The organism is Flavobacterium subsaxonicum WB 4.1-42 = DSM 21790, from assembly GCF_000422725.1.
Lineage (GTDB): Bacteria > Bacteroidota > Bacteroidia > Flavobacteriales > Flavobacteriaceae > Flavobacterium > Flavobacterium subsaxonicum.
In genome coordinates, this window is the sequence record NZ_AUGP01000002.1 from 57,672 (window position 1) to 115,342 (window position 57,671).

The 57,671-nt window shown below is 43.5% G+C and carries 50 protein-coding genes (2 of these 50 cut by a window edge); 25 read left to right on the plus strand and 25 right to left on the minus strand.

Annotated features, from left to right (window positions below; all coding sequences use genetic code 11):
* On the plus strand, positions 1-2,076 hold the 3' portion of the coding sequence (locus tag G509_RS0100880) for a GH92 family glycosyl hydrolase (RefSeq protein ID WP_262486791.1). The gene continues 768 nt to the left of window position 1, outside the view; 2,076 of the gene's 2,844 nt are visible here — the last part of the coding sequence; its start codon lies beyond the left edge, outside the window; its stop codon occupies positions 2,074-2,076.
* 585 nt (positions 2,077-2,661) lie between these two features.
* On the opposite strand, the gene G509_RS0100890 is transcribed toward G509_RS0100880, so the two are convergent.
* Positions 2,662-3,390 carry a metallophosphoesterase family protein gene (locus G509_RS0100890; protein ID WP_026989806.1) on the minus strand — a complete coding sequence of 243 codons (729 nt, stop codon included), beginning with the start codon at positions 3,388-3,390 and terminating at the stop codon, positions 2,662-2,664.
* 123 nt (positions 3,391-3,513) lie between these two features.
* Between G509_RS0100890 and G509_RS0100895 the strand changes: the two genes are divergently transcribed.
* A complete protein-coding gene (locus G509_RS0100895; RefSeq protein WP_026989807.1) occupies positions 3,514-6,315 on the plus strand; it encodes a T9SS-dependent choice-of-anchor J family protein in 2,802 nt (933 codons plus the stop codon).
* A 252-nt stretch (positions 6,316-6,567) separates the two neighbouring features.
* On the opposite strand, the gene G509_RS0100900 is transcribed toward G509_RS0100895, so the two are convergent.
* The 4 genes from G509_RS0100900 to G509_RS0100915 all read right to left on the minus strand — a co-directional run bounded on the left by G509_RS0100900 (position 6,568) and on the right by G509_RS0100915 (position 11,851).
* Complete coding sequence (locus tag G509_RS0100900; protein ID WP_026989808.1) at positions 6,568-7,713, minus strand: ATP-binding protein; 1,146 nt, start codon at positions 7,711-7,713, stop codon at positions 6,568-6,570.
* A 154-nt stretch (positions 7,714-7,867) separates the two neighbouring features.
* A complete protein-coding gene (locus G509_RS0100905; RefSeq protein ID WP_026989809.1) occupies positions 7,868-8,620 on the minus strand; it encodes an SDR family NAD(P)-dependent oxidoreductase in 753 nt (250 codons plus the stop codon).
* Positions 8,621-8,792: 172 nt separating this feature from the next.
* A complete protein-coding gene (locus G509_RS0100910) occupies positions 8,793-9,662 on the minus strand; it encodes an aldo/keto reductase (protein WP_026989810.1) in 870 nt (289 codons plus the stop codon).
* Between the two features lie 146 nt (positions 9,663-9,808).
* The gene (locus tag G509_RS0100915; RefSeq protein WP_081663216.1) at positions 9,809-11,851 is read right to left on the minus strand and encodes a zinc-dependent metalloprotease; all 2,043 of its coding nucleotides are present in this window, start codon (positions 11,849-11,851) and stop codon (positions 9,809-9,811) included.
* 491 nt (positions 11,852-12,342) lie between these two features.
* On the opposite strand from G509_RS0100915, the gene G509_RS0100930 reads away from it, so the two are divergent.
* From G509_RS0100930 to G509_RS0100965, 8 genes are all read left to right on the plus strand, one after another.
* Positions 12,343-13,347: an AAA family ATPase gene (locus G509_RS0100930; protein ID WP_026989812.1), complete on the plus strand. Its 1,005-nt coding sequence runs from the start codon at positions 12,343-12,345 to the stop codon at positions 13,345-13,347.
* 156 nt (positions 13,348-13,503) lie between these two features.
* The gene (locus G509_RS0100935) at positions 13,504-14,370 is read left to right on the plus strand and encodes a DUF58 domain-containing protein (RefSeq protein WP_026989813.1); all 867 of its coding nucleotides are present in this window, start codon (positions 13,504-13,506) and stop codon (positions 14,368-14,370) included.
* Positions 14,371-14,393: 23 nt separating this feature from the next.
* Positions 14,394-16,007 carry a flagellar basal body-associated FliL family protein gene (locus G509_RS0100940; protein ID WP_026989814.1) on the plus strand — a complete coding sequence of 538 codons (1,614 nt, stop codon included), beginning with the start codon at positions 14,394-14,396 and terminating at the stop codon, positions 16,005-16,007.
* A 2-nt stretch (positions 16,008-16,009) separates the two neighbouring features.
* A complete protein-coding gene (locus G509_RS0100945) occupies positions 16,010-17,014 on the plus strand; it encodes a vWA domain-containing protein (protein ID WP_026989815.1) in 1,005 nt (334 codons plus the stop codon).
* A gap of 2 nt (positions 17,015-17,016) precedes the next feature.
* On the plus strand, positions 17,017-18,051 hold the full coding sequence (locus tag G509_RS0100950; RefSeq protein ID WP_026989816.1) for a VWA domain-containing protein: 1,035 nt from the start codon (positions 17,017-17,019) through the stop codon (positions 18,049-18,051).
* Complete coding sequence (locus tag G509_RS0100955) at positions 18,051-18,881, plus strand: tetratricopeptide repeat protein (protein ID WP_026989817.1); 831 nt, start codon at positions 18,051-18,053, stop codon at positions 18,879-18,881. The genes G509_RS0100950 and G509_RS0100955 overlap by 1 nt, the downstream gene beginning before the upstream one ends.
* Before the next feature lie 66 nt (positions 18,882-18,947).
* Positions 18,948-20,759 (plus strand): BatD family protein, encoded by a 1,812-nt coding sequence (locus G509_RS0100960; RefSeq protein WP_026989818.1) that lies wholly within the window; start codon positions 18,948-18,950, stop codon positions 20,757-20,759.
* A 135-nt stretch (positions 20,760-20,894) separates the two neighbouring features.
* Positions 20,895-21,635: a tetratricopeptide repeat protein gene (locus G509_RS0100965; protein WP_026989819.1), complete on the plus strand. Its 741-nt coding sequence runs from the start codon at positions 20,895-20,897 to the stop codon at positions 21,633-21,635.
* A gap of 76 nt (positions 21,636-21,711) precedes the next feature.
* Here the strand turns inward: G509_RS0100965 and G509_RS0100970 are convergent, their stop codons facing one another.
* Positions 21,712-23,004: an aminopeptidase P family protein gene (locus tag G509_RS0100970; RefSeq protein WP_026989820.1), complete on the minus strand. Its 1,293-nt coding sequence runs from the start codon at positions 23,002-23,004 to the stop codon at positions 21,712-21,714.
* Positions 23,005-23,104: 100 nt separating this feature from the next.
* Between G509_RS0100970 and G509_RS0100980 the strand changes: the two genes are divergently transcribed.
* Complete coding sequence (locus tag G509_RS0100980; RefSeq protein ID WP_026989821.1) at positions 23,105-23,428, plus strand: hypothetical protein; 324 nt, start codon at positions 23,105-23,107, stop codon at positions 23,426-23,428.
* Positions 23,429-23,565: 137 nt separating this feature from the next.
* Positions 23,566-24,117, plus strand: coding sequence for a hypothetical protein (locus G509_RS0100985; protein WP_026989822.1), 552 nt, complete (start codon positions 23,566-23,568; stop codon positions 24,115-24,117).
* 6 nt (positions 24,118-24,123) lie between these two features.
* Here G509_RS0100985 and nadD read toward each other — a convergent pair whose 3' ends face one another.
* From nadD to G509_RS0101010, 5 genes are all read right to left on the minus strand, one after another.
* Positions 24,124-24,708, minus strand: a complete 585-nt coding sequence (gene nadD / locus G509_RS0100990; RefSeq protein ID WP_026989823.1) for a nicotinate (nicotinamide) nucleotide adenylyltransferase — start codon at positions 24,706-24,708, stop codon at positions 24,124-24,126.
* A gap of 450 nt (positions 24,709-25,158) precedes the next feature.
* Entirely contained in the window at positions 25,159-25,731 is a 573-nt protein-coding gene (gene gmk / locus G509_RS0100995) for a guanylate kinase (protein WP_026989824.1), read from the minus strand.
* 114 nt (positions 25,732-25,845) lie between these two features.
* A complete protein-coding gene (locus G509_RS0101000) occupies positions 25,846-26,703 on the minus strand; it encodes a YicC/YloC family endoribonuclease (protein ID WP_035738303.1) in 858 nt (285 codons plus the stop codon).
* 250 nt (positions 26,704-26,953) lie between these two features.
* Positions 26,954-27,307: an arsenate reductase family protein gene (locus G509_RS0101005; RefSeq protein ID WP_026989826.1), complete on the minus strand. Its 354-nt coding sequence runs from the start codon at positions 27,305-27,307 to the stop codon at positions 26,954-26,956.
* A 60-nt stretch (positions 27,308-27,367) separates the two neighbouring features.
* On the minus strand, positions 27,368-27,775 hold the full coding sequence (locus G509_RS0101010; protein ID WP_026989827.1) for a hypothetical protein: 408 nt from the start codon (positions 27,773-27,775) through the stop codon (positions 27,368-27,370).
* Positions 27,776-28,119: 344 nt separating this feature from the next.
* Here G509_RS0101010 and G509_RS22680 point away from each other — a divergent pair, with 344 nt between their 5' ends.
* Both G509_RS22680 and G509_RS21220 read left to right on the plus strand, forming a co-directional pair.
* Positions 28,120-28,302, plus strand: coding sequence for a hypothetical protein (locus tag G509_RS22680; RefSeq protein ID WP_051199873.1), 183 nt, complete (start codon positions 28,120-28,122; stop codon positions 28,300-28,302).
* On the plus strand, positions 28,303-28,599 hold the full coding sequence (locus G509_RS21220) for a copper resistance protein NlpE (protein ID WP_051199875.1): 297 nt from the start codon (positions 28,303-28,305) through the stop codon (positions 28,597-28,599).
* A 240-nt stretch (positions 28,600-28,839) separates the two neighbouring features.
* Here the strand turns inward: G509_RS21220 and pheS are convergent, their stop codons facing one another.
* Positions 28,840-29,859 carry a phenylalanine--tRNA ligase subunit alpha gene (gene pheS, locus G509_RS0101020; RefSeq protein ID WP_026989828.1) on the minus strand — a complete coding sequence of 340 codons (1,020 nt, stop codon included), beginning with the start codon at positions 29,857-29,859 and terminating at the stop codon, positions 28,840-28,842.
* A gap of 208 nt (positions 29,860-30,067) precedes the next feature.
* On the opposite strand from pheS, the gene G509_RS0101025 reads away from it, so the two are divergent.
* Positions 30,068-31,423 (plus strand): carbohydrate-binding domain-containing protein, encoded by a 1,356-nt coding sequence (locus G509_RS0101025; RefSeq protein WP_131450758.1) that lies wholly within the window; start codon positions 30,068-30,070, stop codon positions 31,421-31,423.
* 191 nt (positions 31,424-31,614) lie between these two features.
* Here the strand turns inward: G509_RS0101025 and G509_RS0101030 are convergent, their stop codons facing one another.
* Positions 31,615-31,971 carry a hypothetical protein gene (locus G509_RS0101030; RefSeq protein ID WP_026989830.1) on the minus strand — a complete coding sequence of 119 codons (357 nt, stop codon included), beginning with the start codon at positions 31,969-31,971 and terminating at the stop codon, positions 31,615-31,617.
* 97 nt (positions 31,972-32,068) lie between these two features.
* Here G509_RS0101030 and G509_RS0101035 point away from each other — a divergent pair, with 97 nt between their 5' ends.
* Positions 32,069-32,575, plus strand: a complete 507-nt coding sequence (locus tag G509_RS0101035) for a CvpA family protein (protein WP_026989831.1) — start codon at positions 32,069-32,071, stop codon at positions 32,573-32,575.
* On the opposite strand, the gene G509_RS0101040 is transcribed toward G509_RS0101035, so the two are convergent.
* From G509_RS0101040 to G509_RS0101050, 3 genes are all read right to left on the minus strand, one after another.
* Entirely contained in the window at positions 32,572-33,570 is a 999-nt protein-coding gene (locus tag G509_RS0101040; RefSeq protein ID WP_026989832.1) for a TerC/Alx family metal homeostasis membrane protein, read from the minus strand. The genes G509_RS0101035 and G509_RS0101040 overlap by 4 nt on opposite strands.
* Before the next feature lie 12 nt (positions 33,571-33,582).
* Entirely contained in the window at positions 33,583-34,578 is a 996-nt protein-coding gene (locus tag G509_RS0101045; RefSeq protein WP_026989833.1) for an NAD(P)H-dependent glycerol-3-phosphate dehydrogenase, read from the minus strand.
* Between the two features lie 566 nt (positions 34,579-35,144).
* Entirely contained in the window at positions 35,145-36,506 is a 1,362-nt protein-coding gene (locus G509_RS0101050; RefSeq protein ID WP_026989834.1) for a hydroxymethylglutaryl-CoA synthase family protein, read from the minus strand.
* A 345-nt stretch (positions 36,507-36,851) separates the two neighbouring features.
* Here G509_RS0101050 and G509_RS0101055 point away from each other — a divergent pair, with 345 nt between their 5' ends.
* Positions 36,852-37,703 carry a ChaN family lipoprotein gene (locus tag G509_RS0101055; protein WP_026989835.1) on the plus strand — a complete coding sequence of 284 codons (852 nt, stop codon included), beginning with the start codon at positions 36,852-36,854 and terminating at the stop codon, positions 37,701-37,703.
* A gap of 12 nt (positions 37,704-37,715) precedes the next feature.
* Here the strand turns inward: G509_RS0101055 and G509_RS0101060 are convergent, their stop codons facing one another.
* From G509_RS0101060 to G509_RS0101075, 4 genes are all read right to left on the minus strand, one after another.
* Complete coding sequence (locus G509_RS0101060) at positions 37,716-39,164, minus strand: phytoene desaturase family protein (RefSeq protein WP_026989836.1); 1,449 nt, start codon at positions 39,162-39,164, stop codon at positions 37,716-37,718.
* Between the two features lie 23 nt (positions 39,165-39,187).
* Entirely contained in the window at positions 39,188-39,889 is a 702-nt protein-coding gene (locus G509_RS23235) for a hypothetical protein (protein WP_131450759.1), read from the minus strand.
* A gap of 382 nt (positions 39,890-40,271) precedes the next feature.
* Complete coding sequence (locus G509_RS0101070; RefSeq protein WP_161627159.1) at positions 40,272-40,790, minus strand: hypothetical protein; 519 nt, start codon at positions 40,788-40,790, stop codon at positions 40,272-40,274.
* A gap of 152 nt (positions 40,791-40,942) precedes the next feature.
* Positions 40,943-42,499 carry a T9SS type A sorting domain-containing protein gene (locus G509_RS0101075; RefSeq protein ID WP_026989839.1) on the minus strand — a complete coding sequence of 519 codons (1,557 nt, stop codon included), beginning with the start codon at positions 42,497-42,499 and terminating at the stop codon, positions 40,943-40,945.
* A gap of 441 nt (positions 42,500-42,940) precedes the next feature.
* Here G509_RS0101075 and G509_RS0101085 point away from each other — a divergent pair, with 441 nt between their 5' ends.
* The 5 genes from G509_RS0101085 to G509_RS0101105 all read left to right on the plus strand — a co-directional run bounded on the left by G509_RS0101085 (position 42,941) and on the right by G509_RS0101105 (position 47,777).
* Positions 42,941-43,825 (plus strand): succinate dehydrogenase cytochrome b subunit, encoded by an 885-nt coding sequence (locus tag G509_RS0101085; RefSeq protein WP_026989840.1) that lies wholly within the window; start codon positions 42,941-42,943, stop codon positions 43,823-43,825.
* A gap of 15 nt (positions 43,826-43,840) precedes the next feature.
* Complete coding sequence (locus tag G509_RS0101090; RefSeq protein ID WP_026989841.1) at positions 43,841-45,850, plus strand: fumarate reductase/succinate dehydrogenase flavoprotein subunit; 2,010 nt, start codon at positions 43,841-43,843, stop codon at positions 45,848-45,850.
* 15 nt (positions 45,851-45,865) lie between these two features.
* Positions 45,866-46,627, plus strand: a complete 762-nt coding sequence (locus G509_RS0101095; protein WP_026989842.1) for a succinate dehydrogenase/fumarate reductase iron-sulfur subunit — start codon at positions 45,866-45,868, stop codon at positions 46,625-46,627.
* 152 nt (positions 46,628-46,779) lie between these two features.
* The gene (locus tag G509_RS0101100) at positions 46,780-47,082 is read left to right on the plus strand and encodes a TIGR03643 family protein (protein ID WP_035738306.1); all 303 of its coding nucleotides are present in this window, start codon (positions 46,780-46,782) and stop codon (positions 47,080-47,082) included.
* Positions 47,082-47,777, plus strand: a complete 696-nt coding sequence (locus tag G509_RS0101105; RefSeq protein ID WP_026989844.1) for an SDR family NAD(P)-dependent oxidoreductase — start codon at positions 47,082-47,084, stop codon at positions 47,775-47,777. The genes G509_RS0101100 and G509_RS0101105 overlap by 1 nt, the downstream gene beginning before the upstream one ends.
* 28 nt (positions 47,778-47,805) lie before the next feature.
* Here the strand turns inward: G509_RS0101105 and G509_RS0101110 are convergent, their stop codons facing one another.
* Both G509_RS0101110 and G509_RS0101115 read right to left on the minus strand, forming a co-directional pair.
* A complete protein-coding gene (locus G509_RS0101110; RefSeq protein ID WP_026989845.1) occupies positions 47,806-48,783 on the minus strand; it encodes a YpdA family putative bacillithiol disulfide reductase in 978 nt (325 codons plus the stop codon).
* Positions 48,774-49,244, minus strand: a complete 471-nt coding sequence (locus G509_RS0101115) for a CYTH domain-containing protein (protein WP_026989846.1) — start codon at positions 49,242-49,244, stop codon at positions 48,774-48,776. The genes G509_RS0101110 and G509_RS0101115 overlap by 10 nt, the downstream gene beginning before the upstream one ends.
* 104 nt (positions 49,245-49,348) lie before the next feature.
* Here G509_RS0101115 and G509_RS0101120 point away from each other — a divergent pair, with 104 nt between their 5' ends.
* The gene (locus G509_RS0101120) at positions 49,349-50,068 is read left to right on the plus strand and encodes a hypothetical protein (protein WP_026989847.1); all 720 of its coding nucleotides are present in this window, start codon (positions 49,349-49,351) and stop codon (positions 50,066-50,068) included.
* A gap of 239 nt (positions 50,069-50,307) precedes the next feature.
* Complete coding sequence (locus G509_RS0101125; RefSeq protein ID WP_051199877.1) at positions 50,308-52,380, plus strand: recombinase; 2,073 nt, start codon at positions 50,308-50,310, stop codon at positions 52,378-52,380.
* On the opposite strand, the gene G509_RS0101130 is transcribed toward G509_RS0101125, so the two are convergent.
* The 3 genes from G509_RS0101130 to G509_RS0101140 all read right to left on the minus strand — a co-directional run bounded on the left by G509_RS0101130 (position 52,377) and on the right by G509_RS0101140 (position 55,399).
* Positions 52,377-53,303 carry a magnesium transporter CorA family protein gene (locus tag G509_RS0101130; protein ID WP_026989849.1) on the minus strand — a complete coding sequence of 309 codons (927 nt, stop codon included), beginning with the start codon at positions 53,301-53,303 and terminating at the stop codon, positions 52,377-52,379. The two genes, G509_RS0101125 and G509_RS0101130, sit on opposite strands and share 4 nt — an antisense overlap.
* Positions 53,304-53,464: 161 nt before the next feature.
* Positions 53,465-54,004 carry a 3-hydroxyanthranilate 3,4-dioxygenase gene (locus G509_RS0101135; protein ID WP_026989850.1) on the minus strand — a complete coding sequence of 180 codons (540 nt, stop codon included), beginning with the start codon at positions 54,002-54,004 and terminating at the stop codon, positions 53,465-53,467.
* Positions 54,005-54,301: 297 nt separating this feature from the next.
* Positions 54,302-55,399: an endonuclease/exonuclease/phosphatase family protein gene (locus G509_RS0101140; RefSeq protein ID WP_081663217.1), complete on the minus strand. Its 1,098-nt coding sequence runs from the start codon at positions 55,397-55,399 to the stop codon at positions 54,302-54,304.
* A gap of 105 nt (positions 55,400-55,504) precedes the next feature.
* On the opposite strand from G509_RS0101140, the gene G509_RS0101145 reads away from it, so the two are divergent.
* On the plus strand, positions 55,505-57,671 hold the 5' portion of the coding sequence (locus G509_RS0101145) for a carboxypeptidase-like regulatory domain-containing protein (RefSeq protein ID WP_026989852.1). The gene runs 734 nt beyond the window's last position; the window shows 2,167 of its 2,901 coding nt (coding positions 1-2,167); the start codon lies at positions 55,505-55,507; its stop codon lies beyond the right edge, outside the window.

The following is a 57,671-nucleotide window of genomic DNA, read 5'->3' on the forward strand; positions in this document are numbered from 1 at the left end:
AGCCCTACGGGTACCGAGGGTGCTGCTAAAAATATGGCGGCCGAACTGCCGGGCTGGGATTTTGAGAAAACACTCGCTTCTGCGGAAGCGTTGTGGAACAAAGAGCTTTCTAAAATTGAGATTACCGAACAGGACAAAAACAAGAACACCATATTTTATACCGCGCTGTACCACACCATGATGCAGCCCAACATTGCCATGGATGTAGACGGGCAGTACCGCGGCAGGGATAACGAAATTCATAAAGCCGAGGGGTTTGATTATTATTCGGTATTCTCCTTATGGGATACCTTTAGGGCGGCACACCCGCTGTATACGCTGATAGATAAGAAACGTACGGCCGACTTTATAAACACTTTTATTGCCCAGTACGAACAGGGCGGCCGCCTGCCAGTGTGGGAACTTGCAAGCAACGAGACCGATTGTATGATTGGGTACCATTCGGTTAGTGTAATAGCCGATGCTATGGCTAAGGGCATTAAGGGTTTTGATTATAACAAAGCTTTTGAAGCTGCCAAACACAGCGCCATGTTAGATCATTTAGGGCTGGATGCGTACAAGCGCAATGGCTTTATAAGCATTGATAATGAGCACGAAAGCGTGTCTAAAACCCTGGAATATGCTTACGATGACTGGTGCATTGCCCAAATGGCCACTATTTTGCACAACGATAAAGACTACGGGTACTTTATGGAGCGCAGCCAGAGCTGGAAAAATATTTTTGATGCCAAAACCGGGCACATGCGCCCTAAGCGCAATAGCGGCTGGGATGCGCCTTTCGATCCCCGCGAGGTGAATAACAATTACACCGAAGGCAACAGCTGGCAGTACAGCTTTTTTGTACCGCAGGATATTCCGGGTATGATAGAGGCTTATGGCGGTAACCAAAAATTTGAGGCAAAGCTGGACGAGATGTTTGCTTCGCCAAGCGCTACCACGGGCCGCGAGCAGGTAGATATTACAGGATTAATAGGTCAGTATGCGCATGGCAACGAGCCAAGCCACCACATGGCGTATTTGTACAATTACATTGGCAAGCCAAAAAAAACTGCCAAAAAAGTACGCTATATACTCGACAACTTTTATAAAAACACACCCGACGGACTTATTGGCAACGAAGATTGCGGCCAGATGAGTGCCTGGTATGTGCTAAGCAGCCTGGGTATTTATAAGGTTACTCCCGGGCAATTGCAATGGAGCGTTACCCAACCGTATTTTAAAAAGGCAGTAATTAATTTTGAAGATGGCCGCAAAGAAGTCATCACAGCCGATTCTAAAAAGCTTAATCTGGATTACCTGGATTCAGGCACAGCTAAAGCTGGCGACCTAAACATTAGCATGCCGTCGTACAAAAAAATTGTGCCGGTACCGGTTATAGAGGCAGAGAGTAAATCGTTTAAAGATAAGATGTTGGTTAGTATAAAGGGTTCTAATAAAGAAGATAAATTATTTTACTTCACTAAAGGTTGGTACGATTCTAAATTTATACCAATTTACAATCAGTATACTGGCGCCTTTACTATTGATGAAACAACTACCGTTTATTTCTATGCTGAGAATAACAATACAGAAAGCAGACGTATTAATGCACTTTTCTACAAAAAGCCTAACAATTACAGCATCAGCATCAAATCGAAATACAGTGCGCAGTACCATGCTGGTGGCCCCGATGGATTGTTAGACGGCATCAAGGGCAGCACTAATTGGCGTAAAGGCGACTGGCAGGGTTACCAGGGTCAGGATTTTGAAGCCGTTATCGATTTACAGCAACCCGTAGAAATCCGTAAAATCGCTGCTAATTTTTTACAGGATAGTCGCGCGTGGATTGTTTTCCCAACCAAAGTAGCATACTACACCAGTAACGATAACGTAAATTTTACCCTTGTCAAAACGGTAGATAATACCATTGCCGCACAGGATTATACGGTACAGATTCAGCCCTTATCGGCCACACTGCCCAACACCACCGCCCGTTATATAAAAATAAAGGCCTATAACTTTGGCACACTACCCGCGTGGCACCAGGGCGCCGGTGGCGATGCTTTTATTTTTATTGATGAAATTGAAGTGGAGTAGGTAGTGTTCAGTTGGCAGTCACAGTTTACAGTATACAGTTGGCAGAGGGTAATAGGTAGTGATTGGCATTCCCCTCTTTTGGAGGGGTGGCTGAAAGCCGGGGTGGTTTATTATCTTTCTTTTGTCTTGAAACAAAAGAAACAAAAATTCAAGGCTCTAACTTCTTATGCTACAAAATATACGATTCAGCTAAACGATTTGAACCTGCCTACCGGCAGGCAGGCTCGCTTCGCTCAAATAGCAAATCGTTCTTAACGCCTCATCGTATATTTTGCTTAACGCAACAAAGTTTAAGGCCTTAGCTTCACTCAAATATGCTTACTCTTATTCGACAGCACACCTTTTCGGATACATAGTTAATTTATATGATACCAATAAATAAACCACCCCACCCTACGGGCACCCCTCCACAGGAGGGAATACCACGATTGCTGTGTGCATCCTCAAATTCCTCCAGGGCGATGCCCCGGGCTTATATGTTAAACCCCTTTGGGGCTACTATGCAGGAATCTGAATACTGCGACTGTAAACTGCGACTGTAAACTGAATACTGATCACTGTAAACTGAATACTGATCACTGCCCTCTAATTCCTCCCGTTCTCCTCCGGATAAAGTTCGAAGGCGGGTTTGCTTTGCCAGTATTCTTTAGTATCGGCATCCATAATGGTAAGCGGGCCTTTAAAGGCGGCGCCGGTATCTACATTCCAGATATTGGCCATTTGCACCGGTACGGTTTGCCCAATACGGGTAACGGGGGTGTGGCCAATAAAAATTTCTTTGTAGTGGGTAAAGCGTTTTGGATAGTATGGGTGGGTAACATCAATCGACTTATCCAGGGCAAGGGCCGTTTCCCACAGGGTACGGTCCCAGTAAAAAAGGCGGCTAAAATACTCGTGCTTAACCCCGTTAAGGTTGGTAAACCCCGCGTGAACGAACAGGCGGTTATCATCATCCAAAAAATAATCTTCCAGGCTTTCTAAAAACAAAATATGTATTTGCTTTTTGTCTTCGGGCATAATGGTGTAGCTGTCCATAGTACTGCGGCCGCCGTGGTTAAACCATTCTTCGCTATACTGGCCGGTTTTAAGCCATCCTAAAAGTAAATCGTCGTGGTTGCCCCTTATAAAAATACAGTTATGGCTGGTTTTCAGCTCCATAAGCTTATCTATAACTTCGGGACTCTGGCCCCATCCGTCTACAAAATCGCCAAGAAAAATAAGTCGGTCGTGGGTGGTAACGTTCGCACGTTCAAGTATTTGCAACAGCGCTTTATAGCTGCCGTGTATATCGCCAATAACAAGGGTTCTGTTCATTTAAAAAATTTTAACCTAACACAAATGTGTAAGTGTAAATTTACTAATTTGCAGCTAACTAATTGTTTACCTTAATTACAAATTAATTAAACATTAACGTTACCACTTAAAAACCAATATGCTATGAAAAAAAAATTACTTTGTTTATTACTATTTGCCCCTTTTTTAGCCTTTGCACAGCTGCCCGTAGAGGGTTTTGAAGGCTTTTGGTTTGCCCAAACCGGTACCGGTACCGGAGGTCCGGTATATTGGGCAATAGCTAATGTTAATGGCAGTAACAGCTGGCAACAAACGCCGGCAAATATTGCCTACGCAGGTACTTATTGCGCTGCACTTTACGGACAGGCAGCTGTAGGAACAGATATACCCCAGGACTGGCTTATAAGCCCTGTTATTACAACGACTGCCAATCCTGAATTGCGCTTTTTTTCCAGATTGGGAGCCGATGGCAACCAAGGCGGAACGTATAAAATTATGTATGCCTATGCTACTAACCCCCAAACAAGTTTGGCCGGTTATAGTGTTGCTGCAGAGTTTACCGAGTTAGAATTAAACCCCGTACAGACCGAGTGGACTGAAAAAACAGTAACATTACCGGCTATAATTCCTGCGGGCTCGCAAATATATATTGCCTTTGTAGGCCAGGGCGATAACGCCGACACCTGGCTTATAGATAATGTTAAGGTAGGGCAGCAATGCCTTGAGCCAACAAATCTTACGGCCGTGCCTACATCTGACACCAGTGTTACATTAGGATGGACAAACCCGGGTGGTACATCGACCTTTGAGATTGAGGTACTACCTGCAACCGGCATGCCTACAGGCGTTGCCAACACGCCCATTACCAGTATACCCACGGTAGTGTCAAATCTTACACCAAACACGGGTTATAAATTTTATGTACGCTCTGTATGCAGCGATGTTGCTTTTAGCAGCTGGGTGGGGCCGTTTCAGTTTAATACCCCGGGCACTAACTGCTCTCCTGTAGATATGTGCAATTATACCATTTTGGCATCAGACGCAGCCAACGATGGTTGGAGCGGTAACAGCATCTGGGTTATGCAAAACGGTATTGTTGTAGCTGACCTGAATTTGGAAGGTGCCGGCACTACCGCCGAATTAAGTGTTCCGCTGTGCCATGATGCGCCTTTTAGCCTGTACTGGCCAGAGGGAGGCACAAATCCGCAGGATGTAGACATTGTACTAAAAAATCCGTTTGAGCAGATAATCTATTCTAAACCTGCCGGTACCGGCCAACCTGGAACTGTTTTGTTTGAAGGCACTGCCAATTGCCTTACTGTAGACTGTTTTCCGCCAACAAACCTTACAGCCACTGTAGCACCTAATAATAATGTTACTTTTGGCATAAACGGCACACCCAATGTTATTTGGGAATATTATATTGTTACCGCCGGCAGCCCTGCGCCTATAGCACAAACAGCAGGTGTACCGGCTACTACAAACCCCGCACTTATAACCAACCTGCTGCCAAATACTAACTATGTGGCATATGCAAGGATTATTTGCGATGCCGAAAACATTAGCCCTTGGGAAGGCCCCATAGCAATTGCTACCGGTACTGGTAATAACCTTACAGGTATTATTAGAATGGATGCTAACGAAGATGGTGTATGCAACGCTGTAGATTACATAGTGCCCGCAGTAGAAATTGTAGTAACAGTTAATAACGGTGGGCCATTTTCTGTATATACTAATGCCGATGGCCAATATGCTATAGGCAACTTTGCCGATGGCGTAAATACTATAAGCCTTGCTCCTATAGCACCGGCAGGGTTTGCACCGGTTACCCCTGTAACTGCACCTATAGATTTTAACGAAGGCCTTAACGGCGTATCGATAGATTTTTGCCTTGAGGTTACAGAGCCTTTTGCCGATGTTCAGGTTACACTTTTACCAATTACAGTGGCCCAACCCGGTTTTTATGGCACCTACCAGTTAATAGTTACCAATAATGGCAACATAGCCGCAACAGGCACTACTGCTACCTTTACTTTTAACACTACCAAGGCAGAAATTGAATATGTTGGCCTTCCGTATACTTTAAATGCCGGCACTATTAGCTTAGATCTTGGCACTATTGCTCCGTTATCATCGCAATCTGTAAATATAGTGCTATATTATTTTGAGCCCCCTGTAAACGAGGCCGAAGACGAACTTGAGTTTGTAGCCGAAGTTTCGATAGCCGAAACCGATGAGGTGTTAGATAACAATACGGTAACGCTGGTACAAACCGTTGTAAACTCTTACGACCCAAATGATATTACCGTACACGAAGGTGCAACGATTACCGAAGCACAGGCCGATGATTACCTTACGTATACTATCCGCTTTCAGAACACGGGTAATTTTGCAGCTACCAATGTTAAAATTACCAATGCCTTAGACGAGCTGTTGGACTGGAATACGTTTACGCCAATAGCATCGAGCCACAATTATAACGTTAGCCGTACTCAAAACCTATTGGAGTTTACGTACAACAACATTCACCTGCCCGATAGTACCAGTAACGAGGCGGCAAGCCACGGTTTTATTACCTACAGGGTTAAGCCTAAGAGCACCTACGGCTTAGGCGATATTGTGTACAGTACTGCCGATATTTATTTCGACTTTAACCCGGCGGTTATTACTAACACGGCCAGTACAGAGGTTGTTGCCACAGCAGGCGTTAAAACACCTACCCTTGGCAATGCTACGCTATATCCTAACCCGGTTAAAAACATGCTTACCATTAAACTTAGGCAGGGTACCGTACAAAATATTATGGTGTTAGATGTTAACGGCAGGCAATGCCTTACCGCCCAAAACGCTACCACTATAGATACCCAGGCTTTAAAAGCCGGTATTTATTTTGTAAGGATAACTACCGATACCGGTGTTGAGGTTAAGAAGATAATTAAGGAATAAGGAATTTTAATTTGATATAAAAGTCCCGGATCATTGTTTATGGTTCGGGACTTTTTGTTAATTGGCTGTTCCACAGAGATACGCAGAGGGATCTCAGAGATTAATTTAGATTAATTTAGATTGCCCTGCGGCGCGAGACCACAAAGCGATACAGCCATTTAGCCATATAGCTCTGTGTTTTAGCAACGAATGTTGTTTTCTTAAAATTGTCAGTGCATCTCTGAGATCCCTCTGCGTATCTCTGTGAAATAGCTACGCATATTTCATTTTACGCAATACCCTCATAGCTTCTTTAAACGATATGTAGGCCGAGTTTTCGGCATACGCCTTAAGCAGTGGCTTGGCGTCTACCAGCTTTTGTTTGGCATCGTCAAAACCATTAAGGTAGCATATCATAAAAGTACTTGGCAGGTTTTCGAGGTCTTTCTGTTCCCTTTCAGATAAGGGTATGCCCTTTTGAAGCTTGCTTAATAGCGCAAGGTTGGCGTTATAAATATGGTACATCATTTTGCGGTTATACTGCGGGGGTTCGAACAGCATTTCCGATTCCATTTTATAATTGCCGTTTTCCTGAAAGCGGATACTTATCTGCTCCAGCGGGTAGTAACTGGTTTTGTCGTTTAATCCTAAAGCCACGTATTCGGTTATCGAGAAAGTATCATCGTTATACTCAATACTTACCTCATCTAAAGCCGAATAAAACAGTTTTACCTGCTCGTTAATCAGCTCAATATCCACCCGCGAAAAATAAGTACGCCCCTTAACCACTTTTTTGTTGCCGGCCCAACACACAATAAACAGCTCTTTAAATACTTTGTATTTGGCCGTCATGTCTTTATGCCGGTTGTTTATAAAGTCCATTACCCCTTCCAGGGTGTGCTCTATACTGTTGCGCGACCCGTTCTCTATGTCGGCTACCGTATTTTTGTTCTGTACGTTGTTAAGGTTAACCTGGCTAACATCTACGGGTGTAGAGTTGCTGCCCCGGCGCAAAAAGGCCATGCCGGCGGGTATGGTATAAATATTTTTTTTAAAGTACGATGCACGTCCGTTAGGGCTAATGGTAACCAGGCCCACTACCCTGTCTTTCGGCAAGTGCGGAAACGGTACATTTTCGTACTGTATGCGTGGCGGGTGTATTAAAAAGGCATTTACAAGGTTCTGGATGCGGCTATCGTCGTAAAAGTCGGTACCGGTAATCTCGTTGTCGCCGTCTTCTACACCAACCACAATGTAAGAGTTGTTGTGTGGGTTAGAATTGGATAACGCACATATATGCTTTACAAACTTGGCCTTACCCTCTTTGGTATGCAGGTTTAACTGACGCTTTTTATCATAAAAACTACTCTCATCGTTGTGAGCCAGCAGGTTTTTAATTAAAAGGCGTTTGTTGATCATTGTGGAGGGGTTTGGGTTGGGGGTTGGGGGTTCAGAGTTACGGGTTAGGAATTTGGGGTTTGGGGTTCGTTTGAGAATTCCCCTCCTTTGGAGGGGAATGCCACGATTGCCATCTAACACCTACAAGGTCTCAAAGACCTTGCAGGAGCTCGGCCTACAGCTGCTTATTAACAATAGTGGCACTTGCCTGCGCAGTTGGCAATACAGTAAGGTCGGCAATGTTAACATGGTACGGACGCGTAACCACAAAGTGGATTATATCGGCAATATCCTCGGCTTTAAGCGGGTCAAGGCCTTTGTATACCTGTGCAGCCCTTTCGGTATCGCCTTTAAAGCGTACTTCGCTAAATTCGGTGTCAACCATACCCGGGTTTATAGCGCCCACGCGAATACCGTACTGGTTAAGGTCCATTCGCATGCCAATGTTTAGTGCATCTACTGCATGTTTGGTAGCACAATACACGTTACCGTTGGTATACACCTCTTTACCGGCAATTGACCCAATGTTGATGATGTGACCGCTGCGGCGCTCTACCATACCGGGAATAACCTCTTTGCTTACATACAGCAGCCCTTTGATATTTATGTCTATCATGGCATCCCAGTCTTCCTCGTCGCCATTTTCTATAGGGTCCAGGCCGTGGGCGTTGCCGGCGTTGTTAACCAGTACATCGATCTTCATAAAATCGGGCGGAATAGAAGCTATGGCCTTTGCCACGTCTTTCTTTTTTCTAACGTCAAAATTAAGGGTATGCACCTCGGTTAGGGCGCTAAACTCGTCCTGCAATTCGGCAAGGCGGTCTTCGCGGCGGCCGCAAATAATAAGTTTAAATTTATTTTTTGCCAGAAAGCGTGCCGTAGCCCTGCCTATACCGCTGGTTGCCCCTGTTATTAATGCTGTTTTCATTCTTATGTGTTTAAAATTGAAGATTTAAAATTTAAAATTCTGTGCCGTATAGGCTTCATCTCGTTCATAGGGCGCTGCCGTATGCTATTATGTTGCTCCCCTTTGAGGCTGCCGACTGCGACTGCTACCGTAAACTGATACTGGGACTGCCTACTTAACACTTGCAACGTCTTTACGGTACTTTATGCCCCATGCTTTCGGTCCAGATGGCAAACCAGTCCTCAAGGTCTAATGTAAGGCTGGCGGCTTTAACCTGGTTTTTTAACCGGTCGAAATTGCACGACCCCGAAACGGGAACAATACCTGCCGGGTGCTGCATTATCCAGGCAAGCAAAATAACATCGGCGGTAGCCTCGTACTTTTCTACAAATTCCAGCAGCAGGGTTTTAAGCCTGTCGGTCTGGGCATTTTCGGCCTTAAATACGCTGCCAACGGGGCTCCACGCCATAGGCTTAATGTTGTGCAGCTGCATAAAATCAAGGCTGCCATCTAACATGGGCTGGTAGGCTGTAGCCGAAAACTCTATCTGGTTGCAGTACACATGCAGTAACGATTTTATAAGTTCGGTCTGGCTGGTGGTAAAGTTAGAGAGGCCAAACTCCCTTATCTTGCCCTGCCCTTTAAGCTTGTGTATGGCTTCGGCAATTTCGCCCGGCTGCATAAGCGGGCTGGGGCGGTGCAGCAAAAGCACATCGAGGTAATCGGTCTTTAAAAATTTAAGCGAATTTTCGGCACTCCAAATAATATAATCTTTAGAGTAATTGTAATGCTTTACCTTAATGGGGCGGTTGCCCACGGTATGCTGTATGCCGCATTTTGATATAAGCTGAATGTCTTCGCGCTTAACGCCGCTTTGGGCAAAGCCAAGTCCAAAATCGGCTTCGGTGGTGTAGCCGCCGTAAATATCGGCGTGGTCAAAAGTGGTAATGCCCACGCTAATACAGTTGTTTATAAGCTGTGCCATTTGCGCAGGATTAAAATTAGCCTGCCATGCGCCCCAGTTCATGGTGCCCGCAATAACGGGCGAGAGTGGTATACTCATTTAATGTTGTAGTTATAGTATTTGTGCATAAAAATAATCAAATGATTTTTTCTTACACCTACATAGCAGTTTAAAAAAACAACAAAAGCCTGTTTACTACAAAATTATGCAGCAAATAGGCTTTAAATTATTCCCGTAAGGGTATGTTATTGCTTAACCAGCTTTAAAACAGCGGTTTTGCCCTGGGCCGAAGCGTGCACTACATAAGTGCCTGCACTTAGTCCAGATACATCCAAATCTGACTGTGTTGCATTAACTGTTTTAGTAAGCACTACCTGTCCAAGCATGTTGTACAGCGTAACGCTTTCTATTTCGCTTTGCGCGGATAGCGTAACAAGGCTGTTAGCCGGGTTAGGTGCCATGGTAATGGTTTTAGCCGAAAACTCTGTAGTGCCTAACGGCACCATAATGTATATGCCATAGTCTTCTATATCGGCTACATAAAATTCTGCAGTACAGGCTACCTCAGCATCCGTAAGATCTATTGCCTCTCCTATAACCCTCATTGTTAATAACGAACCCTGAACAGCATTAGCCGGTATTGTAACATCGGTTGTAAAAGTTTGAGCAGTTAAATTAGGCACAGACCCGCTTGCAACCATTTCGCCGGCTTCAAAACTGCCATTGTTATTATAATCGATATAGGCCCTGTAGTTTTCGGTATAGCTATTACCCGATTTAATTGAAACAGATAACGGGTAAGTACTTCCTGTATAGACCGACGTTGCGCTACTGCATTTAAAATTTTCGTAGCCGCCAATACTCAATGGTGTCTCGTTATTTATATTATTAAAAACTACATTATTTACACTATATCCAAAATTACCTACCTGCCCCGGATCTGGGATGCATGCCTGTACAGATTCTGCATTGGATAAAACGGTAATGGCGTTTGCCATAGTGGTAGTAAACGTAGCGTTGCCCATAGTTATAGCCAAATTAATGCTGTATGTGCCGGCAACTGGCGGAGTAAAGTTTACATTTTGGGTGTTAAACACATACATACCCGTACCGTTAGTGATAGTCCATGTAAAATTAATGCCGGCCCAGGCAGATTCGGCTAAATAATTTTTAGGTATGCAGCTACTTGCATCCATAAGATTAACACTGTTGCCAAGGCAAACTATGCTGGTAGAAATAGTAAAAGTTGCCGATGTTAATGCCGGTGGCACAAGGCTCATGTTACCATTTGCTGCCAATAACGAGCCACGTATTAAAGTAGCTGCATCTATAGCCCTGTTTTTCTGGTCGTTACTAAACATGTTTTGACAGTTATATGCTACCGAATATGTCATGTAATTGTGTTTAAAACTAAGGTCGGTATTGGTTGGGTCGCAGCTGTTGGTGCCTGTAGTAGTACAATCGGTATTTCTAATATGCGGGGCAGTATCTAAACAACAATCGCCAAGGCCGGTGCCGCAGCCATTAATTACTGTTGGGCAGGCTGTACCGGCGGCATCGCCTTCAAAAGTATGGTACAGGTTAAAGGCATGACCAAGCTCGTGTGTAGTAGTAATACTTTCTGAATTGGCAAAATAGTCTGAAAGTATTACAGCACCATCATAACTAAGGCCGTGTGCACTTGCATAATAGGCATAACCGGAAAAAGCAGACATGCCGTTATCAAATTCTGATACGATCCAAATGTTATAGTATCGGTTAGAATCCCAGTAGTCAAGAGCCTTAAGGGCACCATCTGTAATGCCACTCCCATTTGTATCATATTGTACACCATTGTTCATGTAAAGAGCAACATTAGTCATATCGGTCCTGGTAATACCGTTGGTACAATTACCTTGTGGGTCGCGTACGGCAAGTGCAAACTCAAAGCCGGTATCTGCACCATTGCCATCGCCCACACTACCGGCGGCTTTACGAAAACGCTCGTTAACCGCTTTTATCTGGTTTCTAATTTCCTCGTCGGTAATATTGGTGCCAACACCCAGCGCCTCGCCTTTGTGCATAACGTGTACCACAACGGGTATAACGTAAGTGCCGGCAGTTTGCGGGCCTTTTTTAATGTTACCGCCGGTATAGCGTGCATCAAAATCGTGCATGCGTTTTGCGTAAACGGCATCGGTTGCCATTTTGTGGTCGTGCAGGCCATCGGTACCGCACTGGTGCTTTTGCTGTGCCTGCGCTGCCATGAGACAGCCCAAAAAAGAAAGGGATAGTAAAAATTGTTTCATTAAATATCTGTTTTCGCGCAAAAATATAACAAAAACATCCTCATTTTAAATGGTTTAGCTTAAATAATTACTACCATCAGGGCAAATAAATTTGAATTTTGGTTTTAACGTGTTTATAGGGTCGGTTTCGCAGGGTTCTATAAGCTGGGCAAGGGCATTTAAGAAACGTAAAAGCAGTAATAGCAAAGGCGAGTAAACATTTTTTCGTACTGCAACGCATAAGTTTACAAGAGTTTTACCAATAAAAATTTAACATTTGCATACTTTTACGCAAATATTTTCGTTGTAAACGCTGCCGTTGCCGGGCAACGCTTTTTTTGGTTTTAAAATGCAGTGCACTAAACAGCACCCAAACGCATATTTTTTTACTAAACCTAAATGCCGTTAACAACGCGTTAACACCCCATTTAGGGTAAAGGCAATAAATTCGGCAATGAATTTGCAATGTAAAAAAAGCTTATTAAATTCACACTCCAAAACAATACAAGATTATGGAAGAAAACACTGCCACTGTAGACATTAGGGCAATTAACGAAAGAATAGAGAGGGAAAGCGCATTTATAGACCTCTTGGTTATGGAAATGAATAAGGTTATCGTGGGACAAAAGTACATGATAGAACGCCTGCTTATTGGCCTTTTGGGCCAGGGGCACATTTTGCTGGAGGGTGTACCCGGCCTTGCAAAAACCCTTGCCATTAACACCCTGGCACAAGCAGTACAGGGCAGCTTTAGCCGTATACAGTTTACGCCCGATTTGCTTCCTGCCGATGTGGTTGGTACCATGATTTACAACATTAAACAAAACGAGTTTACCATAAAAAAAGGCCCCATCTTTGCTAACTTCGTATTAGCCGATGAGATTAACAGGGCCCCTGCAAAGGTGCAATCGGCTTTACTTGAGGCCATGCAGGAAAAACAGGTTACTATTGGCGAGGAGACATTTAAACTGCAAAAACCCTTTCTGGTAATGGCTACCATGAACCCCGTGGAGCAGGAAGGTACTTACCCCCTGCCGGAAGCACAGGTAGACCGTTTTATGCTTAAAGCGGTTATAGACTACCCTAAAATGGAAGACGAGCGCCTTGTGGTGCGCGCCAACCTTAAAGGTGCTTTTGAGAAGGTTAACGCAGTAGTATCTGTAGAGCAGATATTACGTGCACAAGAGGCCGTGCGTGAGGTGTATATGGACGAGAAGATCGAAAAATATATTCTTGATATTATATTCGCTACCCGTTACCCTGAAAAATATAAACTGGAAAAACTTAAGCCGCTTATTAGCTTTGGTTCGTCGCCAAGGGGTAGTATTAACCTTGCTACCGCTGCAAAATGCTACGCATTTATTAAACGCAGGGGCTATGTAATTCCTGAAGATGTTAGAGCCGTAGTGCACGATGTACTGCGCCACCGTATTGGTATTACCTACGAGGCCGAAGCCGAGAACATTACCTCTATGGACATCATTAATAAAATAGTTAATGAGATTGAAGTTCCTTAATCGTTATAAAGTCAAATGTCATAAAGTCCAAAGTCCTGCACGGATTTGCTTTATGGCTTTAGCTTAAAATTGGTCGCAAATTAATATATAAAGCCTAATACCCATAAGGGGAGTTGCTTTATGACTTTAAGACCTGAGACTTTAGACTATAAAATTATGGATACAAAAGATATATTAAAAAAGGTTCGTAAAATAGAGATCAAGACCAAGCGGCTTAGCAACCACATTTTTTCGGGCGAATACCACTCGTCGTTTAAGGGGCGTGGTATGACCTTTAGCGAGGTACGCCAGTACCAGTTTGGAGATGATGTACGTGCTATCGACTGGAATGTTACTGCCCGCTACAACGAGCCTTACATTAAGGTTTTTGAAGAAGAGCGCGAACTTACCATGATGCTTGTGGTAGACGTTTCGGGGTCGGAGAGCTTTGGTACCCAGAGCGCCTTTAAAAAAGATATTGTAACCGAGATTGCCGCTACAATGGCATTCTCTGCTACACAAAATAACGATAAGATAGGACTTATACTTTTTTCAGATCAGGTAGAGCTTTACATTCCGCCAAAAAAAGGTAAAAGCCACGTATTGCGCATTATCCGCGAGCTTATTGAGTTTACTCCCAAAAGCCGCAAGACCGATGTTACCCAGGCGTTAAAGTTTTTATCGGGCGTGCTTAAAAAGAGGGCTATTGTATTTTTGATATCCGACTTTATGAGCGCCGACTTTGAGCATACCCTTAAAATTGCTGCTAAAAAGCACGATATTACCGGGGTTCGCGTTTACGACCCGCGCGAAGAGCAAATGCCCAATATTGGACTGGTTAACATGACCGATGCCGAAACCGGCGAAACCATGCTGGTTAACACAAGCTCTAAATCGGTAAGGCTGCAATACGAAAAGTACTACCACGACCGCGTTAAGTATTTTAAAGAAACCTTTAGCCGCTGCGGCGCAGGGGCCGTTAGCACCCGTGTAGACGAATCGTATGTAACCAAACTGCTGGGTTATTTTAAAGCCCGTGCATAAGTAGGTTTATAACATTTAAAAACATGATCATTAAAAAAATAGTTACTGTACTTTGTTTGTTTGCCGCTGTTACCGCCTTTGGGCAGCAAAAGCAGGTGCATACCAGTATAGATTCTACAAAAATAAAAATAGGCTCGCAGGCCAACCTTATACTTAAGGCTACGGTAGATACTGCCGCTAAGGTAAGTTTTCCGCAAGGCAAAACCTTTGGGCAGCTGGAGGTTATAGAATCGTATCCGGTAGATACCGTTCGTAAGGGCGCTATTTACGAGCTGGTAAAAAAATACGGCTTAACACAGTTCGACTCCGGCCGTTATGTTATTCCGCGCCTTCCGGTGGTTATCAATAACAAAACCATCCAGACCGATTCGCTCCTTCTGGAAGTTGGCAATGTTAAGGTAGACACCCTTAAGCAAAAAATGTTCGACATTAAGCCCATTGCCAAAGCCAGTTCAGACAACAGCCTTTATTGGATACTCCTTGCCATAGTGTTGCTTGGCGGTGCAGGTTATGGCGTTTGGTGGTTCATCAAAAAAAGAAAAAAAACCGTTAAGGCTGCGCCCGAGGTTATTAAAACCCCGATTGAAAAAGCCACTACCCTATTGCACGACCTTGAAAAGAAAGAACTGCTGCAAAAAGGCGAGGTTAAAGAATACTATAGCGAACTGGCCGATATTGCCCGTACCTATATAGAAGAGGCCATACACATACCGGCTATGGAAAGCACCACCGGCGAACTTATAGAGGCCATGCGCCGCGCTACACAGCGCCGTAAAATGAGCCTTCGCCCGGAAACTTTCGAGCAGCTGGAGCAGGTACTTCGCAATGCTGACTTAGTGAAATTCGCTAAAAGCAGGCCAATGGAGTTTGAAATTGCCGAAGACCGTAACCGCATAGAAAAAACCATAGTGGTTATAGATCGCAGTATTCCGGTTGAAAAAGACGACGACGAGATACACACCCGCATGTGGGAGGAAGCCCAGCGCAAAAAGAAAGAAAAAAAACGCAGGAACATTATTTTAGGCGTAATATCCTTTATAGTGGCTTTTGTGGTGAGTTTCTTTTTAGTGCAGTCGGCTTTAAACGACAGTGGCATTTTTGGCACCGAGAACAAAGCCCTTTTAGATGGCGAATGGGTTAAGAGCGAGTACGGCAACCCGGGCCTAACGCTGGAAACCCCAAGGGTACTTAAGCGTATGGATGCCTCTAAAATGATTCCTGCCGATGCTATGGCGCTTATAAAAGACCTTAATATGTTTGGCTACGGCGAACTGTTTGGCGATTTTTATGTGGCCGTGGGCACCACCATTTTTAAAGAACCTAAAGATATAGATCTTAACCTTGCGGTAGATGGTGTTACCAAAGCATGGGCAAGCCAGGGCGCACAAAACATTTTGCTTAAAACAGAAGAATTTGCTACACAGGGCGGCATACAGGGCATACGCTCTTATGGCACCATGAAGTTTCCGCATGCTATTACCAAACAACCTGTAGATGCTTATTACGAGCTGTTTTTCTTTAAGCAGCAGCAGGGCTTGCAGCAGGTAATGGTGCTTTATAAGCAGGGCGATGAATATGCCCCGCAAATGCTGGAGCGCATTAAAAATTCTATCGAACTGAGAAACCTGAATCAATAATTATGAAAGATGTAACTTTTTTAAATCCCGGTTTCTTTTGGCTCTTTGCTATTTTGCCATTGGCTATTGGCTGGTACATCTGGAAACGCAGGCAGCAAACTGCCACACTTAGCATAAGTACGCTAAACGGGTTTAAGGCAGCACCCTCTGTACTGGCAAAGCTAAAACCGGTACTGTTTGCCTTAAGGCTACTGGCATTAAGCTGCATTATTGTGGCTATGGCAAGGCCAAGAAGTGTAGATATTAATAACAAAACCCGCACTACCCGCGGTATCGATATTGTAATGGCTATGGACGTATCTGGCTCTATGCTGGCCAAAGACCTTAAGCCCAACCGCCTTGAAGCCCTTAAAGATGTGGCCGAAGATTTTGTGGATGCCCGCCCTAACGATCGTATAGGCCTTGTGGTTTATGCCGGCGAGGCGTATACCAAAACCCCGGTTACCAGCGATAAAGAGCTTATTAAAAAGGCAATACAATCAGTCAAGTATGATGATATGGTGCTGCAGGACGGTACCGGTATTGGTGTAGGCCTTGCCACCGCCATTAACCGCCTTAAAGAGAGCAAAGCCAAGAGCCGCATTATCATTTTGCTTACAGATGGTGTAAACAACTCAGGCTTTATTGACCCAAGGATGGCATCAGACATGGCTAAAGAATACGGCATTAAGGTATATACCATTGGTATTGGTACTAATGGCAATGCGTTGTTTCCGTACGCAAAAAGGCCCGATGGCAGCTTTGTGTACCAGATGATGCCCGTACAGATAGACGAAGCGCTGATGAAAGAAATTGCTAAAAAAACCGAGGGTACCTACTTTAGGGCTACCAGCAACAGCAAGCTAAAGGCTATTTACAACGAGATAAATAAATTGGAAACCACCGAGATAGAGGAACAAAAGTTTTATAACTACGACGAAAAATTCCGACCTTGGGTTTGGGCGGCCCTTGGGCTGCTGATGGCCGAGGCGGTTGCGCGTAAAACCCTTTACAGAAGCTTTATATAGGTATGTACGAGTTAGACGAATCAAAATATTTGTATTTATTGGGCATCATCCCTGTGCTGGTGCTTATTTTCCTGTATAATTTATACTGGAAACGCAAAAAACAACGCGAGTTTGGTAATCCCGAACTGGTAAAGAGATTAAGCCCGGAGAGTTCGGTTTTTAAATCGGCACTAAAGCTTGTGGTGCTGCTACTGGCGTTGGCAGGTGTAATTATTGCACTGGTTAACCCTAAAATAGGCACCCGTACCGAGACCGTTAAACGCGAGGGCGTAGACATTGTTTTTGCCATAGACGTTTCTAAAAGTATGCTGGCCGAAGACGTTGCCCCAAGCAGGTTAGAAAAAAGCAAGCAGATAGTATCGCAAATTATTAACAGCTTAGGGTCCGACAGGATAGGCATTATCGGTTATGCCGGCAGTGCTTACCCGGTGCTTCCCATCACAACCGATTATAGTGTTGCCAAGATGTTCCTTCAGAATATGAATACCGATATGGTATCATCTCAGGGAACTGCCATTAGCGATGCCATTAATTTGGCGGGTACGTTTTTTGATAACCCCCAAACCAGTAAATTGGTTATATTGCTGTCTGATGGCGAAGACCACGGCGAAGGCAGCGAAGAGGCCGCCGCCGAAGCCCAAAAAAAAGGCATAAAGCTGATTACTATTGGTATGGGTACCGAGAAAGGCGGGCCTATACCCTTAAAAGTAAACGGCAAGGTAGAGAGCTATAAAAAAGACAATCAGGGCGAAACCGTAGTTACAAAACTGTACCCCGATGCGCTTAAAACCATTGCAGAGCGCACCAAAGGCGGCTATATATATGGTGGCAGCAGCCGCGAGGTTACTGATTATGTAAAGAACGCACTGGAGCACATAGAAAAATCAGAGTTTGAAAGTAAAGAAGTAGCATTGTACGAGTCGCAATTCCAATGGTTTCTGGGTGGGGCGTTCCTGCTGCTTTTCTTAGAAATATTTTTACTGGAGCGCAAAACCGGATGGATTACAAAACTTAACCTGTTTAACGAAAAAGAATAATGAAAAAAGTACTTACATATAGCTTCCTGCTGTGTGCCTTACTGGCTTTTTCGCAGGAAAAGAAAAAAGAGGTTAAAGACACCAACCTGCCCAAAGGCAATAAAGATTTTGAGGCCAAAGACTATGTAGATGCCGAGGCGGAGTATCGTATATCGAATTCTAAATCGCCTACAAAGGCTATTGCATCCTACAACCTTGGCAATGCCATTTACAGGCAAAAAAAGCCGGGAGAGGCCATTTATGCGTATTCTAAGGCTATAGAAAATGCTAAGGACAAAAAGCAAAAGCACATGGCCTACCACAACCTGGGCAACGTGCTTATGGAGCAAAAAAATTACCAGGCTGCGGTAGAGGCTTACAAAAATGCGCTGCGCAACAACCCTACAGATGACCAGACCCGTTATAACTTTGCCCTGGCTAAAGAGATGCTTAAAAACAACCCGCCGCCTAAGCCTAAAGACGATAAGAAAGATCCGCCGAAAGGCAAAGACGATGATAAATCGCAAAAGCCTAAAGACAACGATAAGGATAAGAACAAGGGCGACGAGAAGGATAAAGGCGATAAGGGCAAGGATAAAGACAAAGACAATAAGGATAAGGGCGACCAGAAAGATAAGAACAAAGACAAAGGCGACCAAAAGGATAAAGATAACGGCAACGGTAAAGACAAAGAGAACAAAGCCGATGCCAACCCAAGCGGTGCGAGCCCTAATAAAGACCAGATGCAAAACATGCTTAATGCCCTAAACAACGAAGAAAAAAAGGTGCAGGATAAGCTAAATGCCAAAAAGGTTAAGGCCCAGCCAACAAAACAGGAAAAAGACTGGTAACACACCGGTGCATACAACTACTAATTTGAAAAATGTGATTATTTTCCAGATTACGGAACAGAGACTATGAAAAAGTACATCTTACTCATACTACTACTATCGCTGCAGGGCCTTTATGCCCAGGTAGAATTTAAGGCAACGCCCAGTAAAACAAAACTGGGCATTAACGAAAAGCTGCGCGTAGAATTCAGCATGAACCAGGACGGCGACAACTTTAGTCCGCCTGCCTTTCAGGGGTTTCAGGCAGCCGGCCCCGGCCAGATGATAAGCAACTCCTGGATAAACGGCAAGCGCAGCTTTAGCAAAACCTACACTTACGTGCTTACGCCAAAAGCCAAGGGCACATTTACCATTGGGCAGGCTACTATAGAAATAGAGGGGCAAACCTATAAAACATCGCCATTTAAGGTTACCGTGGGCGATGCCGTTGCCAACCCTAACCCGCAGCCTCAGCGGCCATACAATCCGTACAACCCCTACCAGCAACAGCAGGAAGACCCGGGCGACCAGGTGGCCCAGAAACCGGGCGACGGTATACACTTAGTGGCCGAGGTTGCCAATACCAGCCCGTATGTTAACCAGCCGGTTAATGTGGTGTACAAACTATATGTTAGCCCCAACAGCAGCGTGCTTAACTTTTTTGAGAAAGAAAGCCCTAAGTACAACGACTTCTGGAGCCAGATAGAAGTGGTAGACGGCAAGAGCATGAAGGTGCAGCAGGGCACTTATAAAGGGCAGCCATACCGTTATGTGGTGCTGCGCAAGGCTGTGCTATATCCGCAAAAAAGTGGCAGGTTAGAAATTGAGCCGCTTGTAGTAGAGCTTAATGTAGAGGTGCCAACCGGCAGGCGCGATATGTTTGGCAGGCCGTTTACCACCCAGGCAAAAACAGAGGCCACTACAGGCAAGAAATTCATTAATGTTAGGGCACTGCCCGAAGCCGGCAAGCCAGACGACTTTAATGGGGCGGTAGGTAATTTCGAGTTTAAAGTTACCCCGGGCAAAACCACCCTTAAAGGTGGCGAGAGCACCCAGGTAACGGTTAGTGTTAGCGGCAAGGGCAACCTTAAGCTGTTTACGCTGCCTAAGCCGGAAGTTCCGGCGGCGCTGGAAATGTACGACCCTGAACATAAAGAAGACGTTAAAACGCCGCTTACAGGCATGTACGGCAGCATTAGCGACCTGTACACCATCGTGCCTAACAACAAGGGCAAGTATCCTATAAAACCATTGTCGTTCTCGTGGTTTGACCCTAACACGGCCAAATACCACACGGTAACGTCTAAAGAAATAATGATAGATGTTACCACCATGCCGGCCAATGCAACAGCGGCCAATCAGGTAGCATCATCCAAACAAAAACTGGCACCGGGCGAAACATTCAGGTTCATAAACCTGGAAACATCGCTTAGGGCAACAGGCAGGGATGATTTCTTTGGGTCTACGCTGTTTTATATCTTGTTGTTTATTCCGTTCCTGCTAATACCGGTTATCGTGCTTCTTAAAAAGAAAAAAGAGGCCTACGACAGCGATGTTACGGGTAACAAGATTCGCCAGAACAATAAACTGGCGCGTAAATTTTTAGGCGAAGCCAAAAAACAACTGGGCAGCAAAGAGCCGTTTTACCTTGCGCTGGAAAAAGCGCTGCATAATTTCCTTAAGGCGAAACTGAATATCGAAACATCGGAGCTAAGCCGTGAGAACATTCGTGAGTTGTTGCTTTCGCGCAAGGCAGATCCGGACACGGTTAATAATTTTAGCCTAATTATGGATAACTGCGAGTTTGCAAGGTATGCGCCATCCAGCGGTACGGCCATGCAGCAGGATTATGATAGCGCCGTAAGTGTTATAACCGCTTTAGAGAAGCAGATAAAGTAGGGGTTTTAAGGGGCTGAGGTGCTTAGCTCCTGCAAGGTCTCGAAGACCTTGCAGGTATAAATAAAAGCCTAACAAATAAACCTACAAGGTTTTAAAAACCTTGCAGGTTGTGTGACGAATAGTAAGAAACAGACAATGAAAAATTTAGCATACATACTATTATTTTTAACGCAGCTGCTTGCAGCGCAGTCTTTTGATAAAGGCAATGCCCTGTACCGTAAAGGCGACTTTACCGGCGCAGCGCAGGAGTATGAAGGTATCTTAAAGCAAAATAAAGAATCGGCGGAGGTGTATTTTAACCTGGGCAATGCGTATTACAAGCTCAACAAAATTGCCCCGGCCATTTATAATTTTGAGAAAGCCCTGCTGCTTAACCCCGGAAATAAAGATGCTGAGGTAAACCTTGCCTTTGCCCAAAAAATGGTAATAGACGATATTAAAGCCACCCCAAAAGTGGGTTTTGGCAAACTGGTAAACAACCTTACGGGCAATTATCATTACGATACCTGGGCCTGGGTTGCGGTATCGTTCTCCACATTTTTTTTGCTGCTGTTTTTAGGCTATTACCTGGCGGGCACTACACTGCTTAAACGCATATTTTTTGTGGGCATGTTTGTGGCACTTTTAGGCATAGTGCTTAGCATTGTTGCCGCCGTTTATGTAAAAGCGCAGGACAGCCGCCAAAATCCGGCTATAGTGTATGCCGAAGTGGTATCGGTAAAGGGAGAACCCAACGCCAAATCGCAGGACGCCTTTATACTGCATGAGGGCACTAAGGTAAACGTGACAGAAACCGTAGACAACTGGAAAAAAATTGTACTGGCAGATGACAGCGTGGGCTGGGTAGAAGCCCGCGCTATTAAAGAACTGAAATAGCTTTATAGTAATTATAGCATATAAAAAAGCCCGGATAGCAATAAACTATCCGGGCTTTTTTATGGTTGGGAGATGCTTACGCATTCATTAGCTCTTCAATTTCGTTGGCCTCTATTGGTATGTTGCCCATAAGGTTAAACGGTTCTCCGGATGGCTGTACCACCACGTTATCTTCCAGGCGGATGCCAAAGCCTTCGGCCGGAATGTAAATGCCCGGCTCTACGGTAAACACCATGTTAGGTTCCATAGGCTGGTATAATAACCCATAATCGTGGGTATCTAAGCCCATGTGGTGACTGGTGCCGTGCATAAAGTATTTTTTGTAGGCAGGCCATGCAGGGTCTTCGTTCTGCACGTCGGCTTTGTCTAAAAGGCCAAGGCCTAAAAGCTCCGATGTCATTATCCTGCCCACCTCAACGTGGTATTCTTTCCACAAGGTGCCCGGTGTAAGCAGTTTTGTAGCCTCGTTTTTAACGTTAAGCACGGCGTTGTACACATCCTTCTGCCTTTGGCTAAAACGGCCCGACACAGGGATAGTACGGCTTAAATCACTGCTATAGTTGGCATATTCTGCGGCAACGTCAAACAAAATCAGATCGCCCGCCTTGCACTCCTGGTTATTCTCTACATAATGCAGCACATTGGCGTTGTTGCCCGATGCTATAATCGGGCCGTATGCAAACCCTTTAGAGCGATTGCGGATGAACTCGTGTATCAGCTCGGCCTCAATTTCGTATTCCCAGACACCCGGTTTGGTAAAGCCCAGAATTCGGCGGAAGCCTTTTTCTGTAATATTACACGCCTGCTGAATAAGGTCTATTTCTTCCTGCTCTTTTACAGAACGGATATGCTGTAGTATAGGGTTGCTTTTTGCTACCTGGTGGGCAGGGTATTTTTCTTTCCACCACTTAACAAAGCGGTCTTCGCGGGTTTGCGTTTCCACCGCCGACCTGTAATGCTCGTTCGTATTTATATACATGGTGTCGCAGTAGGTCATAACCTCAAACAACACCTTTTCGAAATCTTTAAGCCATACAATATTTTTAATGCCGCTTACATCGGTAGCGCGCTCTTTGGTTAGCTTTTCGCCTTCCCAAACGGCAATATGCTCGTTGGTTTCACGTAAAAAAAGTATTTCGCGCAGGTGCTCGTAAGGGGCATCGGGGCAAAGCAGCAGTATCGACTCTTCCTGATCGGCACCGGTTAGGTAAAATATATCGCGGTGCTGCGCAAAGGGCAGGGTACTATCGGCACTAACAGGGTAAATATCGTTAGAATTAAATACCGCAACGCTTTTGGGTTTCATGGCTGCCGTAAATTTTTTACGGTTTTTAATAAACAGGTTACGGTCTATCTGATGGTATTTCATAATTATAATTTTTATTGCGATACCAAAATTAAGGATAATAGTAAGAAGGGCGTAAACGGCAGGAGAGAATTTTTATATTTATAGCATCAAACATTAAATTTTGGAAGCAATAGAAAACATAAAAGACGTATTCTCAATATTTCATGATGGCGGCATTGAGGGTTGGGAGGGCGATGATAAACTACTAACGCTTACAATAGGCTGCACCTATCTGGCCGAACGAATAAACCCACAATTTAATGTGTTTTATGTTGAACTTACAGGTGTAGAAAAATTGGAACTGCACCCCTGGACACTTCCGGTAATCGATAACACGCCCGCACTAACACGCCCTGAAGATATTTTTAAAGGCGATATTGAGATTACTTCCTGCGAGGTAGTAAATGAAGTAAGCTGTTATATATTTATATCAGCACGACGTTAGCTTAAAATATACCGGTGGCACACTACACCTAAGGGCTTTAGACATAAAGATTTTTTGTAAGGACAGAAAAGCGATTTCCATTGCCGAACTTGCCGATATTTGCAGTGCCTACTGGAAACAATTAATACAACCGATTAATGAAACAACTCTGCCTCTTATTACTGGCTATATTTTTAACAGCTTGTACCCGGCACAAAAAGCAACAACCTGATAGTGTTGCATTAAAGCCCGACACCACTATACCCGTTGCCAAAACGCATCACTACGAGCCAGAAACTACCAGATTTGAGTTTTTAGGCACCGTGCAACTTAACAGCGATACTATAAAAGTTATAGAGGAATATACTAACAACATTGCTTTTAAACAGCCGGCAGTAAATGAACAGGGTGTGCCAGATGAACTTTACTACCGCGAAAAAGTAGTACATCTTATTAATAAGCACACCACAGATACTCTGACTGTTACTAAGAAATTATTTAAAAAACATATTGGCTTGCAATATTATGATGATTTTATTGTACAGGCAGCTCTGTTTAGGCAGCCTACTAAAACAGGCATTGTTCCGCTCATGATAAATCTGTGCGAACCCGATACCGACTCTTGTCTTTTTTATGTAATAAGTATAAAAAATGGACAACTACACGCAGAACCGTTTAACGAAGATGATTTTGTGGAAGAGCAGGAATAAACTATGCTACCTCGTATAAAACAGATTGTGCACAACATATTGCCACACCTTTTCGGGCAATAAGGGGCGCACGTTTTTACCTTCTTTTATGCTGTTGCGGATAAAAGTTGACGATATTTCTATTACCGGGGCATCAATTCGATGTATGCGGGCATTGGTGGCTACATCGGGGTGAATTTCATCCGGGTTATTGATGCGCGGATATACATAAATGTCGTGGTTTTGCAGTATTACCTCGTAATTCTTCCACTTATGCAGCGAGTTGAGATTATCTTCTCCCATTAAAAGCGAAAACTCGTGGGTGGGGAATTTTTCCTGCAAGTGTGCCAGCGTATGAACGGTGTAGTTGGGCTGCGGCAGGCGGAACTCGATATCACTCGGTTTTAACTTTGGATACTCTTCGGTAGCCAAAAAAACCATTTGCAGCCTATGGTGGTCGCTTAGCAGGGTACTTTTCTTTTTTAACGGATTGTGCGGCGTTACCACCAGCCATACCTGATCCAGGCCGGTATATTCGGCCATGTGGTTGGCAATTATAAGGTGCCCGGCATGTATGGGGTTAAACGTACCAAAGTAAAGGCCTACTTTCATTTTTTTGTTGTTTTATCATTGTGCAATAGTATTATACAATGATTAGGTATTGATTGGCATTCCCCTTCTTTAAACTATCATGTGAACACATCTTTTTATCCTCTCCCCAACCCCTCTCCGAAGGAGAGGGGTTGGGGAGAGGACTATACATGATTGCTTTTGAAAAGGCAATTTATTACTGAAACGAACCACCCCGGCTTTCAGCCACCCCTCCAAGGGAGGGGAATGCCACGATTGTTGTTCGCCCTTGAGCGTATAGGGCTTCGACAGGCTCAGCATGACAGTGTGTGAAGAAATCCACCTAAAATATATCAGTTGAGATTGCTTCGGTCGTGCCTCCCTCGCAATTACGGCACGTGAAAAAATCAGTATACATCAGCGCTTGCCTGCATCTGTGTTATCCGCGCTCGAACAACTCTAAACACTAAACTCCAAACCCTAAACTACAACTTAATCTGCCAAAAACTGTTTTACCAGTTCGTAAGCTTCGGCTTTAGCTGTATCAAGGTCGTAATTTTTTATAATGGTATCAAACTGCGGGGCCGTAGCCAGCTCTACCGATGCCTTTGCTATGCGCATGTTTATCTTGTCTTCGCTCTCGGTACTGCGTTTTTTAAGGCGAATTTTAAGCTCGTCGATGCTTGGCGGCTTAACAAACACGGCAAGTGTTTCGTTAGGGAATTTACTTTTAATACGCAGGCCACCGGCCACATCTATATCAAAAATAACGTTTTTGCCCTGTGCCCAAAGGCGCTCAACCTCGCTTTTAAGAGTACCGTAAAAGTTATCGCGGTATACCTCTTCCCACTCAATAAAATCGTCGGCTTTAATGTGTTTTTTAAAGTCGTCAAGGCTTATAAAATGGTAATGCTCGCCGTGCACCTCATCGGCCCTGGCATCGCGCGTGGCAGCCGATACAGAGAATGCCAGATTAAGCTCCGGGTGTGCCAGCAAATGTTTAACTATAGTGGTTTTACCCGACCCTGAAGGCGCCGAGAATACCAGTAATTTTCCGTTCTTCATTAAAAATAGTTTGGGGTTTAGCGTTTGGGGTTCAGCGTTTAGGGTTTAGGGTTTCGTGTTGCCGTTTGCGGCTTTAAACTTCTAACTATAAACATTGAACCCCAAACAATAAACCTATAATACGTTAAGTACCTGTTCTTTAATTTTTTCCAGTTCGTCTTTCATCTGCACTACCAGTTTTTGCATTTTGGCGTGATTGGATTTAGAGCCCATGGTGTTTATTTCGCGGCCCATTTCCTGGGTTATAAAGCCCAGCTTGCGCCCGTTAGCTTCGGTACCCGCAAGGGTTTCAATAAAATAATTAAGGTGGTTTTCCAGTCGCACTTTTTCTTCGGTAATGTCCATTTTCTCAAGATAGAAAATAAGCTCCTGCTCAAAGCGGTTCTCATCTACCGTAACCTTAAGCTCTTCTATACTGGCGTGCAGCCTGTCTTTAACCGTTTGCAGGCGTTCGCCATCCAGGGCAACGGTTTCGTTCATAAGGCTAAGTATATTGCCTATCCTTATTAAAAATTCTTTTTCTAACGATATACCTTCGGATACACGGAAGTTTAAGATGTTCTCTAAAGCCTCTGTAATAACGCCGTCTATGGTAGCCCAGTCGTTCTCGTCTATCTCTTCGCGCTCTGTTTTAAGGGCATCGGGCATGCGTACCGCCATTTTAAGCAGTTCGGTCTCATCGCCATCAACTACTTCCCTCATTTGCTTAATGTAAGCCTTTACAATGGGCACGTTGATCTTGGCCGAAGTTTCTTCGCCGGTAACCTCAACAAAAAGCGAGAAATCTACCTTGCCGCGCTCCAGCTTTTGGGCTATCTTGTTGCGAAGGCCAAGCTCCATTTCGCGAAAAACCGAAGGCATCCTAACATTCAGGTCGAGCCCTTTGCTGTTAAGCGACTTAATTTCTACAGTAATTTTTTTGTTGGGCATTTGCAGGGATGCTTTCCCAAAGCCGGTCATCGATTGTATCATTCAGAATGTTATATTAAACAAAGATAATAAAAATAGCCGAGTGGATGTAAACTGCTTTTAGTTAGGATGTGGGAGTTTTTGCAGGGCAATGTTCAGTTTACAATTTACAGTCGCAGTTTTCATGGAACGGATGACGCGGATTGAAAACGCGGATTTACACAGATTTTATGATATAGAATCTATGTTAATCTGTATGGCCGGCGTCCGCGGCATCTCCGCCTGTACTATTCGGGCAGGCTCTTGCCATAACTCACTTGGAAAGGTACTCTGTAGCGGCCTGTACGTTTTTAGGGCTGTTGCCTACAAATACGTGGTCTCCGGCAACAATAACAGGTCGGCTCAGGAAAGTGTAATGCTCCATGATGAGCTTTTTGTAATCGTCTTCGGTCAGCTGCTGGTCTTTAAGGCCACGCTCTTTGTACAGGGTAGCCTTACGGCTGAATAAAGCCTCATAACTTCCGGCCCTATTTTTTAGCTCGTCTACCTCAGCCTCGGTCATGGGTTGCTTTTTAATATCGTGCAGTTCGAAGTCTTCGGTATTGGGTAGTGCTTTTATAATTTTTCGGCAGGTATCACAAGTGCCAAGGTGGTATATTTTTTTCATTGGTGTATTTTAGTTTTTTTTCGGCAATTATAGCCAATCTCAAAGTCCGAAAGTGAAAAATTAGCCTATCATTATGCCATCTTTCCAAATAACGGGTACTTCTTCTACATCCGCCTCATTTATGGTGCCGGCCTTAAATATAAAATTTTTGTCGTACAGGGTATTGCCAATAAAATAGGTTACCATAAACGAGTTGTCGAGTACCAGCACGCTATCCTCTATCATTTCTATTTTAACGGCGGTAACCGGCGGTACCTCAACAAAGGCGTGGCGCAGCATAGAGGTTTTGCGCTCTTCGCCGTTAAGCATACCGCTGGCGTTGCTTACCACAATTACGGTTTCGAGGGTAAAATCGCTGTCGTTTACCAGGTAAGCGTACCAGGTTTTAGACATAAGATCGTCGTTCCACTCCTGTACTGCAGCTACATACACGTTTTCTACCTGGGGTATAATAATGTCTTTTTTCATAGTTTGTTAATTTATCAATCAGGGCTTATTTTTTTACCACAAAGGCGCAAAGGTATTCACTAAGCACACCAAGGCTTCATTATAAAGAACACAACGGACAACATTGTTGTCTCAAGAACACAAGGCTGCATGGAATATACCATCCGCAAAGCTTTGTGCTCATACGGTTGCAAAATAACCTGTGCTCTTTTGTGCCTTTACAACCTTGTGCTTCTTTGTATAAACCTTGTGACGCCGAGGCGCTTGTGGTTAAATTTGTTATCTAAGTTGCTTTGTTTAAGACTTCTTTATGAACCTTACACCCAAATTTTGGGTACCTTTAAAGTATACAAAGTTAAAGTATTATGAAAACATTGCAAATTATATGTCTTTTTGTGCTGATAGGTTTTAGCACAAGCTGCAAAAAAGAAGCAACACAAACACCATCGGTACAGCAACAGGAACAGGGTACATTGCCCGATTCGCCAATGGATACGGTGCCTCCGGCTGATTCGTTAGCTACAGATACCATTGAGGGCGCTAAATGAATGGGTAGCTATTCTGGTACGTTGCCTTGCGGCGATTGTAGTGGAATTAAAACCGAACTGACCCTGATGCCCAACAAAAACTATGCGCTTTCTTCTCAATACATTGACAAGGAAACCAAACCCCGTGTATTTAAAGGAACTTTTTACCTTGATGAGGCTACCCAAATTATTACCCTTGATGCCCAAGGCGACCACCTGAAGTTTAAACTGCTGGATAAGAGCGTTAAAAAGCTTGATAAATTTGGGGAGGACGAGCAGGGTGCACCTGCGGATAAATATGTATTGAAGAAGGTTTAAGATTTGAGGCTATACCACAGAAATGCGCATAGGAGACACCGAGATACACGGAGAGAAGCAGGAAGTACTGTTAGGCAGTACTGTTATAATATTTGACACGAATTTCACCAATTTACAAGAATCTTAATTAGTGTAAATTGCTGAAATTCGTGTCTTTAGCTTTGTGTGCCTTTGTGCCTTCTTTGTGTGCCTTTGCGAAATTTACACAAAAAAAATCCCACCAATTGGCGGGATTCAATATTATATACTTGCCCTGAACTGCTCCAGGAACCTAACATCGTTTTCATAAAACATCCTAATGTCGCCAATGCCGTATTGTAGCATGGCAATGCGCTCTACGCCCATACCAAATGCAAAACCGGTGTATTTAGTAGCATCTATACCGCAGTTTTTAAGCACGTTAGGGTCTACCATACCACAGCCTCCAATTTCTAACCAGCCGGTACCTTTGGTAATACGGTAATCGGTTTCGGTTTTAAGTCCCCAATAGATATCGATCTCGGCACTTGGCTCTGTGAATGGAAAGTACGACGGACGAAGGCGTATCTTGCTCTTACCAAACATCTCTTTAGTAAAATACAAAAGCGTTTGTTTCAGGTCGGCGAATGATACATCTTTATCTACATACAAGCCCTCTATCTGGTGGAAAATACAGTGCGAACGGGCAGAAATAGCCTCGTTTCTAAATACCCTTCCCGGAGAAATGGTACGGATAGGCGGTTTATTCTCTTCCATATAACGCACCTGTACCGATGATGTATGCGTTCTAAGCAGCACATCGGGGTTGGTTTGTATAAAAAAGGTATCCTGCATATCGCGTGCCGGGTGGTATTCCGGCAGGTTTAGCGCCGTAAAGTTGTGCCAGTCGTCTTCAATCTCAGGGCCTTCGCTTACGTTAAAGCCAATGGTAGAGAAAATATCAATAATCTGGTTCTTTACAATGCTTATAGGGTGGCGCGAGCCAACGGTAAACGGCTCACCGGGGCGTGTAAGATCGCCATAAGCACCTGCGGTGTCTTCTTTGCTCTCTAACGCTTCCTGAATTTCGTTAACCTTACCCTCGGCAGCTTTTTTCAGGTTGTTAATAACCTGACCAAACTCCTTTTTGTGCTCTACGGCAACGTTTTTAAATTCGGCAAAAAAGTCGTTTAAAACACCCTTTTTACCTAAAAATTTAATCCTGAAAGCCTCCAGCTCTTCTTTAGTGTGCGCCTTAAAAGCTTCCGCTTCGGCTATGTAATCCTTTATCTTATCTATCATCTTTGGGCCATAAAAGTTCGCAAATTTAGGCATTTTTAAATTGCTATGCCACCTATTTGCCTTCTATAATTTTACAGCAGGTGTTATAATCTCTACAGAGGCAGCTGCCTTTTTTAATGGTTTACCTACACATTTGTGCTCTTTACCGCAACGCCGCACTAAAGGCACAATTACTGCCGTTAGCTACTTGTATATTAAAAACTGTACCATGAAAAAACACAATTTATTAGCTGTACCGGCCAGCCTGCTGCTGTTTTTATTTGCAGCCTGCAGTTCAGACGACTCCACAACTACTGATACCACCGATATAATATCTCAGGTTACCGCTGCCGACAATATAGACGAAGCAGGCGATTATACGTACGATACCGCAAGCACTAACGTTATTGCCTATAGCGGTACATCGGTCTCTGCAACCGGAAGCGGCGTTACCGTTAGCGGTACTACAGCCACCATTACAGAGGGCGGAACGTATACTGTTACCGGAACCACCAATAGCGGCAACCTTGTGGTTAACGCCGATGCCGACGCGAAGGTATTTTTACTTTTTAACGGCACCAGCATTACCAGCACCACCGGTGCACCGCTCTACATTAAAAATGCCTATAAAGCTATTGTGTATTTGGTGCCGGGCTCCATAAATACACTGGCCGATGCCATGACCAACGAATACGAAAGCACTGTATACAGCCTTACCCGACTGACGGTTTTTGGTACCGGGTCGCTTACCGTAAAGGGCAACACCGATGCGGGTATTGCCAGCGATGGTGGCATTATTATTAAAGACGGCACATTTGCCATAACATCGGCGGGGTCGGCTATTAAATCTGATAAAAACCTGGTGATTGATGGCGGCACCTACACCATTGCCGCAGGAAATGACGGACTGCACAGCGACACACAGCTGACCATTAATGATGGCGAGATTAACATTACCGAAAGTGAAGAAGGTATTGAAGGCGCTTTAGTTACCATGAATGGTGGCACGGTACACTTAGTATCTACAGATGACGGACTTAACGCTGCCGGCGATGACGACACTGTAGATAAGTATTTTTATATGAATGGCGGCTACCTGTTTATTAACGCCAGCGGCGATGGCATAGACTCTAATGGATCTGTAGTGATGATGGGCGGAACGGTAATTGTAAATGGCCCAACGGCTAATGATAATGCATCTATAGATTACGATAATTCGTTTACCGTTAGCGGTGGCTACCTTTTAGCGGCAGGCAGCAGTGGCATGGCCCAGGCACCGGGAGCATCATCGGCACAAAAATCGGTTAAGCTTACATTTGGGTCTACATTGGCAGCTAATTCTATAGTACATATTCAAACCAGTAGCGGCCAAGACGTGCTTACGTTTAAACCGGCCAAGACGTACCAGTCGGTAGTACTATCGTCTGATGCCTTAACAACCGGAGAAACCTACACCGTTTACACAGGCGGCAGTGCCAGTGGCAGCGTTACCGATGGGCTTTACGCCGATGGCTCGTACACAGCAGGTACACTTAAAGGCTCGTTTACGGTAAACAGTACGGTAACTAATTTTTCGGCTAACTAAAATACTAACTCGCTATATATTGTTGCGCCTGTGCTTCTTTTTAAAAGGGCACAGGTTTTTTTTGTTTAATTAAGTGGTAAGCTATTCCAGAGAGATGTACATCTCTCTGGAATAGCTTACCACTTAAAAAGAAAAAGCTCCGGAGAGCGGCATACACCACACTTCCGGAGCTTTATTAACTTGTTAAAAAGCTACTTAATAAGCCCTTTTTCTAAAAAGTAATCTACAATAGCGCCTTTCATAAGTACGCTTTGTTCTCCGGCTTTTAGCGGCGGAAGCTCTTCTTTAACCCTGTAGTGCGGCCAGCCATCTTCGTCAAACAGCTCAAACTCGTAGTAGCCGTAAGGCTCTAACAGGCGGCATATTGCAATGTGCATAAGGTTAACCTTCTCGTCTTTTTTAAATTTTTTATTAAACTGCCCCAGTTCCTGCACGCCTATAAGGTAAATAATAGCGTCGAGGTCAAGGGTATCGCCGTCGGCAAAACGGTCTGATAGTATCGTTACAAGCTGTTGCCAGCGTTCTTTTAGTTGTTCGTCTCTGGACATTGGTCTATTTATATTGTGCAAAGATAGTAACTCTAAAGTTAATGTACATTTGCCCTTGCTATTTGCATACTACGCCCATAATACTACCTTTGCCATAATGGAATTTACAGACATACTACTGGGCGGATTTTTATTATTCGGAATTATAAACGGCTACCGTAAGGGGCTTTTTGTAGAGCTGGCATCGTTAGTATCGTTGGTGCTGGGCATTTACCTGGCTATAAAATTCTCGGGCTATGTGGGTAAATATTTTGACGGCCACCTGCCCGAAAACCCAAAACATGCTGCCATTATAGCCTTTATAATAACCTTTATTGCTGTTGTGGCGGGTATAACGCTATTGGCAAAGGTGTTTACCAAGGTGGCCGACTTTACCGGCCTTGGCCTGCCAAACAGGTTATTAGGTTCGTTATTCGGGTTCATCCGCACCACACTTGTACTTAGCGTAGTGCTTAATTTTTTTGTGAAGGTTAACGGCGGCAATACTTTTGCTAAAGAAGAAACACTACAAAAATCAGTGTTTTTTTACCCCGTGCTAAGTGTTTCTAAATTTATTTTTCCGGTTTTGGAAGAATTGTTTGCCGAGTATAAGGCAAAGGTTTAAAGTATTTTATGCTTGTCTTTAGCAGGAAACATAAACGATATTATTACCGCCCCAAGTAAAATACCCCCCACTACCGCCAAAGATACCGGCGACGAGATGTGTATAAACGGACTAACAAGCATTTTTACACCTATAAACGCGAGTATTAATGCCAGCCCATAATGCAGCTTGCTGAACATGTGCATAAAGTTGGCCAGTAAAAAGTACAGTGCCCTAAGACCCAGTATGGCAAAAATATTTGAGGTATATAGTATAAAAGGGTCGTTTGGTGCTATGGCAAAAATAGCGGGTATAGAATCTACAGCAAAAATAAGGTCGGTAAATTCTATAACGGCAACTACAACCAACAGCGGCGTAGCCATACGCATGCCATTTACTTTGATAAAAAAGCGGCTGCCTTCAAAATTTTTGGTTACTTTAAAAAAGCGGTAGATGATTTTTGCACCCGGGCTTTTAGAAAAATCTTTGTTCTCGTCCTCATCTTCCTGCGATGCCCACGATTTTATCCCTGCAAAAATTAAAAAGAAGCCAAATAACGAGAGTATTACGTTAATGCGTACGTTGGTGCCAAAAACATTCATTTCGGGCAGGTACGTAAGGTTTATAAGCTCTACGCCCGTAAATATAAAGATGGCCCTAAAAAACAATGCCCCAATAATACCCCAAAATAACACTTTATGGTGCAGGTGCTTGGGCACATTAAAAAACCCGAAGACCATTATAAACACAAAAAGGTTATCTACAGAGAGGGCTTTTTCTATCCAATAGGCACTTTGAAATTTTGTAAAGGCATCAAAATCCATCACAAAATAAATAACGCCGCTAAATATCATAGACAGCGATATCCATACAACCGACCATGTCAGGGCCTCTTTGTTGCTAACCACATGGCTGTGCTTGTTAAACACGCCCAGGTCGAGCAACAGCATTATTAACACGGTTACACCAAATATGGCCAGTACTGCAGGATGGTTTATAAGGTGGTCGTGATTCATAAATATATGGTTTTAGTCCAGTTTATCGGTTAAGTCTTTAAATACCTGTTTGGCATCGCCACCTTCGTATAAAATGCTGTGTACGGCATCTATAATTGGGGTTTTGGCTTTATATTCCTGGTTAAGTTCCCATGCGCTTTTGGCGGCGTAGTAACCCTCGGCCACCATGCTCATTTCCATCATGGCGCTCTTAACGGTGTAGCCCTTGCCTATCATGTTACCAAACATACGGTTACGCGAAAAGATAGAATAGCCCGTAACCAGCAAATCGCCAAGGTAGGCAGAGTCGTTTATGTTACGTTTCATTTTATGCACTTTACGGATAAATTTCTTCATCTCCCTGATGGCGTTACTCATAAGCAATGCCTGAAAATTGTCGCCATAACCCAGCCCGTGCGCCATACCGGCAGCAATGGCATAGATATTTTTAAGCATGGCGGCATACTCTGTACCTACAATATCGTCGGATATTTTGGTTTTAATATAATGGCTGTTAAGGTTTTGAGCCATAATGGTAGCCTTTTTTTCGCTGCCACAGGCTATGGTAAGGTACGAAAGTCGCTCTAAAGCCACCTCTTCGGCATGGCATGGGCCGGTAATAACACCAATATTATCGTAGTCTATGTCGTATTTTTCGTGAAAGTGCTCGCCTACAATAAGGCTGGTTTCGGGCACTATACCCTTAATGGCCGAAAATATTACTTTATCGTCCAGGCTAACGGTAAGTTTTTCCAGCTCATCGCTTAAAAACGCCGATGGTATGGCAAAAATTACGTAATCAGCGTAAGCAACGGCCTCGTTAATATCGTTGGTAAGTATAAGTTTTTTAGTATCAAACTCTACAGAGCTCAGGTAATTAGGGTTGTGCTTTTGCAGTTTTAAGTGCTCAATGGCATACGTGTTGCGCATGTACCAGGCTATTTGGTCTACGTTTACGCAAAGCATTTTGGCTATTGCCGTAGCCCAGCTACCACCGCCTATAACTGCGAACTTAGGTGTATTACTCATTTTTGGTTTACTAATTTGTTTGCATGCCAAAAGTACTCAAATTTAACACAATGTACCAAAAGGCTAATTAATTGCAGTACAGTAGTGTAGAAAACATTAACATTTTATTATGACTTTTTATGCAATGATGCTACGACCACAGCGTTATTGTATAGAATTTTGTTTAATTCTCAGGGATTACTACAAGGTTAGTTAAATTTTTTGTTTTTGGTGTTTAAAAGGCATTCATGTTTTACGTGGATGCCTTTTATAGTTTATCAAAGTTAGCAAAATCTGCACAGGGGTGTTATAAAGTATTGTTAAGTGTAGATCAGTGTTCAGTTTTCAGTCGCAGTATTCAGTAGGCAGTAAGCACAAGAGAAAAAAGTGTTCAGTGTTCAGTCGCAGTTTACAGTAAGCAAAAAAGGAGTGTTCAGTTTACGGTTCACAGTTCACAGCAATATAATGTTAATAAGAAGCAGTATTCAGTAGCGGTTTGCAGTAGTAACTAACTGTAAACTGCGACTGAACACTGAACACTCTAAAACTGCCTACTGCGACTGAACACTGTAAACTAACCACTGCATCTATTCCACCCACTTATAGTAACGCGCTCCTGTAAGGTTAGGTATTTCGTGCTCTATACGGTCTAAAACCCACTCGTTAACGGGGACAAGAACGCTGTAGTGCTGTTCTTTTTTATGAAGTTTTTGGTAGGTATCAAAATCTATGCTGTGGCTTTGCTCCAACGTTTGGAAAAGGCGCGCGTTGGTAGCGGCATCATACCAGCCGGGTTGCAGGGTGCCTTCAAAAACTTTAGATTTAGACCCGCTACCGTAAGCTAAAAAGCCAATCTTTTTACCGGTAAGGTCTTTAGCTTCTGCAGCATATTTGGCTATAGCCGAAATAAATCCCATAAAAACCGACCCTGTATACAGGTTACCGATGAGAGACGAAGCTGCCTCGGCAGGTTGTAATTTCTGGGCAACAAAAGCCTTATAATCATCACTTTTGCTAATTTCCCTAATGCGGGTTTGGTAATCGGTTGCTTCTTCATCGCCGGTAAGTAGCGGAGTATCGGCGTCAAGCGCAAAGATCTCAGCAAACATACGTCGTCCCTGAAAAGCATACGGAAGGTGCATCATAATACCCTCCCAGGTGTTGTATAAAGATCCGGTGGTTCCGGTAAGTTTTTTAAACGAATAATAGGCCTCGCGGGTACGGTCGGTATAGCAGGTATTGCTGTACTGCCCGTCGAACACCGGTTGGTCTTTATGTATTTCGATAACGCTCTCCAGATTGCCAAACCACGGTTCGTTAGCGTCTATATTGGTAATGTCTTTTTTAGCAATGGTACGGTACGGCTTAAAAAAGTCGAAAACTCCTTTGGTACTTACCGCCCAGTTGTTTTCTATTGCTATAATGCGCGGGTTAGCGGTAATAAGCATAGCCACAGCACCGGCACCCTGTGTATATTCGCCAGTACTTTCCAGGTCGTATTTGGCAATATCTGTAGCCACTACAATAGCCTTTTTACCTGGGTTTAACCTTATATAATCAAGGCAGTTGTGCAGCGCATCTACAGCGCCAATGCAGGCAAAAGTAAAGTCGACCGTATCGCATTCGGCAAAGCTATTATGACCAAATTTCTGCTCCATAAGGCTTACTAAAAACGAGCCTATAGGTTTAGAACTGTCTATGCCGCTTTCTGTACCCACATAAATACGGGCAATATCAGCAGGGTCAATAGCATTGTCTGTTATCAGGCGGGTCAGCGCATTGGCACCAAATACCACGGTGTCCTGATGCGCATCGGGCAAAGTCATTTTTATAAGCCCAAGGCCTTTTTCAAGCTTGTCAGGCTCAATGTTTCGGGCTTCGGCAAGGGTACGTATAGGTAAGTGTATTTTAGCAATATCGTAGGCAAGGGCGTCAATTCCGGTAGTCATGTAGTTAAATTTTGCAAGACGCAAATTTACGGATTAATATGCCACAGCACGCCAAGGTTTAATTACCCAATAAAGCTTTTTGCCACAAATTAGCACCAATTACACCAATTTTTAAAAGATTGCTATTTTATATCTACTAAGAGTGAAAATATTTTTAAAGAGCAATCTTTAATTCGTGAAAATTTGTGGAATTCGTGCCTGAAGTTCAGACACGAATAAGTACAAATTTTTTAAACCCAAAATGTCCTGCCCTTTAAATTTGTGTAATTAGTAAAATTCGTGGCAAACTATCTGCGCATTATCCTTACTTTAGCGGCTTTATTCATATTGATTATAAATAATAGCATGAAATTTTATTCTCTTATAGCGGCTTTACTTATTGGTTTAATTGCAACTGCGCAAGACAAACAAGGTTATCAACTGTACACTAAAGATGGTAAGCCAACTACCTATAAAAAGCTGCTTAAGGCTGCTGCCGAGGCTAATGTTGTATTGTTTGGCGAAGAACACGACAACGCTTTAATACACTGGCTGCAACTGGAACTTACTAAAGACCTGGCACTAACCAAACCCCTTGTGCTTGGCGCAGAAATGATTGAGGCCGACAACCAGCCCCAGTTAAACGAATACCTTGCCGGCACTATCGACCAGAAAAAATTTGACACCGTTGCCCGACTTTGGAACAACTATAAAACCGACTATAAGCCTTTAGTCGACTTTGCTAAAGAAAAACATTTTCCCTTTATAGCAACCAACATTCCGCGCCGTTATGCCAGTATGGTCTATAAAAAAGGGTTCGATGTGCTATTTAGCCTTACCGATCAGGAAAAATCGTGGATAGCCCCCTTACCTATTGCTTATGATGCTACCCTGCCCGGTTATGTAAAAATGCTGGAAATGAGCGGTGGCCACGGCGGCGATAACCTACCTAAGGCTCAGGCAGTAAAAGATGCCACCATGGCACACAACATTGCGCTTAACGTAAAGGCCGGCACCATTTTTATACATTATAACGGCACTTATCACTCAGATAATTTTGAGGGTATTAACTGGTACCTGAACAAAGAAAAAGCAGGCCTTAAAATTGTTACCATAGCTGCGGTATCGCAACAGGATATAAGCAAACTGGATAAAGAACAGCTTGCTAAAGCCGATTTTATTATTGTTGTTGATGCCGATATGACTAAGACATATTAAAGCTAAGGTTGTCTAAAAATGAGGGATGCTGATATTAAAAATATCCTTCAATGCTTTTTTTGCTGCATAAAAACCACACATGCCGTGCACCCCACCACCCGGAGGTGTTGATGACGAACAGATATATAACCCTTTTGTTGAGGTTTTGTAAGGCGAAAGCCGTAGTGCCGGACGTGTAAACAGCTGGCTGATATCTAATATGCCACCATTAATATCGCCCCCAATATAGTTTGGGTTGTACGTTTCAATTTGGGCGGTATCCATGGTGCTTGTGCCCTTAATAAGGTCTCTAAAACCGGGCGCAAAGCGTTCTACCTGTTTCTCTATCGCCTCGGTACGGTTTGCGGTAGAACCGTTAGGCACGTGGCAGTAAGCCCATGCAGTATGTTTACCTTCGGGTGCCCTTGTAGGGTCAAACTGGCTCGGCTGCGCAAGCAGCACAAAGGGTTTATCGGGGTTTTTGCCCTTAGAGGTCATATCTTCTCCTGTGGCAATCTCGTTAAAAGTACCACCAATGTGCACAGTACCCGCCAATCTGGTTTCGGCGGCGGTAAACGGCACAGGTCCGTCTAATGCCCAATCTACTTTAAATACCCCCATACCATAGCGGTAGCGTTCTAACTGCCATTTATAGATGGTAGAAAACGTATGCCCGGCAATGGTTAACAACTGCTTAGGCGTAATATCAAACAAAATTGTTTTAGATGATGGCAGCTGGTCTAAAGACCGCACATAAAAATCGGTTTCAATTTTTCCGCCAATAGAGGTAAAATAAGAAGCCATAGCGTTGGCTATTTGCTGCGATCCGCCTTTGGGTATGGGCCATCCGCCCAAATGCCCTGCCGACATCAATACAAGTCCAATAGCCGATGTTGTAAGGTTGGATAATGGCTGTATGGAGTGTGCCGCCATACCGGCCCAAAAACCTTTTGCCACATCAGATTTAAAGCGTTTTGAGAACATTTGTGCCGAAGTCATGGCCATTAGCCCAAAACGGCCCATGTTTATGGGAGACTTTGGTGTTAATGACAGTGGCCCTAAAACATTGCCCGCTATTTTTGGCCAGTAATCAACTATAGGTGTTACTAATTTGGTGTAAGTTTCGGCATCCTGCCCTAACGACTTTGCTGTATCTGCAATAGATTTTTTAAGCAACCCCACAGAACCATCATCCATAGGGTGAGCGGCGGCTATTGCCGGATGAATATATTCAAGCCCGTGATCCTGCAACGGCAGTGTTTTTAAAAACGGCGAGCTAATTGCCATTGGGTGTACGGCAGAGCATACATCGTGCCTGTAACCCGGCAATGTAAGTTCGGCTGTGCGCAACCCTCCACCAATGGTACTTTTGGCTTCAACAATCAGTACCGATAGACCCTGCTGCTGCATTGTAATAGCGGCAGCCAGCCCATTGGGGCCGGAACCAACAACAATTGCATCATAATCTGTTTTTGTTTTCAAAAGGTAAGAGGGTTCAATAAATGCTACAACGAATTAACTGCTATAGGACGTTTTGATTTAAAAGCATTATTATATAATAGTACAAACATCAAGATCCATATTACTAAAGAAACAATTAAAATTTCTTCGGCATAAAAATCTGCAATAAACACTAATTTAGATGTTTTAAATTTAAAAATATCATAAACTCTCACACTAACACATACCCCTAAAAGTATAATTGTTATAATACGGAAAATCCTTTTGGCAAGCAGGTTTTTAATCCAGTTATATGCTTTAGAAAAATCTATAAATGTGGCATAAATAATTACATGGGTTAAAAACGCAATGTTTAAAAACAAAAGTGTTGTTAAATGAAATAATGCAGCTATTAGCAACCAGGTGCCCCATGCTTTTTTTGACCGAAGCAAAAATAACAAAGGCGAAACCTCAAAAGCCACCCCTAAATAATCCATTATTTTTAGATTATAAAACGGCATTCCCTTAAGAAAATCGGCCAGTAAATATTGCCTGAAGGTAATATAGTAATTGGTGTAAACCCATAGGGCCGTACCACTTGTGTTAAAGTCTAAATTAATCCAGTTAAGGGCCTTATTAAATCCGGCAGTAAAAAAGGCAAAACATAAAATGAAAGCAAGGGCAGAAAGGCATTTGTTCTGGGCAGCGCTACTTACTGCTTTGTCCGGAACAAGTGCAAGAGAACTTCCCCAACCTGAAAAAGCCATATAAAATATCATTACATACAATAATATGTTATGATCTATTTTACCCAATGAATATTGAAAAGATAATGCAACCATACTAATAACACAATAAGCAATTGATGAAAGCTTTGATTTAATGCCTAAGGTTATAAAAACAGCACATAGTAATAATAAAATATCTATAGACTGAAAAAAGGTAGTACCCGGAAACTTATCAAAAAAAATGGCTACACTTAAAAACGGGGGTTTAAAAAAAACTCGCGGCGAGGTACCTATCCAGCCATATCCAGGACTATAAAAAAACAACAAAAACATACCCGTTAGAATGCGAAGCACTGTTAACGACTTTGCATCTAAATAGGTAGATTTTACTATCCTGCTCCAAAAAAGAGTATTTAAATTATTAATTGAGAAGTATAATTTTTTTATCATCTATTGTTTTGCGTATTAATTTTCCTGATTGAGGCGATGTATATATGGTTACTCTGGATATATTTATTTTTATAGTGTCCAGCTGTTGCACTATAAGCTTCTTTTTTAGCCAAGTGTGCATTTCTTTAATATCCTCTTTATCAACAGCTATTTTTCTGGAAGGATTTAGATATTTTAATATTTTATGCTTTTTAGAACCCTCGGTAATTGAGCTTTTACCATCTTTTACCAGGCTACGAATTATAGAACCTGTGTATGGATCTGGCATAGGGTCAAATAAATCAGTGGTGTTAACCTTTACCCATTGTTGCCTGTTATTTTGGGCATATACTTCATCAAAAGAAAAAACAATTTCGTTGTTTATTACAGGTGTTGTGCCAGAGCCATCTGGCAACAGGATTGCCGGATAGGGCTCATAAGAAACTGAGCGCAAAACAAGTGGTGCAATTAGAAATAGCAATAAAATGATTGTGAATTTTAGTGAATGCATACAGTATTTATAACTTGTTTTCTTATTTTTTATAAAGGTATTCAAAAATTATAGCATTAGGTTTTTTCTTACTAAGAAATAATATGCCGCTAATTTATAACCAATTTTTGAGAATGGACTTATTGTATTTGTGTTTACTATTTAGAAGTAATTTATTTTATTACAAGTTTCTGACTATAGCTTATTTTGCCCGAAAGCAACTGCACCTGATACATGCCCGTCGCCAGGTTAGGAACAGATACTGTGGCCGATGTAACCTTTCCGCTATAAACCAACTGACCCAAAGTTGAGTATACGTTTATTGATGCATTTTCTTCTAACAGATTATCTGTACTAATAGTAAATATACCGTTATTAGGGTTGGGGTAAAGGCCAATGGTGTTTTTAGATATTTGGGGAGTAGACAAAATTTCCGGTGCGAGCTTTACAAGCCATATATCGCCATTGCCGTGGTTATAGGCAACATCACCATCAGAAGACATAGTCCAACCAACCAGCACCAGGCTACCATCATTACATAAATACATATCTTCAATAATTTCTAAGCTGGAGCCTCCATAGGTTTTTTGCCATAAGAGCTCGCCCTCCTGATCAATTTTTAAAAGCCAGAAATCGCTCGAACCGTGTAAGCCTGTAACATCGCCATTAGTAGAATTAGTAAAACCCCCAATATAGTAATTACCATCAGGCGCCTGTAACGATGTGTAGGCCCAGTCCATACCGGTACCACCATACGATTTTTCCCATTCTATAGTACCGTCGCTATCAAGCTTTACCACCCACAGGTCGCCATTGCCCAAGCTTTCAGAAACATCGCCGTCTGTAGAGTCGGTTATTCCGGCTACAAGATACCCGCCATCGGCAGTGGGTATAACATTTTCGGCCTGGTCGCCACCAGATCCTCCCAAAGCTTTTTGCCATTCTATGGCACCTATAGAAGATAGCTTAACCACCCAGATATCAAAAGAGCCATGAAAACCGGTTACATCTCCACTACCCGATTGTGTATGCCCACCAACAATGTAGCCACCATCTGTAGTTTGATGAATTTCGAAGGCCGTTTCAAGATCGCCACCCCCAATAGCATTTTGCCATTGCAGGTTGCCAGTGCTATCAATCTTAAAAATCCACCAATCAGTACTGTTACCCGTTGCGCTGCCCGTAAGGCCACAAATAACATAGCCACCATCGGTAGTTTGCTTAATATTGTAGCCGCTATCGCCAATACCGTTAATGTTGGGGCCTGTATAACTCTTTTCCCATTCTATAGTAAGTTCATTATCCATTTTAACCACCCACGCATCTGTATATCCATAGTTATTGCTAACATCACCATCGGTAGAATAGCTATATCCTGTCGCTATAAAACCCCCATCTGAGGTTTGTATAACAGAGTATATCTCTTCGCCATTGCTGCCTCCCAAAACTCTTTGATGCATGGTTACAGGATAGCCCGATTGTGTGTCTATAACCGCAATATAACCATCACTTAAGCCATGGTTGCCAGAAAGGTTGCCATCTGTAGATGAGCCATAACCACATATAACATATCCGGTGCCATTGGCAAGTTGCTGTACACTGCCGGCGTGGTCGTTACCGGAGCCTCCATAAGACCCCTGCCATTGTATGGTGGGCTCCTGTGCTTGCAGTGGCGTATTGGTAAATGTAAATAAGGCTAATAGTAAGGCATTTAAAGTAAATTTCTTCATAATAATAAATAGTTGGTTTTATAAAAAAACCTGTAACAGCTATAGCGGCAAAAACCCTAACAGCCTAAGGCTTAAAAGTAAGTAGTATTTGTAAATATACAAACAGCCTGCGGGATATTATAAAATAAATGGCACCTGTAATCGATATAGTAATATTTTACGACCTGTATTTTTACGCCGTTTTTTGCCAACAATTTATAAAAAATGCAATTTTGCCACCCTTAAAGCCACAGCGTTATAAAATGCGGAATTAAAAATACTTTGCACATTTTTAGGTATTTTTAAAGTAAAAAAATACATTATATAATTTTTGATTGGTAATACTTTAAAAAAGCTACACTTTATACTCATTATAAATTAGCAGTTAGAGGTTGTGGTTTATGGGTTTTCGCCTTAAATTTGTTTGATTTTTTAAACACTTTATCTTTTTAACCAAACATTATGGCAAAATCTGCACTTTTAAAGTCGTCTCTCGCCAAGAAATACTGGATGGCTTTAACAGGTTTATTTCTCTGCCTGTTCCTTGTCGGGCATTTAATTGGTAACTTACAGCTCATATTTGCTGATGCATTGGCGTTTAACCTCTATGCATTGTTTATGACTACCAATCCTGCTGTTAAGATCCTTTCTTACGTAACGTACATCTCAATCCTTTTTCACGCCATAGATGGTATCATCTTAACGGTGCAAAACCAAAAAGCGAGGCCGGTTAAGTACGTAATGAACAATCCGGGCAAAAACACCATCTGGGCATCGCGCAACATGGCAGTTTTAGGCACAATTATCCTTGTTTTTATTATTACCCACATGGTAAACTTCTGGGCAGTAATGCACTTTAAAAAAGACATGCCACTGCAAACTAAGGTAGTGCCCTACAACGGCAACCTTATGGAGTGTTACGTAACAACCGGCACGGGTATTTCAAGGTTTATACCTGTACAGGCTATAGACGGTGTAAACTACAAAAAAGAAGGTAACAAATTTTACCAGGTAACGCCTAAAGATGCTTCATCTACAGATGTTAAAGGCTCTGAAAAAAGTACAGAAGAGGTTTATTTTGCAGAAGGCTACAAAGATCTTCACAAGATTACGGTTGACTTTTTTAAAGATCCTAAATACGGCCTTATAGCTACTATATTATATGTTATTGCCATGATAACACTTGGCTTTCACTTATTTCATGGTTTTGGCAGCGCATTCCAGTCGTTGGGTGCTAACAATCCAAAATACAATGGTGCCATTAAAAATTTCGGTAAAGCATTCTCAATAATAGTTCCGCTATTGTTTGCTATTATTCCGTTATACATTCACTTTTTACATAAATAATCAACGTCAAATACCATGAAGTTAGATTCTAAGATACCAGAAGGCCATATTTCTCAAAAATGGACCGACTATAAAGACCACCTTAAGCTTGTTGCCCCAAACAACAGGCCAAAGATAGACATCATTGTGGTGGGCACAGGGCTTGCAGGTGCTTCGGCGGCTGCATCGCTGGCCGAGATGGGCTATAATGTTAAGGCATTTTGTTTTCAGGATTCGCCTCGCCGTGCACACTCTATTGCTGCACAGGGTGGTATAAATGCTGCTAAAAATTACCAGAACGACGGCGACAGTATTTACAGGCTGTTTTATGATACTATTAAAGGGGGCGACTACCGTGCACGTGAAGCTAACGTACACCGCCTTGCAGAGGTATCGGGTAACATTATCGACCAGTGTGTGGCACAAGGTGTACCTTTTGCACGCGATTACGGCGGAATGTTAGATAACCGATCTTTTGGTGGTACACAGGTACAGCGTACATTTTATGCAGCAGGGCAAACGGGTCAGCAACTTTTGTTAGGTGCTTACTCATCGCTTTCAAGGCAAATAGGCCTTGGCCGCATACAAATGTTTAACCGCCACGAAATGCTTGATATTGTTAAGGTAGATGGCAAAGCACGTGGTATTATTGCTCGTAACCTTATTACAGGCGAGTTAGAAAGGCATTCGGCACACGCAGTTATTATTGCAAGTGGCGGCTACGGCAACGTGTACTTTCTTTCTACAAACGCTATGGGCAGTAACGTAACCGCAGCATGGAAAATCCACAAAAAAGGTGCTTATTTTGCTAACCCTTGCTTTGTGCAAATTCACCCTACATGCATCCCTGTTCATGGAGAGAACCAGTCTAAGCTTACGCTGATGTCTGAATCGCTTCGTAACTCGGGCCGTATCTGGGTTCCTAAAAAGATAGAAGATGCCCAGGCCATACGTGCCGGCAAAATGAAGGCTACCGATATTAAAGAAGAAGACAGAGATTACTTCCTGGAGCGCAGGTATCCTGCATTTGGTAACCTTGTACCACGAGATGTGGCTTCAAGGGCTGCTAAAGAGCGTTGCGATGCCGGCTTTGGTATAGAAAACAACGCAACAAACGAGGGTGTTTACCTTGATTTCTCTTCAGAGATTATCAATAAAGGTAAGCAAACTGCCTATGCGCAGGGTAACCACCATCCCACAGATGAAGAGGTTATGAAACTTGGTAAGGCATGGATCGAAGAGAAATATGGTAACCTTTTCCAGATGTACCAAAAAATTACCGACGAGAATCCGTACGAACTACCAATGAAGATATATCCTGCTGTACACTACACCATGGGTGGCGTGTGGGTAGATTATAACTTACAGAGTAGCATACCGGGCTGTTTCGTAGCAGGTGAGGCTAACTTCTCAGATCACGGCGCTAACCGCCTTGGGGCTTCTGCCCTAATGCAGGGGCTTGCCGATGGCTACTTTGTGTTGCCATACACGGTATCTGATTACCTTGCTAACGAAATTCGTACAGGTACTATCTCTACCACATCGGCTGAGTTTGATGAGGCAGAGAACAATGTACGCTCTCAGATAGATAAATTCTTAAACAATAACGGTTCTAAATCGGTAGACCATTTTCACAAACTATTGGGCCACATTATGTGGAACAAAGTAGGTATGGGCCGTAACGAGCAGGGCCTTATTGAGGCTATTCGCGAAATTGCCGAGCTTAAAGAAGAGTTTTACCGCGATGTTTATGTACCGGGAACGTCTAACGAGCTTAATACCGAGTTAGAGAAAGCACTACGTGTGGCCGACTTTATAGACCTTGGGCAGCTTATGGCACGCGATGCTTTACAACGTAAAGAATCGGCTGGTGGCCACTTTAGGGAAGAGTACCAGGATAGTGAGGGCGAAACCCTTCGTGATGATGAAAACTTTGCCTTTGTGGGTGCGTGGGAGTATCAGGGCAATGATATTAATGCCGAGGTGCTTCATAAAGAAGTGCTGGAATATGAGTACATTAAAATTGCCGCAAGGAACTACAAATAAAATACAACCGAAGACATGGCTTCAAATAAAAATATAAATATTAACCTTAAGATATGGCGCCAGAAAGACGCTAAATCTAAAGGTAAAATAGAAACTTACAAACTTGATAACGTTTCTACCGACAGCTCTTTTCTGGAGATGCTCGACCAATTAAACGAGCAGCTTGTTAACAGCAGGCAGGAGCCTGTGGCTTTTGACCACGATTGCCGCGAGGGTATTTGCGGTATGTGCTCGCTGTACATTAATGGCCGCGCCCACGGGCCAGATACTGCCATTACTACATGCCAGCTGCACATGCGTACTTTTAAAGATGGCGATACTATTTTTGTTGAGCCGTGGAGAAGTAAAGCATTTCCCGTTATAAAAGACCTTATTGTAGACCGTTCGTCTTTTGACAGGATACAACAGGCAGGTGGTTTCGTATCGGTAAACACATCGGGTAACACGATAGACGCTAACGCTACCCCGGTACCTAAGCACGATGCCGACAGGGCTTTTGAAGCTGCTGCATGTATTGGTTGCGGTGCTTGTGTGGCAAGCTGTAAAAACGGCTCTGCAATGCTTTTTGTTGGTGCAAAGGTATCTCAGTATGCTTTACTGCCACAAGGTAAGGTAGAGGCTACGCAGCGCGTTCTGGCAATGGTTCGCCAAATGGACGAAGAAGGTTTTGGTAATTGTACTAACACCGGTGCCTGCGAAGTTGAGTGCCCTAAAGGTATCTCTCTTGAAAACATTGCCCGCATGAACAGGGAATACCTGTTTGCAAGCGTAAAATAAGAAAACAAAAACTGACTTATATTGCAAGAACGCATTCCGGTAACGGGGTGCGTTTTTTTGTTGATGCCAGCTTAAACACTTGCTAAAGTTTTGTATATAAACAGCACCCGGCTTTCTTTTAAATTATCTTTGATTAGTATAATACACAAAAGATGAAAACACAAAGCATCATAGCACCAAAAGAAACTTTATCTGCCGAAGATATTAACCGCATTATAGAAATGGCCTGGGAAGACCGCACCCCTTTTGATGCCATTTTTTACCAGTTTGCACTGACCGAAGACCGCGTTAAAGCACTTATGAAAAAGGAGCTTAAATTTAGCAGCTACACGCTTTGGCGCACCCGCGTAGAAAATTGCAGTACCAAGCATGCTAAAAAACGTGTTGATGGCATTATACGCTTTAAATGCAGCAGGCAACGTGCCATATCGTCTAACAAAATAAGCAAGAGGTAATGGCACAAAGAACTTATGTATTTGCCGGGGCGTCATCGGCCATGGCGGTGCAGGCTGCCATAATGCTGCGCGAGCAGGGCAATATTGTTATTGGAATATCAACCAAACAGGAAAACCCGGGTTACGACCAGTTGTATACGGTTGAGAGCTATGCAACGGGTAAATTCCCTAATATTGAAGGCGCTATAAACGGACTGGCCTACTTTCCCGGTACAATTAACCTTAAGCCTTTCCACAGGCTTACGGAAGCTGATTTTGTATCTGACTTTACTATCAATACACTTGGGGCAGCAGCATTTGTACAGGCTTATTTACCGGCATTAAAAATAGCTCAGGGGCCTGCAGTACTGTTTTTTAGCACGGTGGCCGTGGCAACGGGTATGCCTTTCCATGCATCTGTAGCAATGGCAAAAGGCGCGATAGAAGGACTTACAAAATCGCTTGCTGCCGAATACGCCCCTAAAATAAGGGTTAACTGTATTGCGCCGTCATTAACCGATACGCCTTTAGCCGCTAAGTTATTAGGATCTGAAGAAAAGACCGAAGCCGGTAAAAACCGTAATCCGCTTAAAAAAATTGGCAGCACACAAGACCTTGCCAATGCCATTACATTTTTATTATCAGATAACGCCGCCTGGATAACCGGACAGGTATTAGCCGTTGATGGCGGTATGGGATCATTAAAGTTATTATAATTAATTGACGCTCGCCTACAAGTGGCAACTATCTCTCTAAAATACCCTTCATGATCATACTGGCGTGCACACGAGAATTTTCTATAAACCACTTGTGGGTTTCAAGGCCACCGCAAACCACACCCGCAAGATAAAGGCCGGGTACGTTGGTTTCCATAGTTTCGGGGTTATACTGCGGGGTGCAAGTTAAACCTTCGGACACATTAATACCCGATGCGCGTAAAAAATCGATATCAGGGCGGTATCCCGTAAGGGCAAGTACAAAATCGTTCTCAATGGTAACATTGCCATCGGTGGTAAAAATATCCACTTCGTTTTCCCTTATTTCAGTAATACTGGAGTAGAAAAATGCTTTAATGCTACCTTCGGCAATGCGATTCTCAATATCGGGCTTCACCCAATACTTAACACGGTCGTTAATCTGGTCTTTTCGGATAACCATAGTTACATCGGCACCCTTGCGCCAGCATTCTAAAGCCGCATCTACCGATGAATTATTGGCACCCACCACTAACACCTTCTGGAACGCATATTCGTGCGCTTCCTTATAATAATGGCGCACCTTGGGCAGGTTCTCGCCCGGCACATCCATGTAGATGGGAATATCGTAAAAACCAGTGGCAATAATCACATTTTTAGCGTTGTACCAACCCTTGCTGGTATGCACCACAAAATAATCCGGCTTTTGTTTGTTAACCGATATTACATTCTCGAACAAATTAATATTCAGGTCAAAATGTTTCCGGATGTTGCGATAGTATTCCAACGCCTCCTGACGGCCCGGTTTAGGGGCAATGCAGGTAAAGGGTACTTTACCTATTTCCAGCCGCTCGGCGGTGCTAAAAAACGTCATGTACAGCGGATAGTTAAAGATGCTGTTAACCAGTGCGCCTTTTTCTATTATAAGGTAGCTAAGCTCGTTTAATTGTGCCTCTATGGCACAGGCCATGCCAATGGGGCCGCCGCCAATAATTATAACGTCGTACTCGGGAGTATTTACTGCCATGTGTTGTAGGGGTTGCGGCTTAGGTACGCATTGTAGTAACGTTCTGTGCCCGTTACTTCTTCGCCCAGCCATTGGGGCTTAATAAAGGCTTCGTTCTCGTCGGCCAGTTCGATTTCAGCAACTACAAGTCCGGCATTATCGCCAAAAAACTCGTCGACTTCATACGTATGATTGCCCACTTTAACTTCATACCTTATTTTATCTATAGCGCCTTTTTCGCACAGGGCAAGCAGCTGCAGGGCATCATCTACCGATATTTCTTTTTCCCACTCCATTCGGCTTAAACCACTTTCGTTGCTTTTGCCTTTAATGGTTAAAAAACCCTGGTTGCCTTTGGTGCGCACCCTAACGGTACGCTCCGGTACCGAACTTAAATAGCCCTGTACAATGCGTTTTTGGGTAAACGCCTCTTGCTTGTAAATATCATTAAGCACTAAAAACTTGCGTTCTGTCTCGATCATCTGTTGTAATAAATTGTATTGGCAAGTTACGGAATTACGGTATGGGATTTTGTATTTTTATCGCCGTTAACGGCTCAAAACTTTAAATACACTCTCAACAAACTATGAAGCACCATTTTATAAACTATTTTACCACATGGTGGCATAGTGTTGTTACGCTATTAGTATTCTTTTTACTATTTATACTCGGCATTACTGTAGTTAAAAACGATTTGCATGTAGCCATTACTTTACTTTTTATAGTAATATCGGCACTACTTACAATTGCATCTGCCATTGTGCAGTTTATAAAACTTAAATGGATCAAGGGTTTAGGGCAGTTAGCACTTGTAGTTGTGCTTTTCCAGGTAGTAGGGTTTATACTGGTTTTTTATCCTGTCGATTTCTACGCAAACGGGCTTGAATTGCCAAAAGACGTAAAACTTGAGTTGCCAATAGATTTACAAGATGATGCTGATGGCGCAATAGCCCTCCAAAACTCAGAACCTTATAATTTAAAGTTTGAATTGGCTTATAGCAGCTCTCAGCCAGGTATTTATACTTACTATCTATGGCTTAAGCCGAAGGAACGGGGCACTATTTACCTGAAAGCGTTTGAGATTACCGAAAACGACCAACTTTCGGCAGAAAGTCTAAAACTAAGATCGTCAGCAGAGATTAACTCCGACAATATTAACCTTTACAGCCGCCGATTTACTATTTATGAGGGCGACTGGGACCAACCCTATGGCGCACGCATAGAGGTTTGGCTTAAGCCCGATAATGGCGGTAAAGACTATAAGCTTTTGCAGAAGAATTATAAGATTGAGGGCTGGATGCGTTAATCTTCTTTTCTTTTGTCTTGAAACAAAGAAACAAAAATTCAAGGCTCTAACTTCAGTCGTATGTGCTTCTTCTAAGTAAACTCTTTTGGTACGCTCGTTATCTTACTGCCCACTGCGACTGCGACTGAATACTGATCACTGCAAACTAAATCCGTCTTAATCAAATACTAAAATTGCTTCTTTGTAACGCATTATAAACTCTGATTTGTATTTTTACAGATTAACATGTTACTACGCCTATGAAGTTCAGGAAAACTAAAGCCTTTATTACCCTGCCGGAGTTCTTTGCTACTAATTTTGACGAGCACAACCTGTGGGAATACAAAGCCGACGAGGTAGACCTGCTGGCCGAACTGGTGGACATTATACGCCCCAAACACCCGGAAACCGCACCCCCTACCGACCTGACCGAACTACTTAGCCTGCTTAGCGAAAACGAAAGGTACCGCAAGGGGCTTTCGCATTACATAAAAGGGCTGTTGAGCAATAAAAAATTCAGCAAAATACTTACCGATGCCGGTATACTTACCGATGCCGATTTCTTTTTTGAAGTCCGTAAACGGCTACTGGCCAAAATATTACCCGACCAGCCCCAAAAAGACACACTGGGCTATGTGCTAAACCAGGTGTTCTTTTTATCTAAAGACCCGGTGTGGCTGCAAACCATAGCCATGCCGCAACTGGAAAAACTGTTTGGGCTCCTGCAATTCCGCACGCTTTATGATTCCGGCGAAAGCAACAGCCCCCTGGCCGAACTTATATTTTCTATGGAGGTACTTATACATCGTTTTGCAGGCCGTGCCCTGGAAACCGCCGTAATACAAATGGTACCCGAATACGAGAACCGCGAAAGCCCTTTTCTGGCCATCCAGAAAGAATTTACCATATTAACAGAACGGCTGTTGGAAGAGCAACGCAACTATGTGTCGCCATCGGATATTGGTTACCGCCAACTGCTTGTGCTGCACCACCAGTGTATCGACTATGTGCGGGCGGCATTTAAAAACAGCGAAAAGTATGGTATATCGCTTAGGGTAAACCAAAGCCTGCTGCGTATCCAGCAGCAGTTGGAGCGCCTTGGGGTATTACTGCCGCTGCTTGCTGTAGACGAAACCGGCGAGGCCACGCGCGATACCATTCGCCTCTCACTCAACCTGATTTCTTATAATTGCGATAAAAATAATGTGCGCAAGCTTATAAACGAGAGTACGCAGCTAATATCGTACGAGGTTACCCAACACACAGCCAATACCGGCGAGCATTATATTACCAAAGACCGTTGGGAGTACTTCCGGATGTTTTGGAATGCCAGTGGTGGTGGTATTATTGTGGGTATTTTATGTATTATAAAAGTGGCGCTTTCTAATATAGACACCAGTGCCTTTGGGCATGCGTTTTACTACAGCCTTAACTACTCGTTTGGGTTTATTGCCATTTATGTGCTGGGCTTTACCCTGGCTACAAAACAACCGGCCATGACGGCTGCTGCCCTTGTGCGTGCCCTGCAAACCGACCGCAAAAACCAGGAGGTTAAAGAAACCGAAAAGCACGAGGCTTTCGCCGAATTTTTTGCCCGCGTTTTCCGTTCGCAGTTTATAGCATTTGTGGGCAACGTAATTTTGGCTTTCCCTGTGGCATGGCTGGGCATCTGGCTAATAGATATTGTGTTTGGTTACAACCTGGCACTTACCAAATGGTACCACCTGGTTACAGATCTTAGCCCTATACACTCCCTTGCCATATTGCATGCGGCAATAGCAGGTATCTTTCTGTTCCTTTCCGGGATTATTGCCGGCAGCGTTGCCAACCGCGACAAGCACCGCCATGTGTACTACCGCATACAGGAGCATCCGTTGCTTAAAAAGAGCTTTGGCCGTATACGTGCCAAGAAACTTGCCAAACTGTACGAAAAAAAGTGGGCGGGCATTATCTCTAACTGGTGGTTTGGGGTATTTATGGGTAGTACCGCCTCTATTGGTATATTTTTAGGTTTGGATATAGATATAAGGCACATAACCTTTGCCAGCGGCAACCTTGCCCTCGCGCTTTATGGCGCCAATTACAACATTGCAACCGACCTGCTTGTATGGGGCGTGGTGGGCATTGGTGTAATTGGGCTGGTAAACTTTTTGGTAAGTTTTGGGCTTTCTATGGGGTTGGCGTTCCGTTCGCGTAATATACCATTCTCAGAACTTGGCCCTATATCTAAGGCCATCTGGAAACACTTTAAACGCAAGCCCGGGTCGTTTTTCTTCCCGAGCTTTAGGCGTACCGTGGTAGTAGAGAAGCAACCGGAAGAATCAAATCTCTAAAACAGGTTTTTCTTTTTAAACATTACCACTCCTACAATACTAACCAGGAAGGATATTAATGCTACGATCCAGAAACCGTAATGATTTTCCTGCAAGCCATTAGGCACGTTCATGCCATAAAAACTGGCTACAAGCGTGGGTATCATTAAGATGATGGAAATAGATGTTAGCCGTTTCATGATAACATTGAGGTTGTTGGATATTACCGATGCGTAGGCATCCATAGTGCCGGTAAGTATATCGCTATAAATATTGGTGGTATCCTGTGCCTGGCGAAGCTCGATCTCTACGTCTTCAATTAGTTCCGGGTCAAAGGTGTCGCGGTGGGTTTTAAGGTTGCGCAGCCTGTAAAACAGCATCTCATTACCTTTAAGCGATGTTATAAAAAATACCAGGCATTTTTCTATCTGCAACAGCTCCTGCAAATCTTCGTTTCGTATGGATTTCTCCAAATTGTTTTCGGCTACTTTAATGCGCTGGTTAACCTGCTTTAGGTATTTTTGAAACCAGATACTGGACGATACCAGCAGCCTTAGAACCAGTGCAAAATGGTTTTGGGGTACAATATTCTTGCGCTGCGTATAGGCAATAAAATCGTCTATAAGTTCTGTTTCGCTAAAGCAAATGCTTACGCACATATCATCTTTAAAAACAAAGCCCAAAGGCATGGTAGTATACGGCAGGCGTTCGCTGTTGTTTTTAAGCGGAATACGGATAATAACCAGCTGCCATCCGTTTTCTGTCTCCATACGGGGGCGCTCGTCTATATCTTCAATATCGTTATAAAAGGCTTCGGGTATTTTTAGCTCTTCGAGTAAAAATTTAGTTTCCTGTTGTGTAGGGTTTACCACGCTAATCCACGTGGCATCTGTAATGCTTTGGGCTATAGCAAGCCCATTGCTTTTTTTGTAAAAGGTTACCATAATTGCAATTTCCCATAGTTAGGCAACAGGAAAAAGCAACGGCTTTTCCTGCTACGTGATTAGTTTCTTCTGATCGTCGTCGTCCATTTTGAAATTAAAATAGAATTTTTGCAAAGGTAACCAAAAACGGTGCCAGAAGAAACTTTATGTAGGGTTAAGTGCTAATCATGATCTACATAGCGGGCATCGGCAGGTAATACGGTACCGCATTTATCGCACGTACGCAGCTCTTCTGAGTTGTAGAAATGTTTAAAATGAGGCAAAAAGTCTTTTTCTATGTTATGAAGTTCAAAAAACACCTCGTACAGTTTGTGGTTACAGTTATCGCAAAACCACAGTAGTCCATCGGTAAAGCCCCGGCCTGCCCTAACACGTTCTATTACAAGGCCAATAGAGCCTTCGCTCCTAACCGGAGAGTGCGGCACTTCGCCCGGGTGCAGGTACATATCGCCGGCATGCAGTTCCATTTCCTTACGTTCGCCCTCGTCCTGAACAATAACTTTTATACTACCTTCAAGCTGGTAAAAAAGCTCTTCGGTTTCGTTATAATGATAATCTTTACGGGCATTAGGGCCCGCAACCACCATTACAATATAATCGTCAGAAAGGGGATAAATGTTTTTATTGCCAACAGGGGGTTTAAGTAAATGACGGTTTTCTTCGATCCATTTATTAAGGTTAAAAGGCTTTTGGAGTGCCATGGCGTGTAGTTTTTAATTCATATTAAAGGTAAGGATAGTTTTTGTTTTGCCTCAGAATAATTGACTGAAATTTATCAATTTTGGGGAACTATACTGCTGAGTGAGCAAGCCTGAGTGAAGCTAAGGCATTAAACTTCGTTGCGTAAGCAAATCATGAGTTGGAGCCTTGAATTTTTGTTTCTTTTGTTTCAAGACAAAAGAAAGAAATCTAAATATGAGATTGCCGCATTACGCTACGCTTCATTCGCAATGACAGCGCGTGAAAAACGTCATGAAATTATTACCATAAACTCACCACTACTTCTTCCCTTCCTTAATCAAATAAAGATACACCGGAAAATGGTCGCTAAAACCAACTTCGCCGTTTGTGGTACGCAGCGGATATTCGCTGTAGCGGCCGGTGCCCTGCTTTATAAAAGTAGGGTTATAAATGCCGGCTTTCCAAAAACGGTAAGAGCTAAAATCTTTGCCAAGCAGCGGTTGCGACACCAACATCTGGTCGAAGATATCCCATGAGTCGTAATACGCCAGGGTACCGTTACCCTCTTTGCTCATTCTTTCCATAGGGTTAAAAAGCCCGCCCTGCTTAACCTCGTCTTTAAAACCCTTTGCGCCAAGCGTTTTTTTAATAGAATTGTTGTATGGACCATCGTTAAAATCGCCCATGTTTATAATTTTAGCGAGCGGATTAACATGGTACAGCGAATCGACTATCTTTTTGTTAAGAACGGCAGCGGCATCGCGGCTGGGGCTGCTCTTTTTCTCGCCACCCGACCTCGATGGCCAGTGGTTTACAATAAAACTCACTTCTTCGCCATCCAGCATACCGGTTACCAGCAGCTGGTCGCGGGTAAAAATACGGCCTTTGTAGGTATCGGGTTTATCTTCGGTATTTTCATCTAATTCTTCTCCCGCTACAGCGGCAAGGGTTCTGTACAGCCCGATGTTGCGGTAGCTTGTGGGCTTAAACAACTTTTTTTGATAGAGCAGGGCAACATCGCTACCCCGGCGGTCGGGCGAATCAAAATGCACAATGCCGTAGTCTTTCTCGATCAATAAGGGCTGTTTAATAAGGTCTTCCAATACGCCACGGTTCTCTACCTCGGCAAGGCCAATAATTACAGGGGCGTTGTTGGGGTTCTCACCGCTTCCTATTCCTGCAATAACGCGGGCAAGGTTAGCAAGCTTTTTCTGGTATTTAGCAGCCGTCCAAAACTGTTTGCCGTTGGGCATAAACTCCTCATCGTTAACCTTGGTATCGTTTATGGTATCGTACAAATTCTCCACATTATAAAAAGCAATGGTTTGCACCTTATACTTTTTATCCTGCCCGTTTACAGTGCTTACAAAAAGGCACATTGTAATGAAGAATAACCCGTAAAAATGTTTTATCATGCCCTGATGCCCCGTTGTGTGTTAAAATAATGCCGAATAGTATATATTTGCGCCCGTTACGCAACTATTTCACTTACAAAGAAATGAAATAATTTAGACTGATTGATGAAAAAATACCTTCTCAGCCTTTTATTTATACTAAACGCCTTCACGCTTTGGGCACAAAAAACTACTGCGGTACAGGGCCGCGTGGTAGATGCCAAAACACAGCTTCCGTTAGAGAATGTGGTAGCCACCATACAGGCAACGGGGCAGGCGGTGCTAACCAATGCCAACGGTATTTTTATTTTTAACCCTATTGCCACGGGCAGCCATGTTATAACCGTAGGCAGCAGCGGCTATGTTACGCAGTTGTTTAGCATTGAGGCCTCTGCCGCAAGGCCGTTAGACCTGGGTGTAATTTTACTCGAAGAAAACACCTATACCGAGCAGCAGCAAAGCCTTATTACCATTACCGATAACGATTTGGGTGACGATAACAGCGGATCTGAAAACACGGCGGGACTGCTACAGGCTTCGCGCGATGTATTTCAGCAGGCGGCGGCTTTTAACTGGGGGCAGGCGCGGTTTAAAATTCGCGGGCTCGACAACCAGTATGGCACCACCATGATTAATGGTGTAAGCATGAACAAACTTTATGACGGAAGGCCGCAATGGAGCAATTGGGGCGGCCTTAACGATGCTACCCGCAACCAGGAATTTACTATGGGCAGTGCCCCGTCTGACTATACTTTTGGCAACATTTTGGGCACGCAGGAAATTAATACACGGGCATCGGCCTTTAGGCCGGGCACGCGGCTATCTTACGCCGGCGCCAACACCAATTATAACTGGCGAGCTATGGCCACCTATGCATTGGGCATGAACCGAAAGGGCTGGGCGTATGTATTTTCTGCTTCGCGCAGATGGGCACAGGAAGGCCATTTTGAAGGAACCGATTATGGCGCCAACTCGGCATTTGTAAGCATAGAAAAAAAGTTTAACGATGTGCACAGCCTCAACTTTACCGGTATTTATGCGCAAAACAGCCGCGGTAAAAGTTCGCCCAACACGGCCGAAGTTACCCAGCTTATGGGCAAAGAATACAACGCGTACTGGGGTTGGCAGGATGGCCAAAAGCGCAACTCGCGCGATAAAGATGTGGAGGAGCCGATACTGATGCTGAGCCATTTCTGGAAAATAAACAACAATACTTCGCTAAATACCAATGTGGCTTACCAGTTTGGCAAAATAGGCAACAGCCGAATTGACTTTCAGAACGTTACCAACCCCGACCCTACTTTTTACCAAAACCTGCCAAGCTACTATACATCGCAGTACGAAAATTCGGTCGGTGTACTGCCACAGGCCTACCAGCCGGATGGTTTGGGCGGAACTTTTATAGGTAATAATCCTCAAAACTTAGCCCTTGCCCAACAAGCTCAAAGCAATTTTATTGCCAGCCCTCAGCTTAACTGGAACACCATGTATTTTGCCAATACCACAGCAGTTACCGATGGCAATGGCAACGAAATTGGCCGCACCGCCGCCCAAAGTCGCTATGTTTTATATGAAGACCGCACCGACGATAAAACCTTTACCGCCACTACCCTGCTACGATCCCAAGTCACTAACCACATAGTAGTTAATGCCGGTGCAACATTTACCAAATTACGATCGCACAATTACCAAAATTTACTCGACCTGCTGGGTGGTGCTTATTATAATGATATCGATCCGTTTTACCGCGGCAGCCAGTCGCAGGCCGATTTAAACAACCCTAACCGCCAGGTAGGCATTGGCGATACATTTGGCTATAATTATAACCTTACTGCCAACAGCTACAACGCTTTTACTCAGTTTAAATTTACGTATAGAACTATCGATTTTTATTTGTCGCAGACCTATTCGCGCTCCGATTACCAGCGCGACGGGCTGTATCGCAACGGTATCTATGCTGATAATTCCTTCGGCAAAAGCCAGAAAATAAGCTTTGATAATTTTGGTTTTAAAGGCGGCATAACCTACAAACTCAACGGCCGCAACCTTTTTATTTTTAATGGTGTGTACATGACAAAAGCGCCGGCCTTGCGCAACACTTTTCCTAACGCGCGGCTTAACAACAGCATTTTAGAAAACCCGGAAAGCGAAAACATTGCCAGTGCCGATGTAAGCTACCTGCTGCGCGCACCCCGCTTTAAGGCACGCGTAACGGGTTACTTTTCTAAAATAAAAGATGCCGCCGAAACCTCCTTCTTTTTTGCCGAGGGTGTATTTGAAGGCATTGAGTCGG

What these genes read in the sequence shown, in the direction of transcription:
- G509_RS0101025 (WP_131450758.1), top strand. Translation starts at nt 30,068, where the DNA reads ATGAAAAAACACAATTTATTAGCTGTACCGGCCAGCCTGCTGCTGTTT.
- G509_RS0101040 (WP_026989832.1), bottom strand. Translation starts at nt 33,570, where the DNA reads ATGAATCACGACCACCTTATAAACCATCCTGCAGTACTGGCCATATTT.
- G509_RS0101125 (WP_051199877.1), top strand. Translation starts at nt 50,308, where the DNA reads ATGAAGTTCAGGAAAACTAAAGCCTTTATTACCCTGCCGGAGTTCTTT.
- G509_RS0101095 (WP_026989842.1), top strand. Translation starts at nt 45,866, where the DNA reads ATGGCTTCAAATAAAAATATAAATATTAACCTTAAGATATGGCGCCAG.
- nadD (WP_026989823.1), bottom strand. Translation starts at nt 24,708, where the DNA reads ATGAAAGTAGGCCTTTACTTTGGTACGTTTAACCCCATACATGCCGGG.
- G509_RS0101085 (WP_026989840.1), top strand. Translation starts at nt 42,941, where the DNA reads ATGGCAAAATCTGCACTTTTAAAGTCGTCTCTCGCCAAGAAATACTGG.
- G509_RS21220 (WP_051199875.1), top strand. Translation starts at nt 28,303, where the DNA reads ATGGGTAGCTATTCTGGTACGTTGCCTTGCGGCGATTGTAGTGGAATT.
- G509_RS0101100 (WP_035738306.1), top strand. Translation starts at nt 46,780, where the DNA reads ATGAAAACACAAAGCATCATAGCACCAAAAGAAACTTTATCTGCCGAA.
- G509_RS0100935 (WP_026989813.1), top strand. Translation starts at nt 13,504, where the DNA reads ATGGATACAAAAGATATATTAAAAAAGGTTCGTAAAATAGAGATCAAG.
- G509_RS0101010 (WP_026989827.1), bottom strand. Translation starts at nt 27,775, where the DNA reads ATGAAAAAAGACATTATTATACCCCAGGTAGAAAACGTGTATGTAGCT.
- G509_RS0101050 (WP_026989834.1), bottom strand. Translation starts at nt 36,506, where the DNA reads ATGACTACCGGAATTGACGCCCTTGCCTACGATATTGCTAAAATACAC.
- pheS (WP_026989828.1), bottom strand. Translation starts at nt 29,859, where the DNA reads ATGATAGATAAGATAAAGGATTACATAGCCGAAGCGGAAGCTTTTAAG.
- G509_RS0100910 (WP_026989810.1), bottom strand. Translation starts at nt 9,662, where the DNA reads ATGAGTATACCACTCTCGCCCGTTATTGCGGGCACCATGAACTGGGGC.
- G509_RS0101035 (WP_026989831.1), top strand. Translation starts at nt 32,069, where the DNA reads ATGGAATTTACAGACATACTACTGGGCGGATTTTTATTATTCGGAATT.
- G509_RS0101120 (WP_026989847.1), top strand. Translation starts at nt 49,349, where the DNA reads ATGAAGCACCATTTTATAAACTATTTTACCACATGGTGGCATAGTGTT.
- G509_RS0101115 (WP_026989846.1), bottom strand. Translation starts at nt 49,244, where the DNA reads ATGATCGAGACAGAACGCAAGTTTTTAGTGCTTAATGATATTTACAAG.
- G509_RS0100970 (WP_026989820.1), bottom strand. Translation starts at nt 23,004, where the DNA reads ATGAAATACCATCAGATAGACCGTAACCTGTTTATTAAAAACCGTAAA.
- G509_RS22680 (WP_051199873.1), top strand. Translation starts at nt 28,120, where the DNA reads ATGAAAACATTGCAAATTATATGTCTTTTTGTGCTGATAGGTTTTAGC.
- G509_RS0101105 (WP_026989844.1), top strand. Translation starts at nt 47,082, where the DNA reads ATGGCACAAAGAACTTATGTATTTGCCGGGGCGTCATCGGCCATGGCG.
- G509_RS0100890 (WP_026989806.1), bottom strand. Translation starts at nt 3,390, where the DNA reads ATGAACAGAACCCTTGTTATTGGCGATATACACGGCAGCTATAAAGCG.
- G509_RS0100895 (WP_026989807.1), top strand. Translation starts at nt 3,514, where the DNA reads ATGAAAAAAAAATTACTTTGTTTATTACTATTTGCCCCTTTTTTAGCC.
- G509_RS0101140 (WP_081663217.1), bottom strand. Translation starts at nt 55,399, where the DNA reads ATGATAAAACATTTTTACGGGTTATTCTTCATTACAATGTGCCTTTTT.
- G509_RS0101045 (WP_026989833.1), bottom strand. Translation starts at nt 34,578, where the DNA reads ATGAGTAATACACCTAAGTTCGCAGTTATAGGCGGTGGTAGCTGGGCT.
- G509_RS0100960 (WP_026989818.1), top strand. Translation starts at nt 18,948, where the DNA reads ATGAAAAAGTACATCTTACTCATACTACTACTATCGCTGCAGGGCCTT.
- G509_RS0100955 (WP_026989817.1), top strand. Translation starts at nt 18,051, where the DNA reads ATGAAAAAAGTACTTACATATAGCTTCCTGCTGTGTGCCTTACTGGCT.
- G509_RS0100950 (WP_026989816.1), top strand. Translation starts at nt 17,017, where the DNA reads ATGTACGAGTTAGACGAATCAAAATATTTGTATTTATTGGGCATCATC.
- G509_RS0100905 (WP_026989809.1), bottom strand. Translation starts at nt 8,620, where the DNA reads ATGAAAACAGCATTAATAACAGGGGCAACCAGCGGTATAGGCAGGGCT.
- G509_RS0101030 (WP_026989830.1), bottom strand. Translation starts at nt 31,971, where the DNA reads ATGTCCAGAGACGAACAACTAAAAGAACGCTGGCAACAGCTTGTAACG.
- gmk (WP_026989824.1), bottom strand. Translation starts at nt 25,731, where the DNA reads ATGAAGAACGGAAAATTACTGGTATTCTCGGCGCCTTCAGGGTCGGGT.
- G509_RS0101090 (WP_026989841.1), top strand. Translation starts at nt 43,841, where the DNA reads ATGAAGTTAGATTCTAAGATACCAGAAGGCCATATTTCTCAAAAATGG.
- G509_RS0101135 (WP_026989850.1), bottom strand. Translation starts at nt 54,004, where the DNA reads ATGGCACTCCAAAAGCCTTTTAACCTTAATAAATGGATCGAAGAAAAC.
- G509_RS0100930 (WP_026989812.1), top strand. Translation starts at nt 12,343, where the DNA reads ATGGAAGAAAACACTGCCACTGTAGACATTAGGGCAATTAACGAAAGA.
- G509_RS0100985 (WP_026989822.1), top strand. Translation starts at nt 23,566, where the DNA reads ATGAAACAACTCTGCCTCTTATTACTGGCTATATTTTTAACAGCTTGT.
- G509_RS0101070 (WP_161627159.1), bottom strand. Translation starts at nt 40,790, where the DNA reads ATGCATTCACTAAAATTCACAATCATTTTATTGCTATTTCTAATTGCA.
- G509_RS0100965 (WP_026989819.1), top strand. Translation starts at nt 20,895, where the DNA reads ATGAAAAATTTAGCATACATACTATTATTTTTAACGCAGCTGCTTGCA.
- G509_RS0101055 (WP_026989835.1), top strand. Translation starts at nt 36,852, where the DNA reads ATGAAATTTTATTCTCTTATAGCGGCTTTACTTATTGGTTTAATTGCA.
- G509_RS0101130 (WP_026989849.1), bottom strand. Translation starts at nt 53,303, where the DNA reads ATGGTAACCTTTTACAAAAAAAGCAATGGGCTTGCTATAGCCCAAAGC.
- G509_RS0101075 (WP_026989839.1), bottom strand. Translation starts at nt 42,499, where the DNA reads ATGAAGAAATTTACTTTAAATGCCTTACTATTAGCCTTATTTACATTT.
- G509_RS0101005 (WP_026989826.1), bottom strand. Translation starts at nt 27,307, where the DNA reads ATGAAAAAAATATACCACCTTGGCACTTGTGATACCTGCCGAAAAATT.
- G509_RS0100945 (WP_026989815.1), top strand. Translation starts at nt 16,010, where the DNA reads ATGAAAGATGTAACTTTTTTAAATCCCGGTTTCTTTTGGCTCTTTGCT.
- G509_RS0100900 (WP_026989808.1), bottom strand. Translation starts at nt 7,713, where the DNA reads ATGATCAACAAACGCCTTTTAATTAAAAACCTGCTGGCTCACAACGAT.
- G509_RS0101000 (WP_035738303.1), bottom strand. Translation starts at nt 26,703, where the DNA reads ATGATACAATCGATGACCGGCTTTGGGAAAGCATCCCTGCAAATGCCC.
- G509_RS23235 (WP_131450759.1), bottom strand. Translation starts at nt 39,889, where the DNA reads ATGGCTTTTTCAGGTTGGGGAAGTTCTCTTGCACTTGTTCCGGACAAA.
- G509_RS0100915 (WP_081663216.1), bottom strand. Translation starts at nt 11,851, where the DNA reads ATGAAACAATTTTTACTATCCCTTTCTTTTTTGGGCTGTCTCATGGCA.
- G509_RS0101110 (WP_026989845.1), bottom strand. Translation starts at nt 48,783, where the DNA reads ATGGCAGTAAATACTCCCGAGTACGACGTTATAATTATTGGCGGCGGC.
- G509_RS0100940 (WP_026989814.1), top strand. Translation starts at nt 14,394, where the DNA reads ATGATCATTAAAAAAATAGTTACTGTACTTTGTTTGTTTGCCGCTGTT.